This is a genomic window from Janthinobacterium sp. 344 (genome assembly GCF_900112025.1).
Lineage (GTDB): Bacteria > Pseudomonadota > Gammaproteobacteria > Burkholderiales > Burkholderiaceae_D > Janthinobacterium.
The window spans coordinates 1-57,671 of the sequence record NZ_FOKL01000003.1 but is presented as its reverse complement, the minus strand read 5'-3'; the positions used below and the strand labels follow the sequence as shown (position 1 = coordinate 57,671).

At 67.4% G+C, this 57,671-nt stretch carries 40 protein-coding genes and 4 pseudogenes (1 of these 44 running past the window's edge); 26 read left to right on the top strand and 18 right to left on the bottom strand.

Features of this window, described 5'->3' with window-relative positions:
* Window positions 1-1,311, top strand: partial view of a bifunctional 2',3'-cyclic-nucleotide 2'-phosphodiesterase/3'-nucleotidase gene (locus tag BM193_RS09855; protein WP_092797563.1) — the 3' portion only. 792 nt of this gene lie to the left of the window's left edge; 1,311 of the gene's 2,103 nt are visible here — the last part of the coding sequence; the start codon falls outside the window, past its left edge; its stop codon occupies window positions 1,309-1,311.
* Window positions 1,312-1,366: 55 nt separating this feature from the next.
* On the top strand, window positions 1,367-2,059 hold the full coding sequence (locus tag BM193_RS09850) for a tetratricopeptide repeat protein (RefSeq protein ID WP_092797562.1): 693 nt from the start codon (window positions 1,367-1,369) through the stop codon (window positions 2,057-2,059).
* 4 nt (window positions 2,060-2,063) lie between these two features.
* On the opposite strand, the gene BM193_RS09845 is transcribed toward BM193_RS09850, so the two are convergent.
* Window positions 2,064-3,509 (bottom strand): MocR-like pyridoxine biosynthesis transcription factor PdxR, encoded by a 1,446-nt coding sequence (locus BM193_RS09845; RefSeq protein WP_254786016.1) that lies wholly within the window; start codon window positions 3,507-3,509, stop codon window positions 2,064-2,066.
* 126 nt (window positions 3,510-3,635) lie between these two features.
* Between BM193_RS09845 and BM193_RS09840 the strand changes: the two are divergent.
* Together BM193_RS09840 and BM193_RS09835 are read left to right on the top strand one after the other, a co-directional pair.
* Window positions 3,636-4,337, top strand: a pseudogene (locus BM193_RS09840) (GNAT family N-acetyltransferase); the annotation flags it as partial.
* Window positions 4,338-4,590: 253 nt separating this feature from the next.
* The gene (locus tag BM193_RS09835; RefSeq protein ID WP_092797559.1) at window positions 4,591-6,027 is read left to right on the top strand and encodes a catalase; all 1,437 of its coding nucleotides are present in this window, start codon (window positions 4,591-4,593) and stop codon (window positions 6,025-6,027) included.
* 108 nt (window positions 6,028-6,135) lie between these two features.
* Here the strand turns inward: BM193_RS09835 and BM193_RS09830 are convergent, their stop codons facing one another.
* Both BM193_RS09830 and BM193_RS09825 read right to left on the bottom strand, forming a co-directional pair.
* Window positions 6,136-6,474, bottom strand: a complete 339-nt coding sequence (locus tag BM193_RS09830) for a hypothetical protein (protein WP_092797558.1) — start codon at window positions 6,472-6,474, stop codon at window positions 6,136-6,138.
* A gap of 159 nt (window positions 6,475-6,633) precedes the next feature.
* Window positions 6,634-7,812: a chymotrypsin family serine protease gene (locus tag BM193_RS09825; RefSeq protein ID WP_092797557.1), complete on the bottom strand. Its 1,179-nt coding sequence runs from the start codon at window positions 7,810-7,812 to the stop codon at window positions 6,634-6,636.
* A 420-nt stretch (window positions 7,813-8,232) separates the two neighbouring features.
* On the opposite strand from BM193_RS09825, the gene BM193_RS09820 reads away from it, so the two are divergent.
* Genes BM193_RS09820 through BM193_RS09810 form a run of 3 tightly spaced genes read left to right on the top strand, consistent with a single transcriptional unit; the run spans window position 8,233 to window position 13,054 of the window.
* On the top strand, window positions 8,233-10,230 hold the full coding sequence (locus BM193_RS09820) for a serine protein kinase (protein ID WP_254786014.1): 1,998 nt from the start codon (window positions 8,233-8,235) through the stop codon (window positions 10,228-10,230).
* A gap of 2 nt (window positions 10,231-10,232) precedes the next feature.
* Entirely contained in the window at window positions 10,233-11,471 is a 1,239-nt protein-coding gene (locus BM193_RS09815; RefSeq protein WP_092797556.1) for a DUF444 family protein, read from the top strand.
* A complete protein-coding gene (locus tag BM193_RS09810; RefSeq protein ID WP_092797555.1) occupies window positions 11,468-13,054 on the top strand; it encodes a SpoVR family protein in 1,587 nt (528 codons plus the stop codon). The genes BM193_RS09815 and BM193_RS09810 overlap by 4 nt, the downstream gene beginning before the upstream one ends.
* 329 nt (window positions 13,055-13,383) lie before the next feature.
* Here the strand turns inward: BM193_RS09810 and BM193_RS09805 are convergent.
* From BM193_RS09805 to BM193_RS09790, 3 genes and pseudogenes are all read right to left on the bottom strand, one after another.
* Window positions 13,384-14,178 (bottom strand): annotated as a pseudogene (locus BM193_RS09805) (NAD-dependent epimerase/dehydratase family protein); the annotation flags it as partial.
* Between the two features lie 597 nt (window positions 14,179-14,775).
* Window positions 14,776-15,087, bottom strand: a pseudogene (locus BM193_RS29075) (GDP-mannose 4,6-dehydratase); the annotation flags it as partial.
* 110 nt (window positions 15,088-15,197) lie between these two features.
* Window positions 15,198-16,502, bottom strand: coding sequence for a nucleotide sugar dehydrogenase (locus BM193_RS09790; RefSeq protein ID WP_092797554.1), 1,305 nt, complete (start codon window positions 16,500-16,502; stop codon window positions 15,198-15,200).
* Between the two features lie 214 nt (window positions 16,503-16,716).
* On the opposite strand from BM193_RS09790, the gene prsT reads away from it, so the two are divergent.
* Genes prsT through BM193_RS09775 form a run of 3 tightly spaced genes read left to right on the top strand, consistent with a single transcriptional unit; the run spans window position 16,717 to window position 22,745 of the window.
* Complete coding sequence (gene prsT / locus BM193_RS09785; protein WP_092797553.1) at window positions 16,717-19,509, top strand: XrtA/PEP-CTERM system TPR-repeat protein PrsT; 2,793 nt, start codon at window positions 16,717-16,719, stop codon at window positions 19,507-19,509.
* Between the two features lie 3 nt (window positions 19,510-19,512).
* Entirely contained in the window at window positions 19,513-21,984 is a 2,472-nt protein-coding gene (locus tag BM193_RS09780) for a hypothetical protein (protein WP_092797552.1), read from the top strand.
* The gene (locus BM193_RS09775; RefSeq protein WP_092797551.1) at window positions 21,981-22,745 is read left to right on the top strand and encodes a S1 family peptidase; all 765 of its coding nucleotides are present in this window, start codon (window positions 21,981-21,983) and stop codon (window positions 22,743-22,745) included. The genes BM193_RS09780 and BM193_RS09775 overlap by 4 nt, the downstream gene beginning before the upstream one ends.
* A gap of 4 nt (window positions 22,746-22,749) precedes the next feature.
* Here the strand turns inward: BM193_RS09775 and BM193_RS09770 are convergent, their stop codons facing one another.
* Entirely contained in the window at window positions 22,750-23,496 is a 747-nt protein-coding gene (locus tag BM193_RS09770; RefSeq protein WP_092797550.1) for an N-acyl amino acid synthase FeeM domain-containing protein, read from the bottom strand.
* A gap of 199 nt (window positions 23,497-23,695) precedes the next feature.
* Entirely contained in the window at window positions 23,696-24,319 is a 624-nt protein-coding gene (locus BM193_RS09765; RefSeq protein ID WP_092797549.1) for an XrtA/PEP-CTERM system exopolysaccharide export protein, read from the bottom strand.
* A 261-nt stretch (window positions 24,320-24,580) separates the two neighbouring features.
* Between BM193_RS09765 and BM193_RS09760 the strand changes: the two genes are divergently transcribed.
* The 13 genes from BM193_RS09760 to BM193_RS09700 are packed head-to-tail and all read left to right on the top strand — an operon-like array spanning window position 24,581 to window position 43,237.
* Window positions 24,581-26,110, top strand: coding sequence for an XrtA system polysaccharide chain length determinant (locus tag BM193_RS09760; RefSeq protein ID WP_092797548.1), 1,530 nt, complete (start codon window positions 24,581-24,583; stop codon window positions 26,108-26,110).
* Between the two features lie 20 nt (window positions 26,111-26,130).
* Window positions 26,131-26,982, top strand: coding sequence for an XrtA-associated tyrosine autokinase (locus BM193_RS09755; RefSeq protein ID WP_092797547.1), 852 nt, complete (start codon window positions 26,131-26,133; stop codon window positions 26,980-26,982).
* A complete protein-coding gene (locus BM193_RS09750) occupies window positions 26,960-28,495 on the top strand; it encodes a TIGR03016 family PEP-CTERM system-associated outer membrane protein (RefSeq protein WP_092797546.1) in 1,536 nt (511 codons plus the stop codon). Before BM193_RS09755 ends, BM193_RS09750 begins: the two co-directional genes overlap by 23 nt.
* A 9-nt stretch (window positions 28,496-28,504) precedes the next feature.
* Window positions 28,505-29,665 (top strand): non-hydrolyzing UDP-N-acetylglucosamine 2-epimerase, encoded by a 1,161-nt coding sequence (gene wecB / locus BM193_RS09745; protein WP_092797545.1) that lies wholly within the window; start codon window positions 28,505-28,507, stop codon window positions 29,663-29,665.
* Window positions 29,662-30,513, top strand: coding sequence for an XrtA system polysaccharide deacetylase (locus BM193_RS09740; RefSeq protein ID WP_092797544.1), 852 nt, complete (start codon window positions 29,662-29,664; stop codon window positions 30,511-30,513). The genes wecB and BM193_RS09740 overlap by 4 nt, the downstream gene beginning before the upstream one ends.
* A complete protein-coding gene (locus tag BM193_RS09735; protein WP_092798037.1) occupies window positions 30,513-31,625 on the top strand; it encodes a FemAB family XrtA/PEP-CTERM system-associated protein in 1,113 nt (370 codons plus the stop codon). Before BM193_RS09740 ends, BM193_RS09735 begins: the two co-directional genes overlap by 1 nt.
* Window positions 31,626-31,640: 15 nt before the next feature.
* Window positions 31,641-32,921, top strand: coding sequence for a TIGR03087 family PEP-CTERM/XrtA system glycosyltransferase (locus BM193_RS09730; protein WP_092797543.1), 1,281 nt, complete (start codon window positions 31,641-31,643; stop codon window positions 32,919-32,921).
* Window positions 32,918-34,480: an exosortase A gene (gene xrtA / locus BM193_RS09725; RefSeq protein ID WP_092797542.1), complete on the top strand. Its 1,563-nt coding sequence runs from the start codon at window positions 32,918-32,920 to the stop codon at window positions 34,478-34,480. The genes BM193_RS09730 and xrtA overlap by 4 nt, the downstream gene beginning before the upstream one ends.
* Window positions 34,470-35,669 (top strand): TIGR03088 family PEP-CTERM/XrtA system glycosyltransferase, encoded by a 1,200-nt coding sequence (locus BM193_RS09720; RefSeq protein ID WP_092797541.1) that lies wholly within the window; start codon window positions 34,470-34,472, stop codon window positions 35,667-35,669. The genes xrtA and BM193_RS09720 overlap by 11 nt, the downstream gene beginning before the upstream one ends.
* A 10-nt stretch (window positions 35,670-35,679) precedes the next feature.
* Window positions 35,680-37,632 (top strand): XrtA/PEP-CTERM system amidotransferase, encoded by a 1,953-nt coding sequence (locus tag BM193_RS09715; protein WP_092797540.1) that lies wholly within the window; start codon window positions 35,680-35,682, stop codon window positions 37,630-37,632.
* 4 nt (window positions 37,633-37,636) lie between these two features.
* Window positions 37,637-38,851, top strand: coding sequence for a TIGR04063 family PEP-CTERM/XrtA system glycosyltransferase (locus BM193_RS09710; RefSeq protein ID WP_092797539.1), 1,215 nt, complete (start codon window positions 37,637-37,639; stop codon window positions 38,849-38,851).
* Complete coding sequence (locus BM193_RS09705) at window positions 38,848-41,277, top strand: glycosyltransferase (RefSeq protein WP_092797538.1); 2,430 nt, start codon at window positions 38,848-38,850, stop codon at window positions 41,275-41,277. The genes BM193_RS09710 and BM193_RS09705 overlap by 4 nt, the downstream gene beginning before the upstream one ends.
* Window positions 41,278-41,317: 40 nt before the next feature.
* Entirely contained in the window at window positions 41,318-43,237 is a 1,920-nt protein-coding gene (locus BM193_RS09700) for a sulfatase-like hydrolase/transferase (protein ID WP_175533221.1), read from the top strand.
* Between the two features lie 27 nt (window positions 43,238-43,264).
* On the opposite strand, the gene BM193_RS09695 is transcribed toward BM193_RS09700, so the two are convergent.
* Together BM193_RS09695 and BM193_RS09690 are read right to left on the bottom strand one after the other, a co-directional pair.
* Complete coding sequence (locus tag BM193_RS09695) at window positions 43,265-43,735, bottom strand: MepB family protein (RefSeq protein ID WP_092797536.1); 471 nt, start codon at window positions 43,733-43,735, stop codon at window positions 43,265-43,267.
* The gene (locus BM193_RS09690) at window positions 43,732-43,965 is read right to left on the bottom strand and encodes a hypothetical protein (protein ID WP_092797535.1); all 234 of its coding nucleotides are present in this window, start codon (window positions 43,963-43,965) and stop codon (window positions 43,732-43,734) included. The genes BM193_RS09695 and BM193_RS09690 overlap by 4 nt, the downstream gene beginning before the upstream one ends.
* Window positions 43,966-44,113: 148 nt before the next feature.
* Between BM193_RS09690 and BM193_RS09685 the strand changes: the two genes are divergently transcribed.
* Window positions 44,114-44,473, top strand: coding sequence for a TfoX/Sxy family protein (locus BM193_RS09685; protein WP_092797534.1), 360 nt, complete (start codon window positions 44,114-44,116; stop codon window positions 44,471-44,473).
* On the opposite strand, the gene BM193_RS09680 is transcribed toward BM193_RS09685, so the two are convergent.
* The 6 genes from BM193_RS09680 to BM193_RS09655 all read right to left on the bottom strand — a co-directional run bounded on the left by BM193_RS09680 (window position 44,466) and on the right by BM193_RS09655 (window position 53,081).
* On the bottom strand, window positions 44,466-45,467 hold the full coding sequence (locus tag BM193_RS09680) for a 2-hydroxyacid dehydrogenase (RefSeq protein ID WP_092797533.1): 1,002 nt from the start codon (window positions 45,465-45,467) through the stop codon (window positions 44,466-44,468). The two genes, BM193_RS09685 and BM193_RS09680, sit on opposite strands and share 8 nt — an antisense overlap.
* A 115-nt stretch (window positions 45,468-45,582) precedes the next feature.
* Entirely contained in the window at window positions 45,583-46,776 is a 1,194-nt protein-coding gene (locus BM193_RS09675; protein ID WP_092797532.1) for a hypothetical protein, read from the bottom strand.
* A gap of 13 nt (window positions 46,777-46,789) precedes the next feature.
* Window positions 46,790-48,349 (bottom strand): MBOAT family O-acyltransferase, encoded by a 1,560-nt coding sequence (locus BM193_RS09670; RefSeq protein WP_092797531.1) that lies wholly within the window; start codon window positions 48,347-48,349, stop codon window positions 46,790-46,792.
* The gene (locus tag BM193_RS09665; RefSeq protein WP_254786013.1) at window positions 48,339-49,454 is read right to left on the bottom strand and encodes a glycosyltransferase family 4 protein; all 1,116 of its coding nucleotides are present in this window, start codon (window positions 49,452-49,454) and stop codon (window positions 48,339-48,341) included. The genes BM193_RS09670 and BM193_RS09665 overlap by 11 nt, the downstream gene beginning before the upstream one ends.
* A gap of 42 nt (window positions 49,455-49,496) precedes the next feature.
* Window positions 49,497-50,981, bottom strand: a complete 1,485-nt coding sequence (locus BM193_RS09660) for an oligosaccharide flippase family protein (RefSeq protein ID WP_092797529.1) — start codon at window positions 50,979-50,981, stop codon at window positions 49,497-49,499.
* Between the two features lie 15 nt (window positions 50,982-50,996).
* Window positions 50,997-53,081: a glycosyltransferase gene (locus tag BM193_RS09655; protein WP_254786011.1), complete on the bottom strand. Its 2,085-nt coding sequence runs from the start codon at window positions 53,079-53,081 to the stop codon at window positions 50,997-50,999.
* A gap of 150 nt (window positions 53,082-53,231) precedes the next feature.
* Here BM193_RS09655 and BM193_RS09650 point away from each other — a divergent pair, with 150 nt between their 5' ends.
* Together BM193_RS09650 and BM193_RS09645 are read left to right on the top strand one after the other, a co-directional pair.
* Entirely contained in the window at window positions 53,232-54,530 is a 1,299-nt protein-coding gene (locus BM193_RS09650) for a putative O-glycosylation ligase, exosortase A system-associated (RefSeq protein ID WP_092798035.1), read from the top strand.
* On the top strand, window positions 54,527-55,483 hold the full coding sequence (locus BM193_RS09645; RefSeq protein ID WP_092797527.1) for a polysaccharide deacetylase family protein: 957 nt from the start codon (window positions 54,527-54,529) through the stop codon (window positions 55,481-55,483). Before BM193_RS09650 ends, BM193_RS09645 begins: the two co-directional genes overlap by 4 nt.
* On the opposite strand, the gene BM193_RS09640 is transcribed toward BM193_RS09645, so the two are convergent.
* Together BM193_RS09640 and BM193_RS09635 are read right to left on the bottom strand one after the other, a co-directional pair.
* Complete coding sequence (locus tag BM193_RS09640; RefSeq protein ID WP_254786009.1) at window positions 55,392-57,455, bottom strand: asparagine synthetase B family protein; 2,064 nt, start codon at window positions 57,453-57,455, stop codon at window positions 55,392-55,394. The two genes, BM193_RS09645 and BM193_RS09640, sit on opposite strands and share 92 nt — an antisense overlap.
* Window positions 57,452-57,671 (bottom strand): annotated as a pseudogene (locus tag BM193_RS09635) (pyridoxal-dependent decarboxylase, exosortase A system-associated); the annotation flags it as partial. The pseudogene BM193_RS09635 and the gene BM193_RS09640, both read right to left, overlap by 4 nt.

Below are 57,671 nucleotides of genomic sequence, written 5' to 3'. Positions count from 1 at the left end.
GACACCAGCCCCTACAGCCCGAAGATGGAAAACGGCAGTTATCACCTGACCAGCACGGGCATCGACGCGCTGATGATCGGCCACTCGCATTTGATCTTCCCGAAAGGCAAGGAAGTAGGCGCGGCCGCGCTGGACGCCTCGTTCGCCGCCTTCCCCGCCAGCGCCAAGATCGACGCCGTCAACGGCTTCGTGAATGGCGTGCCGACCGTCATGGCGCAAAGCTGGGGCCGCCGTTTGGGCATCATCAAGCTGACCATGGTGTACCAGGGCGGCAAGTGGGTGGTGCAGCCGGCCAAGACGACGGTCGAGTCGCGCGGCTTCAAGTACACGGATGGCACGACCCTCGTGAAAGCCGACCCGGCGATCGCGCCGCTGGTAGCCACCGAGCACGCGGCCACCATCGCCTACGCCAGGCAGCCGCTGGGCATCAGCACGGATTTCGAGATGTCCGCCTACTTCGCGCTGGTGGGCGACGTGAGCGCCATCCAGCTGGTGAACCAGGCGCAGCTCGATTATGTAAAAAACTTCATCGCCACCAGCACGGATGCCACCTTGTCCAGCTACAAGAACATCCCCGTCATCTCGTGCAGCGCGCCGTTCAAGGCGGGCCGCAACGGGCCATCGGACTTCACGGACGTGGCCTCGGGCGCCACGCCAGCCGCGCCGGTCGGCTTGCAAGTGCGCAATCCGGGCGACCTGTATTTATATAGCAATAACAACCTGCAAGCCGTGAAAATCAAGGGCGCGGACTTGAAGGCGTGGCTGGAAACGTCGGCCAGGCAATTCGCCCAGATCGACCCGAGCGCCACGGCCGAACAGGACCTGGTGCCGTCGTATGGCACGATCTATAACTATGACGTGTTCTACGCGGAAAACAATGCCCTCACCTACCAGATCGACGTGACGAAAAAGCCGGGCAGCCGCATCGTCAACCTGACGTACAAGGGCGCGCCGGTGGCCGATGGCGATGATTTCATCGTCGCCACCAACGACTACCGCGCCGGTGGCGGCGGCGCCGTGCCCGGCATCGACGGCAGCAAGACCATCATCAAGTCGCCCGATGCGAACCAGGCCGTCGTCAGCAATTACCTGGCGTCGCTGAGCACCAAGGGCGGCAAAGTGACCTTGGCGGCCAATGGCAGCGCGCGCAGCTGGAGCTTCGTCAAGACGGCCACGGCCGGTCCCGTGATCCTGCGCTCGGCGCCGGGCCACCTGGCGCTGGCGCAAGGCAGCGGCATCGCCAGCGTGGCGGCCGAAGGCGGACTCGACGCCAGCGGCTTCGCCAAGTACCGCATCGACCTGAGCAAATAAGGTCCTGGGCCGGGACAAGGCTTGTCCCGGCCCGTTCTGATGAAAGGTGATCAAGATGAAACAAGCGCTGTCCCTCCCCGCCGTCCTCCTGGCAGCGGCCCTGGCCGCCTGTCAAGCCTCGCCGCCGCCCACGGCGGCCGAAATCGAAGCCGTCGCCATGCATGCGCGCCAGGCGGGCGACCACCAGGCCGAGCGCAAGGTACGCGGCTGGGCCAGCAAGGACATGCCCGTGGCCGAACGCGAACTGGCGCTGATTTACCAGGCCCGGCCCGCGCGCCGCGCCGATGCGCTGAAATTATTTGAACAGGCGGCCCGCGCGGGCGACACGGAAGCCGCATTCGAGCTGGGCCAGATGCTGCGCGCGGCGGAACCGGGGCAAGCATGGCTGTGGTACCGGCAGGCGGCGCAGCAAGGCCACGCCAAAGCGGCCCTGATGCTGGGGTTGCTGGCGGCGAATGGCGAAGGCGTGCCGAAGGACCCCGTGATCGCGGCGCGCTGGCTGGACAAATCGAGCGAACTGGGCAATGCACACGCCATGTTCCTGCTGTATAACGCCTACCGCGAAGGCCGCGGCGTGCCGCGCGACCTGGCCAAGGGCCATGCGTTGCTGGAAGAAGCGGCCCACCACGAATACCCGCCCGCCATCCAGGAACTGGCCATGACGCTGCAGGCCGACGACGCCCTGCGCGCCGGCCACCTGATGAAGGAAGCGACGGAGCACCGGCACAATAACTGGAACCGTTTTTAGAGAACTACGGCGCCACCTGGCGCGCCAGTTGCGCCAGGCGCCGCAGCAGCGGCGCGTAGACATCGGGCGGCGTGTTGCCGTAGCCGATCACCAAACCATTGTCTGTGGGCAATGGCGCCAGCGCAAAGCTCGACAGCGCTGTCGGCGCCATGCCGTACGCGCGCGCGGCCCCGGCGATGGTGGCATCGGGAAACGGCGCGGGCAAGCGTACCGTCAGGTGCAAGCCGCAATGCCCGCCTTCGATGCTGTGCGGCACGTCGAAATGCTGCGCCAGCGCCGCGCGCAAAGCCTGTTGCCGCCCGCGGTACAAGCGCCGCATGCGCCCCAGGTGGCGCACATATTGCCCGCTATCGATGAAATGCGCCATGGCCAGCTGTTCCAGCCGGTGCCCGCCGCGCAGCATGGCGGCCAGCGGCGGGCGCACTGTCTCCAGCAAGGCGGGCGGCAAAATCAGGAAACCCAGGCGCAAGGCGGGAAACATGGTCTTGCTGAACGTGCCCACATATAAGACCGGTCCCTGGCTGGCCAATCCCTGCATGGCGGCAATCGGCTCGCCCGCATGGCGAAATTCGCTGTCGTAGTCATCTTCGATCAGCCAGGCACCGTGCGCCCGCGCCGCCTCGATCAGCTGCAAACGCCGCGCGGCGGACAGTACGGCGCCCAGCGGATACTGATGGGCCGGCGTCGTATACACCAGGCGCGGTGGCCGGGCCTGCCAATTTTCCGCGCTGGCCAGCATGCCTTGTCCATCGACACGCATGGGCACGATGCGCAGCTCGCCCGCGCGCATGGCCGCCTTGGCGCCCCGGTAGCCGGGATCTTCCACCCAGGCCGTGTCGCCGGGGTTGCTCAGCAGCCGCACGCACAGTCCCAGCGCTTCCTGCGCCCCTTCCGTGATGATGATTTGTTCTGGCACGCAACGCACGCCGCGCGCCACGCCCAGGTAGCGGGCGATGGCCCTGCGCAAGGCAGGTTCGCCGGACGGCTCGCCATACGCCAGCGCACTGCTGCCGCTGGTGCAGGCGACATCGAGCGCGCGGCGCCACGCCGCCAGCGGAAACTGCGCCAGCGCCGGTTCGCCGGGACGCAGCGCGGCGGGCCCATGTTCCGTGACCGGAGCCGCCGACAGTGGCAGCACGCGCCGCGCCAGCGGCGGCATGGGCGGCGCCGCCGGCGCCACGCCTGGCGCCGGCAAGGCGGCGACCACGGTGCCTTGCCGCCCCGCGACGACCAGGCCTTCCACCGCCAGCTGCTCATACACGGCGCTGACGGTATTGCGCGAGATGGCCAGGGCCTGCGCCAGTTGCCGTGACGCGGGCAGGCGGCTGCCGGCCAGCACACGGCCATCGAGGATGGCGTGTTTCAGGCGCGCATGCAATTGCCGCTGCAGCGGCGCGGCGTCGGCGGCGCGGGACAGGGGCAGTTCGAGGGCGGTTTGCGGAGGGTTCATGGGCGGCATGGCAAGTCGTGGCACCATGCAATATACCTTATATGGTACTTGTGATGAGGCCACGCCCCGCTTATTCTGCCCGTCACAGGCCGGCATGGTGCCGGCCCATGCAACCAGAAAGCGCCCATGTCCCCTGTCTTGAATTCCTTCCAGCAACCCATCGGCGCCCCCGCGCCGGACTGGACCGTTCGGCCCCGTCCAGAGCGCATCACCCTGCACGGCCGGTATTGCCGCCTGGAGCCGCTCGATGCCGCGCGGCATGCGGCCGACTTGCATGCCGCGTATGCGCAGGCACCGGACCAGCGCGGCTGGACCTACATGCTCATGGGTCCCTTCGATGACCTGGACAGCTACCGCGCGTACGCGCGCCAAGCCGAGCAGAGCAGCGATCCCCTGCACTACGCCGTCATCGATCTGTCCAGTGGGCAAGCCCTCGGCACCCTGGCCCTGATGCGCATCGATCCGGCCAACGGCGCCATCGAGGTCGGCACGGTGATGTTTTCGCCGCGCCTGCAACGCACGCCCGCGTCCACGGAAGCGCAGTTTCTGCTGATGCACTATGCATTCGATCCCCTGGGCTACCGCCGCTACGAATGGAAATGCGACAGCCTGAACGCGCCTTCGCGCCAGGCGGCGCTGCGCCTGGGTTTCCAGTTCGAAGGCATCTTCCGCCAATCCGGTTTCTACAAGGGACGCAGCCGCGACACGGCCTGGTTTGCCATCATCCGCAGCGACTGGCCCGCCCTGCGGCACGCCATGGAACAATGGCTGTCACCGGAGAACCTGCAGGCGGACGGCACGCAGCGGCAAGCGCTGGCTGCCTTGCGCGGCACGACGGCAACATAGAAGTTTGCGCTGCGTCAATCGTGTTGGGCTGGACATTGCTGAGAGGCTATGATGGGCGAGCCGCTCTCCTGCAGGCGGGGGGCTGCGGTATGCCCTGAAAATGGATTACACTGAAATTGCTTTTTAGAAATTTGTTACTCTGGACCAGCCAGGGTGAGCGCCGCTTTGCTCAACCCAGCCAGTGTTGGAGCAGGCCCTGGCTCGTCCGTCGTCCTCCCTATAAAGAAAGAGTCCAATGAAAAAGCTGACCACCGCCTTTGGCGCGCCTGTTGTAGACAACCAGAATATCCAGACGGCCGGGCCACGCGGCCCCGCCCTGTTGCAAGATGTGTGGTTCCTGGAAAAACTGGCCCACTTCGACCGCGAAGTCATCCCCGAACGCCGCATGCATGCCAAGGGATCGGGCGCGCACGGCACGTTTACCGTCACGCACGACATCACGCGCTATACGCGGGCCAAAATTTTCGGCGCGGTGGGCAAGCAAACCCCCATGTTCGCGCGCTTTTCCACGGTGGCTGGCGAACGGGGCGCGGCCGATGCGGAACGCGACATCCGCGGCTTCGCCCTGAAGTTCTATACGGAGGAAGGCAATTGGGATCTGGTCGGCAATAATACGCCCGTGTTTTTCATGCGCGACCCGCTGAAATTCCCCGATCTGAATCACGCCATCAAGCGCGACCCGCGCACGGGTTTGCGCAGCGCCAACAGCAACTGGGACTTCTGGTCGTCCTTGCCCGAAGCGCTGCACCAGGTGACGGTGGTGATGAGCGACCGGGGCTTGCCGCGCAGCTTCCGCCACATGCATGGCTTCGGCAGCCACACTTTCAGCTTCCTGAATGCGCAAAACGAACGCTTCTGGGTCAAGTTCACCTTCAAGACCCAGCAAGGGATACAAAACCTGACGGACGCCGAGGCCGAGGCACTGGTGGGCAAGGACCGCGAAAGCTCGCACCGCGACCTGTATGACAGCATCGAAAACAAGGATTTCCCCCGCTGGACCCTGTACGTGCAGATCATGCCGGAAAAAGAGGCGGGCACCTACCACATCAACCCGTTCGACCTGTCGAAGGTGTGGCCGCACGGCGACTATCCGCTGATCGAAGTGGGCGTGCTGGAACTGAACCGCAATGCGGACAACCATTTCGCGGAAGTGGAGCAAGCCGCCTTCAACCCGGCCAATGTCGTGCCTGGCATCAGCTTTTCACCGGACAAGATGCTGCAAGGCCGGCTGTTCTCGTATGGCGACGCGCAGCGCTACCGCCTGGGCGTCAATCACAGCCACATTCCCGTGAACGCGCCGAAGTGCCCGTTCCACAGCTATCACCGCGACGGCCAGATGCGCGTCGACGGCAACCAGGGCGGGACCCTGGGCTATGAACCGAACAGCGAGCAGGAATGGGCGGAACAGCCCGATTTCCGCGAGCCACCGCTGAGCCTGGAAGGTGCGGCCGACCACTGGAACCACCGCGTGGACGAGGATTACTATTCGCAGCCGCGCGCCCTGTTCCAGCTGATGACGCCGGCACAGCAGCAGGCGCTGTTCGAGAATACGGCACGCGCCATCTCGGGCGCTTCCGCACAGGTCAAGCAGCGCCACATCGGCAATTGCACGCTGTGCGACCCCGCCTATGGCGCCGGCGTGGCCGAAGCGATCGGCCGCCTGAGCCAATAAGGCAGGCTGATAGCACGCAGGCCGCAAGACGGCATGGAAGGCCTGCCAACAGGCTTGTTACCGCAGTGCCCGGCGGCAGGCAGGCCCGCCGCCGGGCCCGCTTGCCGCCTACCAGCGCTGGATATCGATCTGGCCCGTGATGCTCGTTTCCACCGGATAGCCCTCGACCTGCAACGGCACGCGCCGCTTGACGGACGCATCGCGCAGATACACGACGAGGGCTTCCTTGCCCACGACCGTCTGCCCCAGGCTGACGCCTTCGACGCCGTCGATGGCCATCAGCGCCCGCTCATTGCGCCGCCGCGCCGCTTCCAGGCGGCCCTGCGGTACGGCCGCGGCGTTTTGCCCTTGGCCCATGCCTTGGCCAGGGACGTCATCGGGCAAATACGGCATGGCGGCGTCCTCGAAGACGGCATATGGCGATTGTGCGAATTTACTGTTTGACATGACACACCCTCCTGATGCATTCCATGATACACCCGGCCACCCGGCGCTGCAGCCCCCTGCGCCGGACGCAACGACGTGTGGCCGCCAGACCATCATCGTGCAAAAAACAGCGCGGGGCAAGGCGGCGCGACACCGCCCTGCCCGGCCCTGGCAGCGTGCTCAGGTGTACAAATTGATGTCGAGCGCCACCACCACGCGCCGCATCTGGTTGGCAAACGTGATGTTGTTGCCGCCTGCAAACAGCAGGCCGACGGGATTGCGCTGTTGGTTCCAGGTCCAGATGGAGGAGCCGGAATCGCCGCCCGCGCTGAACGCGCCGCTGAGGCCCGTAATGGCGATCTGGTCCTGGAACAGCGCGATCCTGCCGCTGCCATAATTGACGTTGATGGTGGCGCCCAGCCCCGTGATGCGGCCTTGCGTCAATTGCGTCGTGCGTCCCGATTTGCCCACCTGCATGCCGAGCACGGGTGCCACCAGCGCGTTGCTGATGCGGAAATACGCGGGCACGCCGCCGCTCAGGTAGACCAGTTCGGGCCGTACCCTGTCTGGCCAGGCCCAGCCGGTGGCGCAATCGACAAAATTGACGCCGCCACTGAAATTGATGGGCACGAAGCGTTCCAGCACGGCCACCTGGTCTTGCGGGCAGCGGCCGCCATCGATGGGGCCAGGCTGCACGATGCAATCGTTGAAGACGCCGCCGTTCGAGTTGGCCAGCACGTGATTATTGCTCAGGATCATCAAACGGCCGTTGCGCGGCGCGCTGCGGCCCACGGCCAGGCAGCCGATGGTGCCGGCCGTGATGCGGAAATGCCCGACCGATACCCCGCCCGGTGCCGGCCGCAGGCGGAAGCGGTGCGGCTGGGCGTCGATGACGCCCGTGACGACGATATTGACGGGCACCTTGTCGCTGGCCACGGCACGCACGCCCATGGCGCCCACGATGGCCGCCTTGGCGCGGTCGACGGACGTTGCCTCGGCAACGTACAGGGTCAGGGCCGGCAGGCCCGGTTCGCCCGATGCACTGTCGCTGGCGCCCTCGCCCAGGCCGATCGATACGCCCTGGATATTGCCCCCATCGCTGAAGGCATCGGCCGCGCGCGCGCCGCCCGCCTGGGAAATGGCCTGGCGCATGCCGTCTTCGATGCTGCGCTTAATTTCCAGCAACTCCATGCTGACGCCGCTCAAGGCGTCGGGTACTTCCGATACGGAAGCGCTCTCGATCGTGCCGTCGCTGTTGCCGGGGCTGGCAAATTGATCGATCGCTTCTTCGTCCTCGGCCGACTGCCCCTTGCCGGCGGCGCCTGGCGGCGCGCTGAAACCATTGTCATTTCCGAACATGATGTTCTCCTCGTGGGTCGCTCCCGACGGTCAGTGTGGGCCGCTGGCCGCCGCCGGTATTGATCTGGATTGAACTGCGCTGGCGCCTGCCATCGGGGCGGCGGCTGGGTCCGGAGCCGATCCCGGCACGCAGCGTCTTGCGCCGGCGGCACATCGGCGGCGCGGATACGGCACCAGGAGCACGCGTGGCGCGCCAGGCGACGGCTCCCGAGGCCATCCCCGCTTCCGAGGGGCGTCAGCGGCGGCGGCCTGCATCCACGGGGAGAGGTGCGACGTGCGTTGAAAAAGTTCCGTTTTCAAGCTTGAGAGAGATCAGGCGTGCAAATGGAGGCCGCGCCGTATACTGCATCGACAGACTGGCAATCGGCCTGCGCCAGACATGCACGGCATGCAATAGCGGGAGACGGCAATGAGGACGCGATGACGAGCCTTGGTACGCAGAATGATGCAGCGGCAAGTGGCGGCACGGAGCCTGATGAAGCGGACGACAAGGATCCACGCGCCCGCTTCGCGCATGGCATGGCTTCCTATGCGGCCGAACACCGCCTCCACCCCTGGCGCGGCAGCTTTGCCGGCTTCCTGGAGCATATCGTGCCTGCCGGCGCCGCCTTGCTGGCGCGCAGCGCCCACCAGTACTTGTGGGACATGATGCGCTGGAACGGGCAGACGGACGACAGCGGGCATTTCCGCTGCCGCCTGTTCGATGACGAGCTGTTCGGCATCGACGAAGCGATCGACCGGGTGGCCGCCTACTTCAAGGCGGCGGCCGCCGGTTCCGAAGTGGGCCGGCGCATGCTGCTGCTGCTGGGACCGCCATCGGGCGGCAAGTCGACGATGGTGATCCTGCTCAAGCGGGGCCTGGAAGAATACAGCCACAGCGACGAAGGCGCGCTGTACGGTATCGGCGGCTGTCCCGTGCACGAATCACCGCTGCACCTGGTGCCGCACCGCATGCGCGCCGGCTTTCGCGACAGCTACGGCGTCGAACTGCAAGGCGAACTATGTCCACATTGCCGGGCCCGGCTGGAAGAGGACTACGCGGGCGACTTCCTGCGCATGCCCGTCGAACAAATTTATCTGTCCGAGGCGGGCCGCTGCGGCATCGGCACCTATGCGCCGCATGACCCCACGACGGCCGACCTGGCCGACCTCGTGGGCTCCGTCGACCTGTCGAAAGTGGCGCAATATGGCGACGAAGGCGACCCGCGCGCCTGGTCGTGGTCGGGCGCCGTCTACGCGGCCAGCCGCGGCATGCTGGAAATGATCGAAATCCTCAAGGTCAAGCGCGAATTCCTGTATCTGCTGCTGACACTGACGCAGGAAAAGAATGTCAAGGTATCGCGCTTTCCCTTGATTTACCTGGATGAAACCATCCTTGCGCATACGAATCTGGCGGAATTTCGCAAATTCCTGCAAGAAAGCGAAAACGAGGCATTGCTCGACCGCATGGTCATCGTGCAAGTGCCGTACACCCTCAATTACCGGGAAGAAGCGCGCATCTACCGCAAGCTGATCCGCTCGGCCGCGCCCGCCTTCCGCGACGTGCACCTGGACCCGCACGTGCTGCATGCGGCGGCCGTGTTCGCCATTCTGAGCCGCCTGCCGGAAGGCGATGACAAGGAGGCGGAGCTGGTCAAGAAGTTGCGCATCTATGCCGACGAGGACATCGATGACCTGCCGCATGCCGAGGTGCGCCGCCTGCGGGAGCGCGACAGGACGCCGGACGAAGGCCTGTCGGGCGTGTCGCCGCGCTTCGTCATCAATGCCCTGTCGCACGCCATCATCGCCGCCCAGCGCAACAGCCTGTCCACCATGGATGTGCTGCTGGCCTTGAAGGATGGCATCGAAAGCGACGCGCGCATCGAACCGCGCCGCAAGCGCAAGTGGATCGACTACCTGGTGCTCACGCGCAAGGATTTTTATAACCGCTGGGTCAAGGCCGACGTGCATAAAGCCCTGTTCGTTTCATTCGAGCAGGAAGCGCATGATTTGCTGAACAAGTATCTCGATGAGGTCGAGGCCATGCTGGACAACCGCCAGATCCGCGACCCCATCACCAGCGAGGAACGCCGTCCCGATGAACGCTTTTTACGCGCCGTCGAGGAAAAGATCCATATCAGCGATTCGGGCAAGCAATCGTTCCGCCAAGAAGTGGTGCGCAAGGCCATGGGCGCCTTCAAGCGGGGCGAAGCGTTCGGCCTGGGCAGCCACGCGCAGCTCAACGACGCCGTGCAGCAATACCTGTTCGAGCAGCGGCGCGACGTGCTGCGCCTGGTCAGCTCATCGCGGCGGCCCGACGAGGACGTGCGCGCCAAGATTTCCGCCGTCGAGCAGCGCCTCGTCGACGAATATGGCTATGACGTGCACAGTGCGCGCGAGGCGCTGAACTACGTCACCACCTTGCTGGCACAGGAATAACCATGAGCGCCACGGCCACGCCAGGCAGCGCAAGCGAGCAGCAACAGCACGCCGGGCGCGCTGGCGATGCGGCGCCAGGCGCGCCCCGGCTGGCGCAGCCTTGGTACGCCCTGTTTTCGCGCGGCGCACGCGACTGGCTGCGCCATAACCAGAAGGTGCGCGAGGCCGTGCAGGCGCACCTGCCCGAGCTGATCGCCGGGCCCGACCTCATCGGCGGGCCGCAGCAGCGCACAGTCCAAGTGCCCGTGCGCCTGCTCGAGCACGCCCGCTTCCGCCTGGCGCCCCCCCGCAACGGCATCGGCGCGGGCCAGGGCGAAGGCGAGCCCGGCACTATCCTGCGCGCGGCGCGTCCCGCCACGGCGGGCGAAGGCGAGGCGCAAGGCGACGGTGGCAATGGCGAGGGTGAAGTGCGCTTGCTGCTGGAGTTTGCCGTCGATGACATCCTCGACTGGTTATGGGAGGAACTCAAGCTGCCGCACCTGAAACCGCGCCACCTGAGCGTGCTCGACGACGTGCAGCTGCTGCGCGCCGGCGTGGACCGGCATGGCGCCCGCTCGCGCCTGGACCGGCGCCGCACCGTGAAGGAAGCCATCAAGCGGCGCGCACTGCAGACACAGCCCATTCCCTTCACCAACGACGACTTGCGTTACCGGCAAGTGCTGCAGCGGCCACGTCCCAGCACGAACGCCGTCGTGTTTTTCGTGCTGGACGTGTCCGCCAGCATGGCGCAGGCGGAGCGCAAGCTGGCCAAATCCTTCTTTTTCTTTGCCTTGCAAGGCTTGCGCCGCAGCTATGCCAAAGTGGAAACCCGCTTCATCGCGCATACGACGCGGGCCTGGGAGTTTTCCGAAGCGGAATTTTTTCAGGTCAACGGCATGGGCGGCACCATGGCGTCCAGCGCCTTCCGCCTGAGCCACGAGCTGCTGCAGGAACGCTATGCGCCTGGCCGCTACAACGCCTATCTGTTCTATGCTTCCGATGGCGAGAATTTCAGCGAAGACCGCGGCGCCGCCAGCCTGGCCCTGGACCAGCTGGCTGGCATGCTCAACTACATGGGCTATGTGGAAACCGTGCCCGGCGTGCCGCGCAGCCTGGAAACGGAAATGCACAGCCTGTGCGCCGAGCAGGAGCGGCGCGGCCTGCCCCTGCACAGCAGCATCCTGGCCAGGCCGGACGATGTGTGGGCAGCCATCCGCACGTTCTTCCGCCACGAAGCGGCCAGCGCGGAGGATTGCGCATGAGTAAACAGGATCAACAGGATAAACAGGCTGAACAGGCTGAACAGGCTGAACAGGCGATCATCCAGGCGCAGGCCAGCGACCTGTCGGCTGACGCCGCCACCCTGGCCAGCTATGCTGCGCGCATCGAAACGCTGGCATTGACGTTGGGACTGGAATTTCCCCGCGTCGATTTCGAACTGGTGCCCGACAGTTTCATGGCCGAGATCGCCATCTATGGCTTGCCCGTGCGCATGCGCCACTGGTCGTTTGGCGTGCGCTATATCCACCAGCTGGTGCACCAGAAGATGGGCCATTCGCACATTTTTGAAGTGATGTTTCCCGGCGACCCATGCCACGCCTACATGGCGGAACACAATTCCGTGGCGGAAAACACCCTGGTGACGGCGCATGTGCTGGCCCACGCCGACTTTGCCAGCCGCAACGCGCTGTTTCAGCGCTTTGGCGCCATGGCCGGCACGCGCATTCTGGAGCACAGCGCAGCGCGGGCCCTGCGCATCGAGGCGGCAGTGCGGCGCCATGGCCAGGACAAGGTGGAAGCCGTGCTCGACGCGGCGCTGGCACTGGAGCAGCACGTGGACGTCCATGCCGCCCTGCACCGCCCCCCGTATGCGGGCGACGCTGCGCCGTTCGATCCGGTACGGCCGGGCGCACAAGATCACGCAGGCGACTCGAGGCCTGCCGGCAGCGCCCATCCTGCTCCCGCGCCAGGCCATTTTTCCCGGCGATACCAGCGTTTGCCGGGCGAGGCCGACGCGCTGGCGGCGCACGAGGCGGCGCGGCTGCGCCTGGCGCAACGGCCGTTGCTGCCGCCCTACCCGGAATATGATGTATTGTGGTTCATCGCCCACCATGGTCCCGAACTGGCCGACTGGGAACGCGACATCTTTCTGGCCGTGCGTGAAGAGTCGTTTTATTTCTATCCCGTCTTTGCCTGCCAGATCATGAACGAAGGCTGGGCTTCGTACTGGCATGCGCGCTTGCTGCGCGAAGCGGATTTTTTGCCGCCCCCACTGTACCTGTCCGCCATCAAATCGCACTCGGACGTGGTGCGCCCCTACGCGGGCGAACACCAACTGGCGCTGGCCATCAATCCCTACCACCTGGGCTTTTGCATGTGGGAGCGCATCATCGAACGCCATGGCCTGGCGCGCGCGCGCGACATCTGCCGCGACGATGACGATTTCAGTTTTATCCGTAACTACCTCGATGCGGAACTGGCCGACCAGCTGGGCCTGTTCGTGCATGAAAGCCGCCGCGATGGCGAGACGCGGCTGGCCAGCCGTGACTTGCCGGCCATCCGTGAAGCCATCCTGGCCCCAAAATACAATTATGGCGCCCCGTGCATCGCCGTCACCTTGCTCAACGACGACGGCAGCCTGGTGCTGCGTCACGATCACCAGCGCGATGGCCGCGGCCTCGACCTGGAACGGGCGGAACGGGTGCTGGCGTACATCGCCCGTATCTGGCGCCGCCCCGTCACCTTGCACACGGCCGACTTCCGCGGCACGCCGCGTGTCATCCACAGCAAGAGCGACGGCGTACCGGAACCGCCCGCGCCGACGGCGGCGCCGGTACAGCATTGAACGAACGGACAGCAGACACGCAAGGGACCGCACGGGAAGCAACCGCCGGGTTTTGCTCAGGCCGCACCTGCATGCTTTTTCGGCGCAACGCGCCTGGCTGGCTGTCTGCCTGTCTGCCTACTTGCATGCCTGCCAGTCTGCATGCCTGTCTTTCTGTCTGTCTACCTACTTGCATGCCTGTCTACCTACTTGCATGCCAGTCTGCCGACTTGCCTGTCTATCTGTCTATCTGTCTATCTGTCTATCTGCCTGTCTGCCTGTCTGCCAGTCTGCATGCCTACACGCCTATTTGCATGCCGCCATGCCAAGTACCCTGCCTGGCATCGTCTTCACGCGCGGCCTGCTTGCGCCAGGTACCAGGCGATGGTCTGGCGCAAGCCTTGCGCCAGGTCATGCGTGGGGGCATAGCCGAGCAGGCGGGCCGCCTTGGCGATGTCGGCTTGCGAGTGGCGCACGTCGCCGGCGCGAAAATCGCCGTAGTCGGGCGCCAGCGGCAAGTGCCGCGGACTGGCCGCCTGCAGCATGTGCTGCATGGTGAGGTGCAGCTGGGTCAGGCTGGTGCGGGCGTTGACCGCCACGTTGTAGACCTGGTTGACGGCCGCCGGGTCGCTGCAGGTGGCGGCCAGGATATTCGCCTGCACGGCATTGCGGACGAAGCAAAAGTCGCGGCTGGTGGCGCCATCGCCATGAATTTGCACGCGCTGGTTGGCCAGCATGGCCGTGATCCAGCGCGGAATGACGGCGGCGTAGGCGCCCAGCGGATCCTGCCGCGGGCCGAAAACATTGAAATAGCGCAGCCCCACGGCTTGCGTGGCGTAGCAGCGCGCATACACTTGCGCGTAGAGTTCGTTGACGTACTTGCTCAAGGCATATGGGGACAATGGCGCGCCGATATGCTGTTCCACCTTCGGCAAGGCGGCGTGGTCGCCATACGTGGCGCTCGATGCCGCATACACGAAGCGTTGCACGCCCGCATCGCGCGCGGCGGCCAGCATATTGAGAAAGCCGCTGACATTGACGGCATGGCACAGCAGAGGGTCTTCCAGGGAGCGCGACACGGAACCGAGCGCGGCCTGGTGCAGCACATAGTCCACGGCGCCATCCGTGCCGGCCCGATCGACCGCGCCCGTGCTGGCGTTGTTGACCTGGTTGTCCCCGTTGCCCTCATTGCCGTCGTCGTCCTTGTTACCCTTGTTACCCTCGTCACCCTTGTTACCCTCGTCACCCTCGTTACCCTTGTTACCCTTGTTACCCTTGTTACCCTTGTTACCCTCGTCACCCTTGTTACCCTCGTTACCCTCGTTACCCTTGTTACCCTTGTTACCCTTGTTGCCCTCGTCGTCCTCGTTACCCTCGTTGCCCTTGTTACCCTCATTGCCCTCGTCGCCCTCGTCGCCCTTGTTACCCTTGTTACCCTCGTTACCCTCGTTACCGTCGTTGCCCTCATTGCCCTCGTTACCCTTGTTGCCCGTGCCGCCATTGTTATCGTTGATATCCTTGCCGCCATTCTGTTCGCTGTTGTGCGTGATACCGATGTGGTCATGACTTTCAAGAGTGTCACCGCCGCCACGTTTACCACGGCTGCACAGACCGGCGCCGCCCCCCGCGTCAGCGTCATGTCGCGCTTCGGCATGGCCGGCGATGGCCGCCGAGCCGCCGGCGTCATCCACGGCGGTGCGGGCCATGCCAACAGCGGCCATATCGGCTGCGTCCGCAACCCCGTCCGCGCCGGCGCTGCCGATATCGGCGAGATCAGCACGACCGGCATGGGCGCCTGTGGCGACACGCGCCGTGCCGCCACAGGCGCGCGCGCACGCTTGCGGATCGCGGATATCGCCCTCGATCAGGGTGAAGCGCCGCCACGCGTCTTCGCCCACGCTGGCGCGCACTTGCTCCAGGTTATGGCGGTGGCCCGTCATGAAGTTGTCCAGGCCGCGCACTTCCTGTCCCAGTTGCAGCAGGGTTTCCAGCAGGTGCGAGCCGATGAAGCCGGCCACGCCCGTCACCAGCCAGCGGCGCGGGTGTTGTGCCAGCTGGGCGCAGGCGCGCGCATACGCGCTGTCACCGGCAGGCACATCAGGCGCGCCTGGCCACCCGCCATCCGCGCCCCGGTCCGCGACGGTCTTGCCGTGCCCGGCCGCCATCACAGCCGCCACACGTGCAGGCCGCCGTCTTGCAGGAGGCGGGGGTCGAAATGCGACTTGATGTCGATGAAGCAGCCATTTTCCAGCACCTTGGCCTGGAAATCGCTGAGCGGGCGGGCCAGCAGCGCCTGGTGCGACACGGCGCTGATGATGGCTTCGGCCTGCGGCAGCTGCTCCCAGCTTTCCAGCGACAAGCCATATTCCTCCAGCGCTTCGCGGCCATCGGCGACGGGATCGTGCACGTGCACCTGCACGCCATACGATTGCAGTTCGTGGATCATGTCGACCACCTTCGAATTGCGCAAGTCCGGACAGTTTTCCTTGAAGGTCAGGCCCAGCACGTTCACATGGGCGCCCTTCAGCTTGAAGCCGGCCCGCACCATTTCCTTGATGGTCTTTTCCGCCACGAACTTGGCCATGCCATCGTTGATGCGGCGCCCTGCCAGGATCACGTGCGGGTGGTAGCCCAGCATTTCCGCCTTGTGCGTCAGGTAATACGGGTCGACGCCGATGCAGTGGCCGCCCACCAGCCCCGGGCGGAATGGCAGAAAGTTCCATTTGGTGCCAGCCGCCTGCAGCACTTCCAGGGTGTCGATGCCGATGCGGTCGAATATGATGGCCAGCTCGTTCATCAGGGCGATGTTCAGGTCGCGCTGCGTGTTTTCGATGACCTTGGCCGCTTCCGCCACGCGGATGCTGGAGGCGCGGTGCACGCCGGCCCCGACCACGCCTTCATACAGCGCCGCCACCTTGTCCAGGGTGGCATCGTCGTCACCGGAGACCACCTTGCGGATGCTGTGCAGGGTATGGTCCTTGTCGCCGGGATTGATGCGTTCGGGCGAAAAACCCACGTGAAAATCCTGCTTCCAGCGCAAGCCGGAATGCTGTTCCAGGATGGGAATGCAGATTTCCTCGGTGGCGCCCGGATACACGGTGGATTCATAGATGACGATGGCGCCGCGCCGCATGTGGCGCCCGACGGCCGCGCTGGCCCCTGCCAGCGCGGAAAAGTCGGGATTGTGCGCGCTGTCGACGGGCGTGGGCACGGCCACGACGATGAAGTCGGCCAGTTGCAGCTCGGCCGCATCGCAGCCCACGCTCAGCCATTGCGCGGCCAGCAGCTGTTCATGGCTGACTTCGCCGGTGGGGTCGATATGCCGGCGATAGCTCTCCACCTTGCGCGCCGACAAGTCGAAGCCGATGGTGCGCTGGCGCGTGCCGAACGCCACCGCCAGCTGCAAGCCCACGTAACCGAGTCCCACCACCGCCACCACGCCGCCGCTGCTCTCCACTTTGCTGTCCATAGAATCTGCTCCGAATGGTTGCGGCCTGCGTGGCGCCGTCGGGGAAATTCTACGGTTGCAGCTTTGCTCATTCTTGAGCGGGAACAAGAAAGCGGGAGCGTCCACGGCCGCCTGCGCCACCAATCGGCAGCCTGTTGAGCGCAATCAATGAGGCCGGCGGCCATCTTTTTAAGCTAGACCGTGCCCATCCTGCACGCCGCTACCGGAGACTTCCATGGCCCGTCCCCTTGTCCTTCCTGTTCTGCGCTCCCTCGCCCGCCTGCCGGCCGCCGTCCTGTGCGGTGCCCTGCTGCTGCCCCTGCTGACGGCTTGCCACGGCACCCAAAGCAGCGAAACCCTGCTGGCGGACGCGCAGCAGTACCGGCAGAAAGGCGAAGCCCGGGCCGCCATCATCCAGCTGAAGAATTTGCTGCAAAAAGACCCGGAAAACGCGGCCGCGCGGCTGCTGTTGGGCAGCATCTATATCGATACGGGCGAGGCGCTGTCGGCCGAAAAGGAGTTGCGCAAGGCGAAGTCGCTGGGCCTGGCGACGAGCCAGGTGATGCCGCTGCTGGGCAAGTCCTGGCTGATGCTGGGCCAGTTCGACAAGGTCCTGGCCGAGGTCGCCGACGATGCCGCGCTGCCGCCGTCCGTGCTGGCCCTGCGCGGCGACGCCCTGCTGGCCCTGGGCCGGCAGGACGAGGCGCGCGCCCTGCTGACCCGCATGCTGAATGCGCATCCGGGCCAGGTGGAAGCACTGCTGGGCCTGGCGCGCCTGGCGGCGCTGGAGCAGCAAGTCACGGCGGCCGAGCTGCTGCTGGCGCAGGCGCTGAAAAGCGCGCCCGCCAACCTCGACGCCTTGCGCCTGCAGGGCGACCTGCTGCGCCTGCAGGGCAAGAGCGACGCGGCGCGCCTGGCCTACATGCAGATCCTCAAGATCAAGCCGGACAATACCCAGGCACACATCGACCTGGCCAACCTCGACATCGTGCAGAACCGCTTTACGGAGGCGGCCGGCCAGCTGGCCACGGCGCGCAAGACGGCGCCCAACAGCCTGGGCTTGCTGCAGGCCCAGGCGCTGCTCGATTTCCGCCAGGGCAAGAACAAGGCGGCCCTGCAAGGCTTGCAGCTGGTGCTCAAGGCGGCGCCCGAGCACATGCCGTCCATCCTGCTGACGGGCGCCGTGCAGCTGGCCCTGGGGTCACCGCAACTGGCGGAAAGCTATCTGCAGCGCTTCCTGGCCGTGTATCCGCGGCATCTGTATGCCGTCAAGATGATGGCATCGATCGAACTGATGCGCGGCAAGACGGACGCCGCCATCGACTTGCTGATGCCCGTGCTGGGCGCCTTTCCCGACGACGTGGAATTGCTGTCGCTGGCGGGCGAGGCGCATTTGCGCGCGCGCCGCTACGACAAGGCCACGGCGTATTTTGAAAAGGCCAGCGGCCTGGCGCCGGACACGGCCAAGCTGCACGCGGCGCTGGGCATCAGCCGCCTGGGCATGGGCGAGAACAGCCGCGCCATCAATGAACTGGAACGCGCCAGCATGCTCGACAAGGGCACGCCGCAGGCGGGCACCATGCTGGTGATGACCTTGCTGCGCAACAAGCAGAACGACAAGGCCCTGGCCAGCGTGCAAATGATGGAAAAGCAGCAAGGCACGAACCCCGTGCTGCTGAACCTGAAAGGCGGCGTTTACCTGGCCTTGCGCGATTTACGCGCCGCGCGCGCCAGTTTCGAGCAGGCGCTGGGCATCGATCCCGTCTACCTGCCCGCCTTGAACAACCTGGCGCAGATCGATCTGGCCGAGAAGAAACCCGACCAGGCGCGCCAGCGCTTCGAGCGCGCGCTGGCGAAAGCGCCGAAGAATGCCGACCTGTGCGCCGCGCTGGCCAAGCTGGCCGCCTCGGAGGGCAAGACGGACGAGGCGCGCCGCTGGCTCGAGCGGGCCCACCGCGACAATCCCGACGCCGTCGCGCCGGCCCTGTTGCTGAGTAACTTTTACCTGAAAACGGGCGCGCCCGACAAGGCGCTGGAACTGGCGCGCACCCTGCAGACGGGCCACCCCGGCGACGCCGACGCGCTGGCCCTGCGCGCGCAGGTGGAATACAGCGCGGGCCAGGCTCCGGCCGCGCTCGACAGCTACACCAAGCTGGCCAGCATCCAGTCCGGCTCGGCGCCCTTGCAGATGCGCATCGCCAGCCTGCACCTGGCCCTGGGCGAGCATGCCAGCGCGCTGCAAGCCGTGCGGCGGGCGCAGGTGCTCGACCCCACCCTGCTCGAAGCGCGGGTGGTCGAAGTTGCCATGCTGCTGGCCCTGAACCGCCAGCGTGAAGCGCTGGCCGTGGCGCGGCAGGTGCAGGAACAAGAGCCCAGGCTGGCGGCCGGCTACAAGCTCGAGGGCGACGTGCTGATGGAACAGAAGCTGCCGCAGCAAGCGGTCAAGCTGTATGAACGTGCTTTCCAGCTCAGCAAGATCGGTGCCCTGCAAGTGCAGTTGTACCGCGCCCTGCAAGCGTCCGGACAGACGCCGGAAGCCGATGCGCGCATGGCGGTGTGGCTGAGGGAGCATCCAGACGACCTGCCCACGCGCAATTACCTGGCCGGCACCAAGCTGGAAGCGCAGCAATACCGCGCCGCCATCGAGCACTTCCAGTACATCGTGGCCAAGGAACCGGGCAATGTGGTGGCGCTGAACGACCTGGCGTGGGCGTATCAGCAGGAAAAAGACCCGCGCGCGCAGGCGACGGCGGAACAGGCGCTCAAGCTGGCGCCCGGCAATCCCGCCGTGCTCGACACGCTGGGCTGGATCGTGCTGCAGCAAGGCGATGTCAAGCGCGCCACCACGCTGCTGCGCCAGGCGGCGTCGCTGGCGCCGAAAGCGCCGGAAATCCAGTACCACCTGGGCGTGGCCCTGCTCAAGTCCGGCGACAAGGGCGGCGCGCGCAAACAACTGGAGCAATTGCTGGCGGCCAACAAGGACTTTCCGCAGCGGGCCGAGGCGCAGGCCTTGCTGACCCAGCTCTAGGCCATGGCGGCGCACGCGGCCCAGCCCAGCCTGGCGGCGCGGCCACTGGCCCTGCTGGCGGGGGCCGCCTGCGTGCTGGCCCTGCGCCATTATCCGCTGGGCCATGGCTGGCCCGGCCTGCTGTTTGCCGCCCTGCTGCCCGCGTACTTTCTGCTGCTGTGCTGGCGCCCCGCCTGCTGGCTGTTCTGCCTGCCCGCCCTGCTGCCCGTGCTGGACCTGGCGCCGTGGACGGGCTGGTTCTTCCTGGAAGAAATCGATTTGCTGCTGTTGCTGACGCTGGCCTGCGGCTACTGGCGCCTGGGCGGCCCCGTGCAGCCAGCCCAGGCGCGGCTGTCACCCGCTGCCCGGCTGTGTCTGCTGCTGTGCAGCCTGGCCTGGCTGGTGGCCTTGCTGCGCGGCGTGCTGCCGCTGGCGCCCGTCGATGCGAATGCCTGGGACAATTATCTGAGCCCGTATAACAGCTTGCGCCTGGGAAAAGCCTGGGCCTGGAGCATGCTGCTGCTGCCGCTGCTGCTGCGCGACGCGGGGGCGGACAACCTGCGTCGCTATGCGCTGCCCGGCCTGCTGGCGGGACTGGCCATGGTGAGCCTGTTCGCGCTGTGGGAACGGGCCGTGTTTCCCGGCTTGCTGAACATGTCCAGCGACTACCGCATCACGGCGCCGTTTTCCGCCATGCACACGGGCGGCGCCGCCCTCGATGGCTACCTGGCGCTGAGCCTGCCGTTCGCCGCCCTGTGGCTGGCGCGCGCCCACCGCCGCTGGCACGCGGCGCTGGCCCTGGCGCTGCTGGGCCTGGCCCTGCATGCGGCCTTCACCACGTTTTCACGGGGCTTGTACGCGGCCATGCTGGCGGCCATGCTGCTGTTTTTCTGGCAAGTCCTGGCGCCGGGCCGGCGTCCCGTGCGGCACGGCCAGCGTCCCGTGCTCGGCCTGCTGCTGGCCGGCCTGGGCGCCGGCGCCCTGTTATATATGTTCAGCCAGGCCGGCTACCGGGGCTTGCTGGCCGCCGTGGTGCTGCTCGGTGCCAGCTTCGTGCTGGCCGCGCGGCCCCTGCCATGGCGCCTGGCGCCGGCCAGCGTGCTGTGCGCGCTCTGCCTGCAAGCCGTGCTGGCCAGCTGGTGGCCGGACCCGGCGGCGCATCAGGCCGCCGGCTGGCTGAAAGGGCCGTATTGCCTGTTCCTGCTGGCGGCCCTGCTGCTGGCCGGCGCGCTGTGGCCGTCGGCTGGCGCCCGGCACGGCCCGGCGCGCCTGGGCGTGGCCATGCTGGCGTGGACCTTGCTCGCCTGCAATCTCGGCTGGATAGGCTGGCACTGGGCCGGCAGCAAAGCCTTGCCGCCCGCCGGCCTGGTCGTGCTGCTGGCCATGCTGATGCTGTGCAACGGCCGCCTGCACCCGCCGCTGTGGCGGCTGGACCGGGCCAGCCTGGGCGTGGCGGGCGCCGCCGGCATGCTGTGGCTGCTGGCCATCCCCGTTTCGGCCAGCTATTACGCCACCGAACGGTTCGCCACCACCGCCTTCGACTTGCACGGACGCTTGCGCCACTGGCAGCAAGTGCTGGCCATGCAGCCGCCCACGTGGGACAGCCGGCTGTTCGGCATGGGCCTGGGCAGCTTTCCCGCCACGTATTACTGGCACAATCCCCAGCGCGACGTGCCGGCCAGCATCCGCTATGCCGATGAGGGAGAAAATCGCTATGTGCGCCTGGCCAGCCCCGGCTACAGCGCCGGTTATGGCGAGCTGCTGCGTCTGCTGCAACGGCTGCCCGTGCAGCCCGCCACGCGCTACACCCTGGCGCTGGACGCGCGCCGCAACGGCGCCATGCCCGTCCTGCTGGTCCGGCTGTGCCAGCGCCAGTTGCTGTACCCCCAAAATTGCATCGCTGCCCCGCTGCGCCTGCGTCCGCCACCGGCGGGCAGCCCGCCATGGGCCTGGCAGCATTATGAAGTCCCGCTCGACAGCGGCCCGCTGGGCACGGGCGGCTGGCTGCTGCGCGCGCCCGTGCAACTGGAGCTGGCGGCCAGCGGCACGGCCACCTCGTCCGTCGTGGACATCGACAAGCTGAGCCTGCGCGCGCCGGGCGGCGAGGAACTGATCGCCAATGGCCAATTTAGCCAGGCAAACAACTACTGGTTTTTCAGCAGCGACCACCATCACTTGCCGTGGCACGTCAAGAACCTGGCGCTGTACCTGCTGGTGGAAGCGGGCTGGAGCGGCGCGCTGGCCATGCTGGGCCTGCTTTGCCTGGCCGGCCTGCGGCTGCGACGGCAATGCACGCGATCCGCGCAGGGCAGCCTGGGCCGGCATGGCGCGCTGGCCTGCGGCGCGGCGCTGGCCGGCTTTCTCGTCGTCGGCCTGTTCGACAGCCTGCTCGACGTGCCGCGCATCGCGCTGCTGTGCTATCTGATGCTGCTGTGCGCGCTGTTGCAACCCGCCCTGTCCCCACCTTCTCATCCTGCCGAAAGTACGCCCCCATGAAATCCTTTCTGTTGACCTTACTGTTCCTGGCCCTGTGCGCTCCCCCGCCCTGCGACGCGGACGAGGCGCTGGCGCAGGCGATCGCCCGCATCAAGCCGTCCGTCGTCGGCGTGGGCAGCCTGCAAAAGACGCGCACGCCGCCGATGAACTTTATCGGCACGGGATTCGCGGCGGGCGATGGCTTGAGCGTGCTGACCTGCGCCCACGTGATCCAAAAGCTGCTCGACGCGAATCCGAACGAGGTCATCGGCATCCTCACGGGCCAGGGCGAGGCGGCGCAGTTTCGCCCAGCCAAGGTAGTGTCCATCGATACGGAACACGACCTGGCCCTGCTGCGCCTGGCCGGCGCGCCGCTGCCGGCCCTGGCGCTCGGTGATGCGGGCACTGTCCGCGAAGGCCAGGCGATGGCCTTCATGGGCTTTCCGCTGGGCACGCTACTGGGTCTGCACCACGTGACGCACCGCGCCACCGTGTCATCGCTGACACCGGTGGTCATGCCCAGCGAAAACGCGCAGCGGCTCGATACGCGGCGCCTGGCGCAGCTGCAAAAATCGCCCTACACCGTGTTCCAGCTGGACGCGACGGCGTATCCGGGCAGCAGCGGCAGCCCCCTGTTCGATCCCGAGACGGGCGTGGTCTACGGCATCGTCAACATGGTCTACGTGAAGGGCCTCAAGGAGACGGCCATCAGCGCGCCCAGCGGCATCACCTATGCCATTCCCGGCAATTACATGCAGGCGATCTTGCTCAAAAATAAATGAACAGTCAGTTGCGCCCCTGCCTTAGCCGGTCGGTGATGCCAGGCTCATCCCATGTTGGAAAAAAAAAGGGGTAAAACGACCGTTCACCCCCATGCTGTTCCATCAGGCCACCGTATTTGCGAATCTGGGCGCCCATGTAATCGAGGTCCAGCCGTAGCAGCACGGCCGGCGCTCCCACGCGCGTGCACTCCCGCTCGCCGCCGAAGTCCTTGAAACCCAGCATGCGCTTGTAAAACACCACGTGGCGCGGATTGACTTCAATCACGTAATCCGTAAAGCCATGGATATTGTGGGCATAGATATAAGAAATATGGATCAGTGCCGCGAAGACGCGCTTGCTGACGCCCTTGTCGATGGCCAGGCGCGACGGTTCGCACAGGCGGCGTCCCTGCTCGCGCAGCACGTCGAGCTTGTCGCGAAAATTTTCATCGGCGGGCAAGCCCGTCTCGTCATTGTCCAGGCACAGGGTCATGGTGCCGACGGTGGTGCCGGCCGTTTCCGCGAACAGGGTGATCTTGTTCAGCGCGTGCGTGGTGGCGGGATCGACGGCATAGCCGCGCCAGCCGTACATCTTGCGGATCAGCAAACTGGCCGCTTCGCGCCGTCCACGCGAATTGGCCATGCGGATATGAAAGCGCTGCAGGTCAAGCTCGTGCTCCATGGCCGGGTCGATCTGCCCCTCGCCCACCACCAGGTCGCTGAATGTGCCCGGCGTGTCGAAGGAAATAATGGGTTCATCTTCCAAGTTCATCTTGTCCTCACGTTCATCGGCAGCCGTCGAGACGGACTGAAGCCAATGCCTTGTGACAAGTAAAAAACTGGAGAAGTTCCCCTATCCGTTCAAAAAAACAGAAGAAATTGGCGTTTTAATAGCAAAATAGCATGCTGAAATTTGCCTGTCGGTACAAAATGACAAATAAAATGGGCGTTTTGACAGTGCCGAGTCCTGTCTAAAAAAAGCTCTCCGGGATCAGCAGCACATCGCCGGGCCGCATCATGACGTTGGCGGAAATATCGCCCTCCTTGAGCAGGTCGTCCAGCCGCACGCGCAGCTGCAGCTGGCTGCCGTCGCGCACGCGGATGATGCTGGCCTTGTTGCCGGCGGCGAAATCGGTGATGCCGCCCACGGCGATCAGGACATCCATCAGCGACATTCCCAGCCGGTACGGCAGCGCCTGCGGCTTGGCCGCCTCGCCGATGACGCGGATCTGCTCGCCATACGGCCCCGAGAAATTCGTCACGATGACAGTCACCACGGGCTGCTGGATGAACTTGCTCAAGGCTTGTTCGATATCGCGCGCCAGCTGGGTCGACGTCTTGCCGCTGGCCGCCAAGTCTTCCACCAGCGGCGTGGTGATCTTGCCGTCGGGCCGCACGGAGACCGTCAGCGACACTTCCGGATTGCGCCAGACGATGATGTTGACGGAATCGCCCGGCCCGATCAGGTAGTCGTGCATGGGCGCGCTGTCGTCGGAGGGCGCCAGCGGATAGCGCGTGCGGCAGGCGCCCAGCAAGCTGGCCGTGGCCACCATGGCCAGCGCGTTGACTACAAATGCACGGCGGAACAGATTCATGCTGGGCCTCTTCATGTCGATGGCGCGCCACGTGGCGCCCCAAGCCGCCGGCCGCGCAGAACCAGCCTGGGCCGCGAACTTCCTATGATTATTAAAACGCGGCAAGTGAACCTTGAGGCGTATCAAGAAGCAATCATCTTGGGAAATCTTGCTCAGCCGCCGCCCTATACTTTGCTTACTCAACAGGCAATATTCATATTGCAACGCCGTTGTCCACGCGCCGGCGCTTGCCCGCGCAGCATCGTCACGGAAGGAAGCGCCATGGAGGAATTGCTGCAGCAACTGCTTTCCAGCCTGAAAGGCATCTGGAAATACCGCTGGCATGCGCTGCTGGTGGCCTGGCTGGTGGCCATCGGCGGTTTCATCAAGGTCATCAGCCTGCCCGACGAGTACCAGACCCGGGCGCGCGTGTTTGTCGATACGCAAACCATCCTCAAGCCCCTGCTGTCCGGCATGACCAGCGTGCCGAACGCGGAACAGCAGGTGGCCATCATGAGCCGCACCCTGCTCAGCCGCCCCAACGTGGAACGCGTCATGCGCATGGTCGACCTCGACCTGGACTCGAAGACCGTGCGCGAACATGAGGCCCAGCTCGATGAACTGATGGGCCGCATCAAGATCAGCGGCACCAACGCCTTCGACATCTACACCATCAGCTACAGCGGCGGCGACCCGAAACTGGTGCGCGATGTGGTGCAGAGCCTGCTGACCATCTTCGTCGAAGGCAGTTTCCAGGGGAAAAAAGGCGATTCGCAGAAGGCCGTGCAATTCATCGACGAGCAGATCAAGAACTACGAAGACAAGCTGAGCGCGGCGGAAAACCTCGTGAAGGAATTCAAGATCCGCAACAACCTGCTGCTGCCGCGCCAGGGCATCGACTATGGCAGCCAGCTGCTGATGTCATCCGATAGCCTGAACAATGCCAAGCTGGAGCTGGTCGAGGCGGAACAGTCGCGCAAGGCCATCCAGAGCCAGATCGAAGGCGACGAGCCGGTGCTGGACCTGGAACCGAACGCGGCGGCGATCAGCAATCCCGAGCTGGACGAGCGCATCGCCTCGCTCAACAAGAACCTCGACAGCCTGCGCATGCAATTTACGGAATTGCATCCCGACATCATCTCCTCGAAGCGTCTGATTGCCCAGCTGGAAGAACGCAAGGTCGAGGAGAGCAAGCTGAAGGCGGCGTCGGGCGACCCCGGCAAGAATTACAGTCCCATGCTGCAGCAGCTGAAGGTGGCGCTCACGGATGCGGACGCCAAGGTGGCCGCCATCCGCGCCCGCGTGCAGGAATATAGCGCGCGCAACGAACGCCTGCTGGCGCAAAGCAATGCCGTGCCCGAGGTGGAGTCGCAACTGGCGCAACTGAACCGCGACTACATCATCAACAAGGAAAACTATGAAAAGCTGATCGGCCGGCGCGAAGCGGCCAAGCTGTCAGGCGAACTCAGTTCCACCACCGACATGATGGCCTTCAAGATCATTGACCCGCCCACGGTGCAGTACAAGCCCATCGGTCCGAATCGTTCGCTGCTGTTCAGCGCGGCGCTGGGCGCGGCCCTGGTGGCCGGCATCGCCGCCGCCCTGCTGATCAGCCAGGTGCGCCCCACCTTCCTCAGCCCTGCCGAACTGCGCGATGCGACGGGCTTGAACGTGCTGGGCACGGTATCGATGAACTGGACGCCGCTGCAGCAGGTGCGCCGGCGCCGCGCCCGCTACGCCTTTGGCGCCTGCCTGGGCAGCCTGTTCGTGCTGTACGGCGGCATCATGACCGCCGTACAGCTGAAATTCTAGACCACGCCACGGGAGCGACGATGAGCAGCAAGGACAAGGACAGCGGCAGGCAGGAACCCACCATCCTGGGCGTGGCCGAGTCCGGCGTGCCCTACCTGGCGCAGGGCGCCCCCGCGGCGACGCATCAGGCGGGCCCGGCAGCGTCGCCCCAGTACCGGGCCCTGAACCTGCCCCGGCTGCAGGAGCAAGGCATGCTCACGCACGACGGCGGACGCAGCAGCGTGGCCGAGGATTTCCGCATCATCAAGCGCCCGCTGCTGCGCCAGGCGCGCGCCGGCGGCGCCGACGCCGTGCGCCACGGCAACCTGATCGTCGTCACCAGCGCCATGCCCGGCGAAGGCAAGACCTATTGCGCCATCAACCTGGCCATGAGCATCGCCATGGAAATGGATATCACGGTGCTGCTGGTCGACGCCGACGTGGCGCGCCCGTCCGTGCTGAAAGTGCTGGGCCTGGCGCCGGAGCCGGGCCTGATGGACGTGCTGCTGGACCCGCAACTGTCCATGGCGGACGTGATCCTGAAGACCAACATCGCCAACCTGAGCATCCTGCCAGCCGGCCGCAGCAACAAGCATGCGACGGAATTGCTGGCCAGCCGGGCCATGAGCCGCCTGCTGGCCGAGATCGCCAGCCGCTATGCCGACCGCATCGTCGTCTTCGACTCGCCGCCGCTCCTGATCACCAGCGAAGCGCATGCGCTGGTGGGCCAGATGGGGCAAGTGGTGATGGTGGTGGAAGCGGAAACCACGACCCAGCACGCCGTCAAGGAAGCGCTGCGCCAGATCGAATCGTGCGAACACATTCATTTGATCTACAACAAGACCAAATCGTTCCCCGGCAACGATTATTATGGCTACGGCAATTACGACTAGCGGCCATGCGCCGCTGGCCTGGTTGCCCTTGCTGTCCCTGCTGCTGCCCGTGCCCGCTTCCGCGCTCGAGTGGCTGGTGCAGCCCTCGCTGCGCCTGCGCGAAACGTATACCGACAACGCGCTGCGCACCCCGAACGCACAGGCGCAGTCCGACTTCATCACGGAAATCGCGCCCGCCATCGCCCTCATCGGCAGCGGCCCGCGCCTGCGCGTGCACCTTGACTACAGCTGGCACAAGTACCTGAGCACGCAACGGGCCGACACGGACCAGCACCAGTTGCGCGCCTCGGGCGACGCCGAACTGGTGAAGGACTGGTTTTTCGTCGACGCGGCCGCCAGCGTCAGCCGCCACAGCATCTCGCCGTTCGGCCCGCAGGTGATCGACGACTTGCCCGGCCCGGACAATGCCAGCACGGTGCGCACCACCAGTGTCAGCCCGTACCTGCGCCACCGTTTCCGCGGGCTCGCCACGGCCGAGCTGCGCTACACGCGCAACAACGTGGCCAGCGGCGGCGACCTGCTGTCCATGCACAGCGACGAGGTGGAACTGCTGCTCAATGGCGAGCCGCGCGGCGGCGGCTGGACCTGGAACGCCAGCCACGACGCGCGCCGCACGCAGGACAGCAAGCTGGCGCCGCTGCGCATGGAACGCAGCAGCGTCGGCCTGCGCTACCCGTTCAGCAGCAAATGGTCGGGCACGGCCAGCGGCGGCACGGAAAAGGAAGGCTATGAATCGATCACGGGCAAGGCGCCGGCGGGCCGCTTCTGGTCGCTGGGCGGCGTGTGGACGCCGTCGCCGCGCACCAGCGTGGCCTTCAGCACGGGCAAGCGCTACTTTGGCCACACGTACGGCTTGAACGCCAGTTTCCTGCAGCGCCACACCAGCTGGCAACTCAGCTACAGCGAAAACATCACCAGCATGCCCGCGCAATTCCTGCGCCTGGGCAACCGCGATGCGGCCAGCCTACTCGACCAGTTGTGGCGCGGCGTGTTCCCGAACGACCTGGAACGGCGCCTGCGCGTCGATGCCTTCCTGCGCTACGCCAACGGGCTGGGGCCGGAACTGGGCGCCATCAATTACTTCAGCCACCGCTATTTCCTGCAGAAACAGCTGAGCATGACGATGGCCCGCGCCACGGCGAAAAGCACGCTGGTGTTCGGCATCAACGCCGTCGATCGCACGGCGCAGACGTCCAGCGGCATCGACAGCGTCCTGCTGCCGGGCGTGGAATTCGGCAGCGAAGACCGCACGCGCCAGATCGGCAGCAACCTGGGCTGGAGCTGGCAAGCGAACTCGCGCAGCAGCCTGAACCTGAATGCCGGCTACGCCAGCGTGCGCTCGCTGAGCGTGCCCCGGCGCGACAACAACGCCACCCTCACGGCCGGCTACAGCCGCACCTTGCAGCGCAAGGTGACAGCCAGCATCGACGTGCGGCACACGCGGCACACGAGCAGCCGCGGCGGCAACTACCGCGAAAACAGCGTCAGCGCCACGCTCAACATGCAATTCTAGGAGGCCGCCATGCCCGACCACGCTTCGCATCCCGCCGCGCCCGCGCACTTGCTGTGCGTGGTGGCCGCCCGTCCCAACCTGATGAAGATGGCGCCCATCCTGGCCGCGCTGGCGCGGCAGGCGCCCGCGCTGCGCGTGACGCTATTGCATACTGGGCAACATTATGACCCGGCCATGAGCGGCCAGGTATTTGCCGACCTGGGCATGCGCGCGCCCGACATCGCGCTCGACGTCGGGTCCGGCAGCCACGCGCAGCAGACGGCCGAGATCATGCGCCGCTTCGACGCCGTGCTGGATGCCCATCCGCCGCTGGCGCCCGACGCCGTGCTGGTGGTGGGCGACGTCAATTCCACCCTGGCCTGCGCGCTGGTGGCGGCCAAGCGGGCCATGCCCGTGATCCACGTCGAGGCGGGCCTGCGCAGCGGCGACCGGCGCATGCCCGAGGAAATCAACCGGCTGCTGACCGACCAGCTCTCGTCGCTGCTGCTGACCAGCGAACCGGGCGCGCGCGCCAATCTGTTGCGCGAAGGCGTCGCCGCCGAACGCATCGTCTTCACGGGCAACGTCATGATCGACAGCCTGCGGCAGCAATTGCCGCGCGCCGTGGCGCCCGCCGCCACCCTGAGCGCCCACGGCCATGCCTGCCCGCCCGCCTTTGGCGTGCTGACCCTGCACCGGCCCTCGAACGTGGATGACGGCGCGCAACTGGCGGCCCTGCTGGACGCGCTGGGCCAGTTGTCGCGGCAACTGCCGCTGCTGTTCCCCATCCATCCGCGCACGCAGGCCGCCTTGCGCCTGGCGGGCTTGCAGGACAGGCTGGCGCAACTGCCCCTGGTCTGCCTGCCGCCGCTGGGCTACCTGGAAATGCTGGGCCTGATGCAGGCGGCACGCCTGGTGCTGACGGATTCGGGCGGCATCCAGGAGGAAAGCACGGCGCTGGGCGTGCCCTGCCTGACCTTGCGCGACAACACGGAGCGGCCCGTCACTGTCAGCGATGGCACGAATACGCTGGCCGGCACGCATCCGCCAACCATCCTGGCGCTGGCGCGCGCCATCCTGGAAACGGGCGGCAAGCGCGGCCGCCTTCCCCCCCTGTGGGATGGCCACGCGGCCGCGCGCATCGCCGCCGCCATCGTGCCGTGGCTGGCCGCGCGCGGGGAGCGGCCATGAGCCTGCCGCCACCGGTCCGCAACGCGCTGACCATCGACGTCGAGGATTATTTCCAGGTCTCCGCCTTCGCGCCGCACATCGACCGCGCCGACTGGCCGCGCCTGGAATGCCGCGTCGAGGCCAATATCGAGCGCATCCTGCTGCTGCTCGCGGGCCGCCGCATCCACGCCACTTTTTTCACCCTGGGCTGGATCGCCGAACGCTATCCCGCCATGCTGCGGCGCGTGGCGCACGCGGGGCACGAGGTGGCCAGCCACGGCTACGCGCATCTGCGCGCCTCGGACCAGTCGCCCGCGCAATTCGCCGACGACGTGCGCCACAGCAAGACCATCCTGGAACAAGTGACGGGCCAGGCCGTGCTGGGCTACCGCGCGCCCAGCTTTTCCATCGGCGCGGCCAACCTGTGGGCCTTCGACGTGTTGCAGGAAGCGGGCTACCGCTACAGTTCCAGCATCTACCCGATCCGCCACGACCATTACGGCATGCCGGACTCGCCCCGGTTCGCCTGGCGCCCACGCGGACCGCAAGGCGTGCTGGAACTGCCCGTCAGCACCGTGCGTCTGCGCGGACGCAACCTGCCGGCCGGCGGCGGCGGCTATTTTCGCCTGCTGCCATATCCACTGTCGCGCTGGCTTTTGCGGCGCATCAACTCGCTCGACGGGCAAGCTGGCATATTCTATTTTCATCCTTGGGAACTCGATCCCGGCCAGCCGCGCCCGCCAGGCCTGGGCGCCAGGACGCGCTTTCGCCACTACCTGAACCTGGGTCGCATGGAAGCGCGGCTGGCGCGCCTGACGCGCGATTTCGCCTGGGGCCGCATGGACCGCATTTTTCTTGAGAGCACATGATGCACGAGGCCAGCCTTCCTCTCGACCGCCCCGGTCCAGCTTGCGCGCCCACTCCCGCCGACGCCGACCGGCCGGGCGCCATCACGGTGCTGCAACTGCAGCGGCACGAGCATGCGCGCTGGGATGCCTTTGTCCTCGATTGTCCCGACGCCACCTTCTTTCACCGCGCCGGCTGGCACACCATCATGGAACAAGGCTTCGGCCACGACAGTTATTTTCTGTATGCGGAGCAGGACGGGCGCATCGCCGCCGTGCTGCCGCTGGTGCACCTGCACAGCCGCCTGTTCGGCTCGTCCCTCGTCTCGCTGCCGTTTTGCGTGTATGGCGGCATCGCCGGTGGCGGCGCGCCCGCGCGGCAGGCGCTCGACGGCGCGGCGCAGGCCCTGGCGCGGCGCCTCGGCGTGGGCCACCTGGAATACCGCTGGCGTGACGCGCCGGGCGTATCGGGCGACGGCTGGCTGCACCAGCCGCTGTACGCGACGTTCCGCCGCCCCCTGCACGCCGATGCCGAGCACAACCTGCTGGCGATTCCCCGCAAGCAGCGCGCCGTGGTGCGCAAGGGCATCGCCAACGGCTTGCACAGCGCCATCGATTACGATCTGAGCCGTTTCTACCCGATCTACGCGGCCAGCGTGCACCGCCTGGGCACGCCCGTTTTCGCGCGGCGCCACTTTGCCCTGCTGCGCTCCGTGTTCGGCAACGACTGCGAGATCCTGACCGTGTACCAGGCACAGCAGGCGCAGGCGAGCGTGCTGGTCTTCTATTTCCGCGATGAGGTGCTGCCCTATTACGGCGGCGGCAGCGTGCTGGCGCGCAGCTCGGGCGCCAACGACTTCATGTACTGGGAAGTGATGCGCCGCGCCGGCGCGCACGGCTACCGCCTGTTCGACTTCGGCCGCAGCAAGCTGGGCACGGGCGCCTACGACTTCAAGAAAAACTGGGGCTTTGCGCCGCAGCCGCTGCCGTACACGTACCGGTTGGTGCGCGCCAGCAAGCTGCCACATGTCAATCCCAGCAATCCGAAATTCGCCCTGTCGATCCGCGCCTGGCGCCGCCTGCCGCTGCCGCTGGCCAACCTGCTGGGGCCGCACATCGTGCGGCAACTTGGCTGAGCAGGCGGGCACACCATGCGCGAACTCCTGTTCCTCACGCACCGCTTGCCGTTCCCTCCCGACAAGGGTGACAAGATACGCTCATGGCACATGCTGCAATACCTGAGCCGGCACTTCCGCGTCCACCTGGGCTGTTTCATCGACGATGACGACGACTGGCGGCACACGAAGGCCGTGGCCGCCCTGTGCGCCAGCACGCGCTTCATCGGCTTGCGGCGCGGTGTCGCCCGCTGGCGCGCCGCGCAGGCGCTGCTGTCGCGGCAAGCCATGAGCGTGCAGTACTACCGCGATCCGCGCCTGCTGCAATGGGTCGAAGGCGTGCTGTCGGGGGGCAAGGTGCGCCACGCGCTGGCCTACTCCGGCCCCATGGCGCAATACATCGACGGCAGCGCGGGCCGCGCGCTGCACCGCGTGATCGATTTTGTCGACGTCGATTCCGACAAGTGGCGCCAGTACGCCGACAGCAAGCCGTGGCCGCTGTCGCAGCTGTACCGCCGCGAAGCCCAGCTGCTGCTGCAATACGAACGCCATATCGCCCAGCAATTCACGGCCGCCAGCTTCGTCTCGCCGGACGAGGCGGCCCTGTTCCGCCAGTGCGCCCCCATGGCGCGGCGCAAGACGGGCCATGTCAATAACGGCGTCGATGCCATGTATTTCAATCCCTCCCTGGCGCAATCGCAGCCCGGTCCGTATGCAGCGGGCGCGCAAGTGCTGGTGTTTACGGGCGCCATGGATTACTGGCCGAACATCGATGCCGTGCAATGGTTCGTGCGCCTCGTCTGGCCCGCCCTGCGGCGCCAGTTCCCGCAGCTGCAGTTCTATATTGTCGGCAGCCGGCCGGCGCCGGCCGTCACGGCCCTGGCCAGGGTGGCCGGCGTGACCGTGACGGGCAAGGTGGCCGACATCCGCCCCTACCTGGCGGGCGCGGCGCTGGCCGTGGCGCCGTTGCGCATCGCCCGCGGCGTGCAGAACAAGGTCCTCGAAGCGATGGCCATGGGCAAGATCGTGCTGGCCACGCCGCAGGCGCTCGAAGGCATCGCCGCCCAGCCGGGGCTGGAACTGCTGCTGGCGCGCGACGCGACGGAATTCATCCACCACGCCGCGCGCGTGCTGCGCCAGGCGCACGGCGGCGGCGAGGCCATCGGCGCGGCCGCGCGCCAGCTGGTGCTGCAGGAGTATGACTGGGAGAAAAACCTGCAAGGCCTGGGCGCCATGCTGGGCCTGCCGGCGGCGGCCGTCGCCGGCAGCGGCGCGCCGGCCGCCACGCCACTGCCGGCGCGGGAACCATCCACATGAGCGTGCAACTGGACAGCGCCATCCGCTTGCCGGACGCGGCCAACCAGCCGGCAGGCCAGCGCAGCCCGGCCATCACGGCGCTGCTGCTGGTGCTGGCCGCCGTCGTGCTGCTGTACCACGCCACGTTCTGGTCGATGCTGGAACTGTGGTCGCGCTCGCAAACCTTCGCGCACGGCTTTTTGATCGTGCCCATCAGCGCGGCGCTGGCCTGGCGCCGCCGCGCCCGGCTGGCGGCGCTGGCGCCCCGGCCATCGCTGCACGGCGTGCTGCTGCTGGCCGTGCTGGGCCTGGCCTGGCTGCTGGCGGACGCGGCCAACGTGCAAGTGGTGGAGCAATATGCGGCCACGGCCATGCTGCCCGCCTGCGTGCTGGCCATCCTCGGCTGGCCGGCCGTGCGCCTGCTGGCCTTTCCGCTCGCCTATCTGTTCCTCGCCGTGCCGTTTGGCGAAGTGTTCCTCGAACCGCTGATCGACTTCACGGCCAGCTTCACGGTGCTGGCGCTGCAGCTGACGGGCGTGCCCGTGTTCCGCGACGGCAGCAATTTCTCGCTGCCGTCGGGTAACTGGTCGGTGGTGGAAGCGTGCAGCGGCCTGCGCTACCTGATCGCCGCGCTGGCCCTGGGCGCCCTGTTCGCCCACCTGCAGTGTCACAGCGCGCGCCGGCGCGTGGCCATCATGGCCGCCGCCCTGCTCGTGCCCATCCTGGCCAATGGCGTGCGCGCCTACCTGATCGTCATGCTGGGCCACTTGAGCAATATGCGCCTGGCCGTGGGCGTCGACCACCTGATCTACGGCTGGCTGTTCTTCGGCCTGGTGGCGCTGCTGCTGTTCTGGCTGGCCGCACGCTGGCGCGAAACCCCGGTGGCGGGGGCGCCGCCGTCCGCGCCGGCGGTCGCCACGCGCGCGCAGGGACGCGCCAGCCTGCGCAGCGTCGTCACCTGCCTGTGCATCGCCGCCCTGTGGCCGGCGCTGGCTCTGGCCAGCCATCGCGGTGCGGGCGGCACGCCTGCCGCCATCGTGCTGGACCTGGCCGATCCGCCCGGCTGGCGGAGCCTGTCCGGCGTGTCTCCAGCCTGGCGGGCGCCGTTCGCCGGCACGCCCGCGCAATACCTGGCCACGTATGCGCGCCTTGACGGCGGCGAGCAGGTCGGTTTGCAACTGGCCTGGTATGCGCGCCAGGCGCGCGACGCGGAGTTGCTGGCGCACCAGAGTCTGCCCTTTGGCGCGCACTGGGTGCCGCTGGCGCAGCGCCCGCGGCAAGCGTCCCTGGCGCAGGGCGTGCTGGCCGTGCGCGAAAACGTGCTGGGGCGTGGCAGCGAGCGCCTGCTGGTGTGGCGCTGCTATCGCCAGGGCGGCGTAGCGACGGCCGAGCCCGTCGTCGTCAAACTGCTGCTGGCCAGGGCCAAGCTGCTGGGCACGCGCCAGGATGGCGCGGAAATCCTCGTCTTCGCCCCCTACGATGAACTGGCGCCGCCGCCGCGCGCGGCGCTGCAAGCTTTCTTGCGGGCGGCCCTGCCCGCCATCGAACAACGCTTGCAGGAGTTGCCGCATGGCCCTTGACACCGATACGGATACGGAAACCGACAGCGCGCCGCCCCTGATCGTGCACGTGATCCACCAGCTCGACGTGGGCGGGCTGGAAAACGGCCTCGTCAACCTGCTCAACCATTTGCCGCCCGGCCGCTACCGCCACGCCATCGTCTGCCTGAAGAACGCCACCGCGTTCCGCCAGCGCCTGACGGCACCGGGCGTCGACATCATCAGCCTGGGCAAGCGCGAAGGCAAGGACTGGCGCCACTATGTGCGCCTGTACCGCGTGCTGAAACAGCTGCGCCCGGCCCTGGTGCACACCCGCAACCTGGGCTGCATCGAAGCGCAATTGCTGGCCTGGCTGGCCGGCGTGCACCTGCGCGTGCATGGCGAGCATGGGCGCGACATCGACGACTTGCACGGCACCAGCCGCAAATACCGGCTGCTGCGCAAATGCATGCTGCCGCTGGTGCAGCATTTCATTGCCGTCAGCGCCGACCTGGGGCAATGGCTGGTGGACGTCATCGGCGCGTCGCCCTCGCAGGTGTCGCACATCGGCAATGGCGTCGACAGCGTGCAGTTCCACCCGCGCCTGGGGCCGGCCGCCGCCGTCGGGCCGCCCGGCTTCCTGTGCAACGGCGCCTTCGTCATCGGCAGCGTGGGCCGCCTGGCCGCCGTCAAGGATTACCGCTCGCTGGTGCAGGCCTTCCTTTTGCTGCTGGCGCAACCGGGCGCGCGCGCGCGCCTGCGCCTGATGATCATCGGCGACGGCCCCTGCCGCGAAACGTGCCTGGGCATGCTGCAGCAGGCCGGCGCCGCGCACCTGGCCTGGCTGCCCGGCGCGCGCGACGACGTGGCCCAGCTGCTGCGCGCCATGGACCTGTTCGTGCTGCCGTCGCTGGCCGAGGGCAGCTCGAATACCATCCTCGAAGCCATGGCCACCGGCTTGCCCATCGTCGCCACCCAGGTGGGCGGCAACGCGGAACTGGTGCAGTCGGGCTGGAGCGGCACCCTGGTGCCGCCCGGCTCGCCCGAAATGCTGGCCGACGCCATCCTCGATTACTACAGCATGCCCGAGCTGGGGCCGCGCCACGGCGCGCGCGGGCGGCGCCAGGTGCTGGCAGAGCACAGCCTGCCCGCCATGGCCGGCGCCTACCTGGCCGTGTACGACCGCCTGACGGGCGCGCGCCAGCCCTCTCCCCTGTCCACCACTCCCTGAAAGGCCTCCCATGTGCGGCATCAGCGGCATCTTCGACTTGCAGGGCCAGCGCGACATCGACCTGGGACTGCTCTCGCGCATGAACCACAGCCTGCGCCACCGCGGTCCCGACGAAGGGGGACTGCACCGCGAGCCGGGCCTGGGCCTGGCGCACCGGCGCCTGTCCGTGATCGACCTGGCCAGCGGCCAGCAGCCGCTGTTCAATGCCGACCGCAGCATCGCCATCGTCTTCAATGGCGAAATCTATAACTACCGCGGCCTGATGGCGGAACTGCGCCAGTTCGGCCACCCCTTCCGCACCAGCAGCGACACGGAAGTCATCGTCCACGCCTGGGAGCAATGGGGCGAACAGTGCGTGCAGCGCCTGCGCGGCATGTTCGCCTTCGCCCTGTGGGACCGGCGCCGCCATGTGCTGTTCCTGGCGCGCGACCGCCTGGGCGTGAAACCGCTGTACTACGGCGAGGCGGACGACGGCACCCTGCTGTTCGGCTCCGAACTGAAGGCCCTGCTGGCGCATCCGGGCATGCCGCGCGCGCTCGACCCGCTGGCCGTGGAGGAGTATTTCGCCTACGGCTACGTGCCCGAGCCGCGCAGCATCTTCCGCCAGGCGCGCAAGCTGCCGCCCGGGCATACCCTGTCGATCCGCGCGGGCCAGCCGCTGCCCGCGCCGCAGTGCTACTGGGATATCCCGTTCACGCCGAATCCCCCCGCCAGCGAGGCGCAGGCGGCCGACGAACTGCTGGCGCGCCTGCGCGAAGCGGTGCGCATCCGCATGGTGGCCGAAGTGCCGCTGGGGGCCTTCCTGTCCGGCGGCGTCGATTCGAGCGCCGTCGTGGCCCTGATGGCGGGCGCCAGCGCCACGCCCGTGAACACCTGCTCCATCTCGTTCGGCGACCCGGCATACAACGAGGCGCGCTACGCCGACCTGGTGGCGCGCCGCTACGGCACCTTCCACCACGCGCGCCAGGTGGAGCAGGACGATTTCGAGCTGATCGACCTGCTGGCCAACCTGTACGACGAACCGTTCGCCGACAGTTCCGCCATGCCCACCTACCGCGTGTGCCAGCTGGCGCGCCAGCGGGTCACGGTGGCCCTGTCGGGCGATGGCGGCGATGAAAGCCTGGCCGGCTACCGGCGCTACCGCCTGCATACGCGCGAAGAAAAGGTGCGCAAGGCGATGGACCCGCTGCTGCCGGCGGGCCTGCGCCAGTCGCTGTTCGGCACCCTGGGGCGGCTGTACCCGAAGGCCGACTGGGCGCCGCGCTTCCTGCGCGCCAAGACCACCTTCGAAGGCCTGGCGCGCGACACGACGGATGCGTATTTTCACGGCGTCAGCCTGCTCGGCGACGCCATGCGCGCGCGCCTGTTCAGTCCCGAGCTGCGGCGCAGCCTGCACGGCTACCGCGCCGTGGAAGTGCTGCGCCGCCACGCGCTGGCCAGCCCCGCGCAGGACCCGCTGTCGCAGGTGCAGTACCTGGACCTGAAAACCTACCTGCCCGGCGACATCCTCACGAAAGTCGACCGGGCCAGCATGGCGCACGCGCTGGAGGTGCGCTCGCCCCTGCTCGACCATGAGCTGGTGGCGTGGATGTCGGGCCTGCCGCCGCAGCTGAAACTGCGCGGCGGCGAAGGCAAATACCTGCTGAAGAAGGCCTTGCGCCCCTTGCTGCCCGACGAACTGCTGTACCGCCAGAAGATGGGCTTTTCCGTGCCGCTGGCCGACTGGCTGCGCGGCCCGCTGCGCCAGCGCCTGCAGCAGCGGCTGCTCGGTCCCGCCCTGGCGCAGTGCGGCCTGTTCGACATGGATTACGTGCGCCTGCTACTCGAGCAGCATGCCAGCGGGCGGCGCGACTTCAGCGCGCCATTGTGGTCGCTGCTGATGTTCGAAGCCTTCTTGCGCCAGGTGCTGCCCATCGACGGCCGCCAGGCGGCGGTACCCGCGCCGGCCATGGCCATGGAGTAAATCCATGCGCATCCTGCACATCCTCGACCACTCGCTGCCCCTGCACAGCGGCTACACCTTCCGCACCCTGGCCATCTTGCGCCAGCAGCGCGCGCTGGGCTGGCAGACCATGCAGCTGACCAGTGCCAAGCAGGGGCCCGCCGGCGCGCCGCAGCAGCTGGTCGACGGCTGGCATTTTTACCGCACGGCGCCCAGTGCGCGCTGGTGGGCGCGCCTGCCCGTGCTGCGCCAGCTGGCCGTGATCACGGGACTGGCCGTGCGCCTGCGCCGGCTGGCGCAGCGCGTGCAACCCGATATCCTGCATGCGCACTCGCCCGTGCTCAACGCCCTGGCCGCCCTCAACGCGGGCCGCGCGCTGGGCATTCCTGTCGTGTACGAGGTGCGCGCGTTCTGGGAAGACGCGGCCGCCGACCATGGCAGCAGCCCGCCCGGCGGGCTGCGCTACCGGCTCACGCGCGCGCTGGAAACCTACGCGCTGCGCCGCGCCGACGCCGTCACCACGATATGCGAAGGCTTGCGGCGCGAGCTGTGCGCGCGCGGCGTGCCGGCCGATAAGATCACGGTGATCCCGAACGCCGTCGACGCCGCCGCGTTTGACGCCGCCCCCGATCCCGCGCTGGCCCGCAGCCTGGACCTCGAAGGCCATCCTGTCATCGGCTTCATCGGCTCCTTCTATGCGTATGAAGGCCTGGCCCTGCTGCTGCGCGCCATGCCACGCATGCTGGCGGCGCAGCCGGCGCTGCGGCTGCTGCTGGCCGGCGGCGGGCCGCAGGAGCAAGAGCTGATCGCGCTGGCGGCCGCGCTGGGTATCCGGCATGCCGTGGTGTTTGCCGGCAGGGTGCCGCATGCGCAGGTGGCCGCGTATTATCAGCTGCTCGACATCTGCGTGTATCCGCGCCTGGCCATGCGCCTGACGGAGCTGGTGACGCCCCTGAAACCGCTCGAGGCGATGGCGCAGGGCCGTCTCGTGGTCGCTTCCGACGTGGGCGGCCACCGTGAACTGATCGAGCATGGCCGCACCGGCGTGCTGTTTCGCGCCGGCGACGCCGACGCGCTGGCGCATGCCGTATCGACCTTGCTGCGGGAGACGTCGGCCTGGCCGGCGCTGCGCAGCCGGGCGCGCAGTTTTGTCGGCGCACAGCGCACCTGGGACGCCAGCGTGGGCCGCTATGCGCCCGTGTATGCGCGCCTGACCGATGCCGCGGGAACCCCGCCATGATGCTGACGGGCTTGCGCATCGCGCTCGTCGGCCCGCTGCCGCCGCCGGCCGGCGGCATGGCGAACCAGACGGCGCAGCTGGCGGCGCTGCTGCGTGCCGATGGCGCGCAAGTGCAGCTGCTGGCCGTCAACGGGCCGGCTTTGCCGCCCTGGCTGGGGCGCGTGCGCTACCTGCGCGCCGCGCTGCGCCTGCCGATCCACCTGTGGCGGCTGTGGCGCGCGGCCAATACGGTCGACCTGTTCCACATCATGGCCAATTCCGGCTGGTCCTGGCACTTGCAGGCCGCGCCCGCGCTGTGGATCGCCAGCATGAAGGGCAAGCCGGCCCTGCTCAATTACCGGGGCGGCGAGGCGGCCGCCTTCCTGGCCCGCTGGCCGCGCCTCGTCTCAATAAGCCTGCGCCGCGCCAGCGCCATCGTCGTGCCCTCGGCATACCTGGCCGGCGTCTTCGAAGCCCACGGCCATACGGCGCACATCGTGCCGAATGTGCTGGACCTGCGGCGCTTCACGCCTGACGCGCCGCGCACCCCGGCCGCCCCGTGCATCCTCGTGCCACGCCACCTGGAGGCGCTGTACGACAACGCCAGCGCCGTGCGCGCGTTTGCCATCGTACGGGCAGCGTATCCCGCCGCGCGCCTGGTACTGGCCGGCGGCGGCCCGCAGCGCGCCGCGCTGGAGCGGCTGGCCGCCGCGCTGGGCGTGGCCGATGGCGTGGCGTTCGCCGGCCATGTCGACAACGCCGCCATGCCGGCCCTGTACCATGCCAGCGATATCGTCCTCAATCCCAGCCTGGCCGACAACATGCCGATCTCCGTGCTCGAGGCGCTGGCCTGCGGCGTGCCCGTCGTCAGCACCAGCGTGGGCGGCATCCCCGCCTTGCTGGAACACGACAAGACGGCGCTGCTGGTGCCGCCCGGCGATGCGCCCGCCATGGCGCAGGCCATCCTGGCCCTGCTGCGCGAGCCAGCGCGCGCGCGCCGGCTGGCCGACGCGGGCCTGGCGCACGCGGCCAGCTTCGCCTGGGAGCGCATCGCGCCGCGCCTGGCCACGCATTACCGCCGCATCCGCGCCGCGCCGCGCCCCGGTGCCTACACGCGCTGCGTCGCCCGCTGGCTGTTCCCCCTGCACGAGCGGATCAAGGGCCACGACAGCGCGCCGCTGCTGCGGCAGATGGAGCGCTCGCAGTGGTGGAGCGCGCAGCAGCTGCAGCAGTGGCAGCTGGCGCGCCTGCGCGAGCTGCTGCGCCATGCGGGCGAGCACGTGCCGTACTACCGCGCGCTGTTCGCCCGCATCGGCTTCGATCCCGGCCAGGTGCGCCAGCTGGCGGACCTGGCCCGTCTGCCGCTGCTGCGCAAGGCCGACATCGCCGCCGCGCGCGACCACTTCAAGTCCGCGCGCGCCGTGGGCTTGCGGCCATTCGCCACGGGCGGCTCCAGCGGCGAGCCGCTGCTGTTCTTCCTCGGACGCCGCCGCATCAGCCACGACATCGCCGCCAAATGGCGCGCCACGCGCTGGTGGGGCGTGGATATCGGCGACCGCGAAGCCGTGCTATGGGGCTCGCCCATCGAACTGCACGCGCAGGACCGGGTGCGCCGCCTGCGCGACGCCCTGCTGCGCACCACCCTGCTGCCCGCGTTTGCCATGTCGCCCGCGCGCCTGGACGGCTACGTCGAGCGGCTGCGCCGCTGGCGTCCGCGCATGCTGTTCGGCTACCCATCGGCCCTGTGCCGCATCGCCAGCCACGCCGGCGCGCACGACTTGCCGCTCGACGGCCTGGGGGTGAAAGTGGCGTTCGTGACGGCCGAGCGCCTGTACGACGAGCAGCGCGCGCAGATCGCCGCCGCCTTCGGCTGCCCCGTGGCGAACGGCTACGGCGGGCGCGACGCGGGCTTCATCGCCCACGAATGCCCGGACGGCGGCATGCACATCACGGCCGAAGACATACTCGTTGAAATTGTCGATGCGCAAGGCCGCGCCCTGCCCGCCGGCGCATCGGGGCAGATCGTCGTCACCCACCTGGCGACGCAGGACTACCCGTTCATCCGCTATGCGACGGGCGACGTGGGCGCGCTGGGCACGCAGCCGTGCGCCTGCGGGCGCGGCTTGCCGCTGCTGCAAAGCATCGAGGGGCGCAGCACGGATTTCGTCACGGCGCAGGATGGCACCGTCATGCACGGCCTGGCCCTCGTCTACATCGTGCGCGAACTGCCGCAGGTGCGCGGCTTCAAGATCATCCAGGAAAGCCTGCAGCGCACGCGCGTGCTGCTCGTCTGCCAGCCGCGCCTGGACGAGACCACGCGCGCCGCCATCGTGGCCGGTTTCCGGGCCAGGCTGGGCGGGCAAGTGGACATCGCCATCGAGGAAGTCGACGAGATCGCGGCCGAAGCGTCGGGCAAGTACCGCTATGTGGTGAGCCGGGTGGCGTGAATCCATCCCAATGCAGCATTCCCAGCCGGAGGTAGCAGCCATGGATCGCCATCGCATCCGTTCGAACCAGTTCCTCGTGCTGGGACTGACTCTCTGGCTGGCCCTGAACCTGGTCTTGCGCTGGCTGTACTGGCCCCTGTTCCAGTCGCACGGCCCGTTCGGCATCGCGCAGCCCACGCTGCCGGACCTGGCGCTGCTGCTGGCCTGCACCCTGTGCAGCAGCCTGCTGTTCGCGCTCGTCGGGCTGCTGCTGGGCGCGCTGCACCGGCGCTGGGGCGACGTGCTGATCGCCGTGTACGCGGCACTGTCGCTGATCGCGCTGGAGGCGGATATCGGCTGGTACGCGATGTCGAAATCGCACGTGACCCTGGGCGACCTGCAGCTGTTCCTGACGCAGAACTGGCAGCACCATTTCGGCATCCAGCCGCACGACATCTGGCGCTTTGTGCGCGTCGCCTGCGCGCATATCGCCGCCGTGTGCGTGATCTATTCCCTGCACCGCCAGCTGCGCCGCCATGCGCGATCGCACCGGGCGCTGGGCTGGCTGCGCCGCGCCAGCGCCTGGCGCCACGCCTTCGCCACGCTGCTGCTGCTCGTGCTGGCGGCACAGTCGTACACCATGCTGCGCCGCGGCGGCGAATACGCGCGCACCGTGTGGGACGTCGCCGCCAGCGCCAATCCCTACTACATCTCGGCGGCCGACCACTGGCTGCGCAAGGCGCGCCTGCCCGACACCTGGGTGCACTTCAACGTGCGCCTGGGCGCCGCGCGCGGCCAGGCGACACCGCTGCCGCGCGCCGTGCCGGCCAGGCTGGCCCGCCAGCCCGCGCCGGCCAGGCGGCCCGACATCCTGTTTCTCACCATCGAGAGCTGGAACATGGCCCTGTCCGACCAGCGCACCATGCCGTATTTTTCCTCGCTGGCGCAGCGCTGCCATATCGGCACGAACCATTATTCGGGTGCGAACCAGACGGAACTGGGCATATTGAGCCTGCTGTACGGCGATCCGAACATCTTCTTTGCCGGCTACCGCCAGCATGCGTCCGTGGTGCGCCAGTCGCCGTACATCCAGGCACTCGGCAAGCTGGGCTACAGCACGGGACGCGTCGTCAGCGACCTGACGCAGCAAAACACCATTCCCCGCTACCTGGCCAGCTTCAACCAGGCCGAAGTCGTCAACCAGCAGGACTGGGACAACATCGCCACCATCGCCGCGCGCCTGCGCCATCCGGGGCCGGCCTTCATCCACGCGCATTACTACGCCACCCACTATCCCTATCTGCACGCGCCGGACTACGCGGCGCACCGGCCGGAAACGCCGCCCCAGTTCAACTTCCAGAGCACCAACCTGGCGCTGAACCGCCATGCCATCGTCAACCGCTACCGCAATACGCTGGGCGAACTCGATGCCTGGCTCAAGGCCCTGCTGCGCCAGATCGACCTGGACGCCACCATCGTCGTCATCACGGGCGACCACGGCGAAGAGATGTTCGAGACGGGCCGCCTGGGCCACGCCTCGACCCTGGACGCGCCGCAGATCCGCACGCCGCTGGCCATCTGCGCGCCCGCCACGCTGGCCGGCGCCACCGGCGCATCGGCCGCACTGTCGTCGCACGCCGACATTTTCCCCACCATCTTCGACATGCTGGGCTTCGAGCACCGCCTGTCGAGCATGGGACGCTCCTTGCTGGGCGAGCAGGCGCCGAAAGTCGCGCTGGTGGCCAAGCAAAACCATGGCAAGACGCCCGTGCAATGGGCCGCCGTCACGCCAGCCGGCACCATGTATCTGACCCTGGGCAAGGATGGCGCCTTCGCCGCCACGGGCAGCGACCCGGCGCTGGCGGCCGTCTTCGCGCCCACGCCGCACGCACCGGGCGGGGCGGAGGTGGAACGGCTGATCGTCGGCACGCTGCTGGCGGCGGAACGCGAGTTGCGGGCGGCGCGGCGCATGAATCCGTGACCAGGCTGACGGCTGCCGGCAGGCTTTTCAAGCCGCGCCGTCCAGCAAGCCCGCCAGCCCCGCCTGATCGCCATCGGCCACGAAACACGCCGCCTGCCAGCGCTGCGTGCGCTGCGCCTGGGCGGCTGCGGGCGCGCACCACGGCGGATACACGCGCAGCGCGCGCTTGCCGCCCTGGCCGGCGCGTGACAACACGCCGCGCCGCAGCAGCACGGCGCGCGGGAAGATGAACAGGCCATGCCGGATGCCGCCGTCGTCCACGGCGACGATGACGGCATCGACGGGGTCGGCCTCGTCCAGCGGGGCGATGTCCGCGTCGCGATGGCGGCGTTGCCAGAGCGTGAAGAACTGGCCCGTTTTCGCCGGCGTGGTCTTGGCCACGCGCAAGACCAGGCGCAGGCCGTGCAGCTCGGCGCGGCAGGCGCCGTACTGCGCGCCTTCCGCCTCGGGCACGGGCGCTTGCGGCAAGCCCAGGCGCGCCCAGGGACCGGCCTTCATTCCGCGCTGAACTCGGCCGCCGCCTTGGCCGCCCACAAGGCTTCCGCGTGGCTGGCAAACGGGCTGTCGTAGCCATCGACGCTGCCATCGATATCGACAAAATACAGCCACCAGCCGTCGCTTTGTTCGCGGATGGCCGTGTGGCCGGGCGCGCAATGCCGGGCCACGTCCTGGCTGGGGGCCAGGGTGGCGATGGTGATGCCACGGTGCGTCAGGGTGTGGGGAGTCATGGGGAAAGTGTGCATGCAAAATAATCAATGCGCGCAGTTTACCCCTTGTTGGGTTTTGACGCCCGGCATGGCGTCAACAAGGTGGCACCGCCGGCAACGGCGTGCGCTACACTGGCGTCTGGCATAAAGACCGGCAAGGGAGACAGGCATGGCATCACAGCAAGGCACGGTGGATTACCTGCTCGACCAACTGGCCGGCGCGGGCGGCGTCAGCGCCAAAAAAATGTTTGGCGAGTATGGCCTGTATTGCGACGGCAAGATGTTCGCCATCGTCGCCGACGACCAGCTGTTCATCAAGCCGACACAGGCGGGGCGCGAGTGGATCAGCGCGCAGGGCGCGCCGCAGGAAGCGCCGCCCTATCCGCAGGCCAAGCCGTATTTCCTCATCGACGGCGGCCTGTGGGACGAGCGCGACTGGCTGAGCGAACTGGCGCGGCGCACGGCCGATGCCCTGCCATTGCCGAAACCCAAGGCGCCGCCGAAGCGGAAAGCGGGCCAGGTCAGCTGAGCACGATGTTGCCGCACGCCTTGCCCTGGCGGAAGCACGCCAGGTTGTGATACGTGATGGCGGCGATTTCGCGCAGCGCCTCGATGGTAAAGAAACCCTGGTGTCCCGTCACCAGCACGTTGGGGAACGTCATCAGGCGCTGGAAGATGTCGTCGTCGATGATGTCGGACGAGCGGTCCTGGAAGAACAGATTGCTTTCCTGCTCGTACACGTCGATGGCGAGCGAACCGAGCTGGCGCGATTTCAGCGCCTCGATGACGGCGCCCGTGTCGATCAGGCCGCCACGCGAGGTATTCACCAGCATGGCGCCCCGCTTCATCAGCGGCAAGGTCTGCTCGCTGATCATGTGGCGCGTGCTGTCCATCAGCGGGCAATGCAGCGAGACGATGTCGGACTCGGCCAGCAGCCGCGGCAGCTCCACCATGGTGCCCAGTTCGGCGAACGCGGGCGCCGGATACGGGTCGTGGCCCAGCACGGTGCAGCCGAAGCCCTTGAAAATGCGCGCCGTGGCCAGGCCGATCTTGCCCGTGCCGACGATGCCCACGGTCTTGCCGTGCAAGGTGGCGCCGAGCAGGCCGTCCAATGAAAAATTGCCTTCGCGCACGCGGGCGTAGGCGCGGTGCGTGTGGCGGTTCAGCGTCTGCACGAGGGCCAAGGTGTATTCGGCCACGGCTTCCGGCGAATACGCGGGCACGCGGGCGACGAACAGGCCCAGGCGTTTCGCCGTTTCCAGGTCGAGGTTGTTGTAGCCGGCACAGCGCAGCAGGATGGCGCGCACGCCGTAGCCGTGCAGCGCTTCGAGCACGGGCGCATCGAGCACGTCGTTGACGAAGACGCAGACGGCCTCGGCGCCTTGCGCCAGGACCACGGTTTCCTGGCTCAGCAAGGCGCTGTGGTACACCAGTTCGATGCCGGCCGCGTCCGGCTGGGACGGCAGCGCTTCATCGAAGAAGCGGCGATCGTAGGGCTGGCTGGCGAAGAAGGCGATTTTCATGGGGCGTCCTGTCAAGTGATGCGGCGAAAAACAATGCCGGATGGCAAAACGCCATCATAACGCACGCGCCCCTTCGCCCGCGTCCGCCTGCGCCCCCCTGGGTCAAGCAAGCGCATCAAAAATGCTTGATGCGCGGGCCATTCAGGATTTTTTGCACATACGCCGTCTCCTGCGCGTGCTCCACGTGATAGCGGTCGCGCGCGGCGCGCATGGCCGCCTGGTGCGCGGCCACCGTGGCCGGCGTCAGTTCGACGCCGAAGTCGCCCGGCACGGGCGTGTCGCCGCCAAACAGGCGCGCCAGGATCAGGCGCCCCACGTTGTCCCGGTAATGCGACACTTCCCAGTAATAATGCATCTCGGGCTTGCCGCTGGCCAGCGGGATCGGGTCCGTGGTGACGCTGTTAAAGCCGGAAAAATCATACAGGCGCACGTCGCAGCCGGCGTTGCGGTGGCGCTCGACCATCTGCGCCAGGCCCCGCTGCCACGCTTGCATGGCATCCCACTTGCCGCGCCAGTGCAGCACGTCCATCGTCAGCGCGTGCGTGGGATTGATGTACATGCGCAGGCGCATGCTGCCCTTGCACAGCTTGCCGATGCTGGCGTCGAGCGCGGGCGTGGACGGCGGCGTCGGCCCTTCGCCCTCGCCGAATTCCTGCAGGCGCAGCGGGATCGCCTGCGCCGCCCCGCCCCAGCCCTTCATGCGGCTGATGACGCAGGTCTGGTCGCGCTGGCCATACAGTGCCAGGCTGGACAGGCAGACGTCGCCAAAGTCGCCCGTCAGGATGCGCAGGCTGTCGTGCGTCATGTCCACCGTCAGGCCCCGCTTCAGGTTCAGCAAGGCGCGCTGGGCGAAAAAGCCGTGCTCGGCGCCCGTCAAGCCATCCTCCACGCGGGCCGAGCCCAGGTCCAGGGAAAAGGTGGGCGCATCGACGCCCCAGATCATGGTCTCGATGCGGCTGACCTTGACGGCATGCTCGGCCAGGCGGATGGCGTCGCCCAGCGAAGCGCCGGAGACGGCGCTGTTGAACACGCTTTTATCGGGGAAGGTTTCCTGCGCCTTCGTCGGCAAGCCCATTTCCGTGCGCGAGTTGCCGATGTAGATGATGGACGGCCGGTAGCGCGCCACGGCGTAGGTCTTGCCCCAGGCGCTGAGTTTTTCATTCGTCGGGCGGGGGCGCTGCAGCAGCGGGCTGTCCCACTGGTGCAGCAGATACGGGTCGACCCGGTAGTTCAGGGCCGAGACGGAGGCCAACACGACAAAGGCGCAGGCGAAGAACCAGGCAAGATAGCGGCGGGCGGAAGTGTCCATGGCGTGTTCCTGCTCAGAATTGGAAGTAGAGGAATTCGGTGACCCGGTTCATGCCGAAGATGCAGGCGATAAACAGTGCGGCAAAACCCAGGCTCCAGCCGCGCGTGGGGCGCCAGTTGAAGCGCCAGCGTCCTTCGGGCTGGAATATTCTTTCAATCGCGGGCTCGTAGAGAAAGAATATTTCCTGCGTATTCGGCGCCTTGAAGGCCAGCACCATGGCCACCAGCAGCACCGGCAAGCCAGGCCCCACCAGTTCGATCCAGCGGATGCCGTCGAACGCGGGCTGCATGCCCCACTGCGCCAGGGCGGCCGCATGGCTGGCCAGGCCGCGCGGCAGGCTCACGCCATTCGCCCCCACCAGCGCGCCGAGGATGTCCCAGGCCGTGCCCACGTCGGGCGAACGGAAAAAGATCCACGCCAGCATGACGGCAAAAAAGGTCAGCGCGGCCGGCCACCAGCGTCCCGTTGCCGCGCCGAAGGCCTTGCGCCACGCCTGCTGCACCACGAGGAACAGGCCGTGCAAGCCGCCCCAGATGACGAAGGTCCAGCCGGCGCCATGCCACAGGCCGCCCAGCAGCATGGTCAGCATCAGGTTGCGGTAGCGGATGGCTTCGCCACGGCGGCTGCCGCCCATGGCGATGTATAGATAGTCGCGCAGGAAGCGCGACAGGGTCATGTGCCAGCGGCGCCAGAATTCCGTGATGTTGGCCGCCTTGTACGGGGAATTGAAGTTCAGCGGCAGTTTCACGCCGAACAGGCGCGACAGGCCGATGGCCATGTCGGAATAGCCGGAAAAGTCGAAGTACAGCTGGAAAGTGTAGGCCAGCACGCCGATCCACGCCTCGATCAGGGTGGGTTCGGCGCCGGCCGCGAAGATGGGAATGGCCAGCGGCGAGAGGTTGTCGGCGATCAGCACTTTTTTCGCCAGGCCGATCGTGAAGATCGACATGCCGATGGCGAAGTTGGCCGCGCGCGGGTGGGCGTTGGCGGGGTCGGCGAATTGCGGCATCATTTCGCGGTGGTGCAGCACGGGCCCGGCGATCAGGTGCGGGAAATAGCTGACGAACAGCACGTAATGGATGAAGCGGTACTCGCGCACCTCGCCCCGGTAGCAATCGACGAGAAAGGCGATCTGGGTAAAGGTAAAGAACGAGATGCCAATCGGCAAGATGATGTCGAGGCCATGCCACGGCGGGCTGGCAGCGCCAGCACTGACGGCCACGGCATTGACACTGTCGATGAAGAAGTTGGCGTACTTGTAATAGGCGAGCAAGCCCAGGTTGAGCGCCAGGGCCGCCACCAGCACGCGCTTGCGGGCCGCGCCCGCGCGCGTCCCCATCATGCGCCCGGCCGCGTAATTGACGCAGATCGAGGCCAGCAGCAGCGGCAGATAGCGCACATCCCACCAGGCGTAGAAGAACAGCGAGGCGCCGGCCAGCCAGACGGCGGGCGCCAGGCGCTGCCACGCGGCGCCGGGCCGCGCGCCGGCGGGCGCCAGCCGGTCCAGCAGGAAATAGCCTGCCAGCACGATGGGCAGAAAGGCACACAGGAAAGCAAACGAATTAAACAGCATGGCTCCTCCTTGTTGGCAACATGGTCGTGCTGGTGCTGCTGGTGCCGCTGACGGCCGTGCCGGCATGCAGCTGGAAATAACAATCGGCGATCCGCGCCGCCACCCGTTCCCACGTAAACCGTTCCACCAGGGCTTGCACGCGGTCGCGTTCCGGGGCCAGCGCCAGCAATTCCATGATGGCCAGGCGCTGCGCGGCGCCGTCGTCCCAGCGCACCTTGCGCAAGGCAAACGCGGAATCGGGCAAGTCCAGCGCGCTCTGCGCCGTCATGACGACGGGCGTGCCGGCCGCCAGCGCTTCCAGCACGGACAGGGGAAACACCTCGCCCTGGCTGGGCAAGGCCGCCACGGCCGCCGCGTGATAGGCGCTGGCCAGCAGCGGGTCGGCGTGATCCAGCGCGCCGAGCCAGCGCACGTGGGGCAAGTCCAGCAATTGCTGCAGATACGCCTGCTGTCCGCGCGGCGCGGCGCCGATCAGCACGACGGGCACATTGGCGCCCGTCAGCGCCCGGGCCAGTCCCAGCTGGTTTTTGTAAGGCGAAATGCTGCCCACCATCAGCACGAACGGCCCGGCGATGCCCGTCTCGCGCCGGAACAGGTCGCCATTGGCCGTGAAGAAATGCGGGTTGATCCCGTTTGGCAAGACCCGGATGGTTTCCGCCGCCAGGCCGAAGCCGTGCACCAGGGCATCGCGTTCGGCCTCGCCCAGGGCGATCACCATGTTCGCCAGCTGCAGCGCGCGCCGCGTCTGCGCATAGCTCGTTTGCACCATCCATTCCGTCAGCCGTCCCGCCAGCCGGTCGGCCAGCCGCGCGCGCCAGGCGCTGCCGCGGTTCCAGCTGGGCGGCAGCAGCGGCGACAGCACCACAGGCACGCCCAGTTCGCTCGCCGTTTCCAGGATGCGGTAGGTGCCATTGCTGGCCGAAAACACGTGCAGCACGTCGAAATCGGCCAGCCGCTCGTGGTTGGCGTCGACCAGCTGCACTGCCAAAGGCCGCGCCGCGCTGGGCGGCAAGCGGTTCAGCGCGGCAAGCGTCTCGCGCACCTGGATCTGCAAGCCGCCGTCGCGCTGAAACAGCATCGGATACGAGAGAATACCGACACGCATGGCCATCCTTTCCTTGCCCCGCGCCAGTGAGGGCGGCGGGAATCAGTGCGGCGATTTGACGGGCAGCCAGCGGCTGGCCAGCTTGCGTTGCAATAGCCAAAACTCGGCGGCGATCTCGTGTTTCAACAGCAAAATACCGGCGATCCAGCACAGCAGCGAGGCCAGCGCCGTGCCGGCCAGCGCCAGCAGCGCGCCAGCGTCCGGCAATTCCAGCGGCAGCCACAGCAGCATCAGCAGCGGCGGCGCACTGCCCAGCACGCACAGGGCCAGGCTCTTGCGCACGGCCCGCGCCAGGATGCGCCAGTGCAATCCACTGAGCGTACGCAGGCAGCAATACGTCATTGCACTGCGCAAGAGATTGCTGATCACCACGGCCCAGGCCACGGCCACCAGCCCGAACGGCGCCGCCAGCAGCAATGCCGCGACCTTCAGCACGCCGGCCCAGGCATCGAGCCGCACTTGCGCCCGCATCTGGCCCGTCGCCACCAGCAGGTAGCGGGCCATGTTGAACATGCTATACACGGCCGAAGACAAACACATGATGCGGATCAAGGGCACACAGCCCATCCATTGCGATCCATACAACACCTTGACCAAGGGCAAAGCCATGCAGGCCAGAAAGAGAAAAAACGGCCAGGCCAGTGCCGTCATGTAGCTGACGGTGCGCAGATACACGGCCAGCGCCCCGCCCTGCCCGTCCCTCTCCCCCTCGCGGTCGCGCGCCGCGAACAGGGGAAACACCACGGGCGAGATGGCGCTGGTGATGGCCTGGTTAAACAGATTCAGGACGCTTTGCGCCTTGCCGAACAGGGCCAGGCTGTCGATACCGATCAGCTTGCCGATGATCAGGTCCGGCGCCGCCACGCCCGCCTCGTCGACGAGTCCGCCGCCCGTCGCATACACGCCGAAACTGGCGATGGCGCGCATGCCGCGCCGTCCCGGCAGCCACGGCAGCTCTTTCGGACGCACCAGCAGGCTCACCAGCAGCGAGGCGCACGAACCGGCCACGGCCGCCCACACCATGCTCAGGTAGCTGTAGCCCAGCAGCGCCAGGGTCACGGCCACCAGCAGGTTGACCACGCTATTGGCCCCGTTGATGGCGTAGATGGCGCGAAAGCGCAGCTGCCGGCGCAGCATGGGCAAGGTCAGCGCGCTGAACGGTATCAACAGGAAATTCACCGACAGCAGGCGCAGCACCAGGGTCAGCCGGGGTTCGCCATAGAAATGCGCGAGCGGCGCGCTGGCCAGCAGCACGAGGGCCGCCAGCAGCCAGGCGACGAGCAGGCTGGTGGCCAGGGCGGCACGCAGTTTCACCAGATCGAGCTGCTTTTCCTGGATCAGGTATTGCCCCACGCCAAAGTCGCGCACCACTTGCGCCAGGGCCACCAGCACGGCGCCCAGCGAATACACGCCCACCTCGGCCGGCGTGAGCAGGCGCGACAGCACCATGGTGGCGACTATGCCCAGCAGCAGCACCGTGTATTTTTCGGCGAAGGAAAACAGGAACGAGTGGCGGGTGGCGCTCATGCGTGGCGCCCGCCCCTACACCAGGCCCGCGTAAAACTGGCGCAGCTGCGCCTGCAGGCGCGGCATGGAATAGCGCTGCACGGTTTCCTCGCGCGCCAGGCGTCCCATGCAGGCGCGCCGTGGCGCATCGGCCAGCAAGTCCGCCACGGCGCCACAGGCCGCCCCTTCATCGCCGAGCGGCAGCAGCAAGCCGCCCTGGCTATCGTGCAGGATATCGTGCGTGCCCGGCACGTCCGTGCCCACGGCCGGCACGCCGCAGGCCATGGCCTCGATGGTGGCGATGCCAAAGCCTTCGTTTTTACTCAGCAGCAAATGCAGGTCGAAGGCCGGCATCAGCAATTCGATGCGTTCCTGGAAACCCGCGAACAGCACGCGCCCGGCCAGTCCCGCCTGCTGCACCTGCAGGCGCAGCATGGCTTCCAGCGGTCCCGTGCCCACCAGGACCAAATACAGTTCCGGAAACCGTGGCGCCAGGCGGGCGAACAGGGCCAGCAGCGCTTGCGGCCGCTTTTGCGGCGACAGCCGCGCCACCGAGCCGATCACCAGCGCCCCGTGCGGCAGTCCCAGCTGCAGGCGCGCCTGCGTGCGCCGCTCGGGCGAGACGAGAAAGGTTTCCGTATCGACACCATTCGGGATCACGGCCAGGCGCGTGGCGGGCGCCAGCATGTCGCGGTACAGCGCGAGAAAATGCCGCATGGCCGACGGCGACACGGCATACACGCCCTTTACGCTGCGAAACGCTTCCTGCAGCCGGGGCCGCTGCCAGCCGCTGAACGCTTCCAGCGGAAACGCGTTGTGCACGCTGATGACGGCAGGCAGGCGGCAGCGCCGCGCCAGCCACAGGATCGAGGCGCCATACGCCGTCCAGCAAAAGGCCACGTGCACGAGGTCGGGGCGCAGCCGCCGCAGCCGCCAGGCGCCGCTCAAGCTGGCGCGCAACAGATTCCAGCGCCGCCAGGGCCAGTGTTCGAGGAACAGCGGCGGCTCGTAGACATGGACCTTCAGCCGCCGCCGGCGCAACTCCTGTGCCCAGGCGGCAAAGCCGGGAAAGCGCCGCAGCGCCAGCACGCTGTCGTAGCCGCATTGCGCCAGCAGTGTCGCCTCTTGCGCCATGCGCAGCTCCATGCCGCCCAGTTCGCCCGAGTAACTGCTGATGACTATGCGCGGCAAGCGTTTGCGCCGTCCGCGCCACGCTTCATGGAAAAAGCCCCGCAGCTTGGCGCGTTCCCATTGCCGCAGGAACAGGTCGGCCCGGTCGCGCCGCAGCCAGGCGCGCACGGCGCCCACAGTGTCGCGCAGATAGCGTCCCAGCATCCAGCGCGGCACGCCCAGCCACTCGACGCTGGGCGCGGGCAGCGCCAGGCGGCATTGCCCCCGGCCAAACAGCATGGCGCGGCGCAGTATCCAGGCGCGCTGCACCTGTGGCACGCGGATGATGTGCGCCACTTTCGCTTGCGGACAGAACCACGAAGGGTTGCCCGCCGCATGCATTTCCAGGTTCAGCCGCGTCTCGCTGCCCATGGCGTAATTGGCCCCCTGCGGGCCGATGCTTTCGTCATAGCGGGCGCCCGCCTCGAAGATGCGGCGGCGGATGGCCATGTTGGCGCCCCACACGAGGCCCGGATACACGGGGCCGTCGCGCAGGCTGGGGCTGGTGATGCCCCACGTCAAGCCGACCGGCGTCAAGCGCAGCAGCCAGTCGGCGGGCCGTTCGCGCCAGGCGGGCACGATGGCGCCGCCAAACAGGGCATAGCCGGGATGGCTGCGCGCACAGTCCTGCAGGCGGCACAGCCAGTCAGGGGCCGGCATGGCGTCGTCGTCGCCGAAGACGAACAGCTCGCTGCCGTCGCCGGCGTGGCGCAAGGCGTGCTCGACGGCGCCATTCAGGGCCGGGCTGCGCCCGCGCCGCGCCACGTGGACGTAACTGAGGGGCAGGCGCGCGCGAAAGGCGGCGATCACCTGCGCCGTGGCGTCGCTGCTGCCATTGTCGGCGATCACCAGGCGCCAGCCGCCCCTGGGCGGGTGCAAGCCCATGTAGGCGCGCAATACCTGGGGCAAGGTGCCGGCGCCATTGTAGGTCGCCATGAGAACGGTCAACAAGCGCATGCCTCCTTGGTCTTACCATGAGCGGACTGATGTCAACGTTCGACAAGGTGCCGATGCCGAACGTGCTGATCCAGTGTACTGAGCCTGCCCGCCAGCCCGTTGACCATTATCAAGATCCACGCCAAGCCGGAGCGCCCCCCTTTCATGCGCGACATACTGATCACCATCCTCATCTTCGGCTCCCTGCCTTTCATCTTGAAAGAGCCGGCCATTGGCGGCCTGATGTGGGTCTGGGTCAGCGTCATGAATCCCCACACGCAAGGCTGGGGCTTCGCCACGCACATGCCGTTCGCCTTCATCATCGCCATCGCCACCATGCTCAGCGTCCTGATGTCGCGCGAACCGAAGCGCCTGCCGCTGACGCCCGTCAGCGTGCTGCTATTGCTGTTCGTCGCCTGGATGAATGTCACGGCGCCGTTCGCCTTGCTGCCCGAGCCGTCGTGGGTGCAGTGGAACAAGGTCATGAAGATCATGCTGATGAGTTTTGTGGTGATGATGGTGATACGCACGCGGCGCGACATCGTGCGCCTCGTGTGGGTGCTGGTGGGCTCGATCGGCTATTACGGCATCAAGGGGGGGATCTTCACCATCCGCAGCGGCGGCACGGAACGGGTCTGGGGACCGGAGGAGACCTTCATTGGCGACAATAACTCGCTGGCCCTGGCCCTCATCATCACCATTCCCCTCATGTATTACCTGCAGCAGCAAACCCGTCAGCGCTGGCTGCGCCATGGCTTGTCGGCGGCGATGCTGCTGTCGGCCCTGGCCGCGCTGGGCTCGTATTCGCGCGGCGGCTTGCTGGCGATCGCCGCCATGGGCCTGTTCATGTGGCTGAAAAGCGAGCGCAAGATGGTGCTGGGCGCATTGCTGGCCGCCATCTCGCCCCTGCTGCTGGCCTTCATGCCAGAACGCTGGGCCGAGCGCATGGATACCATCAACACCTACCAGGACGATGTCTCCGCCATGGGGCGCCTGAACGCCTGGCGCATGGCGTACAACCTGGCGCGCGACCGCTTCCTGGGCGGCGGCTTCGACGTTTCCGACGCCACGATCTTCGCCCGCTACGCGCCCAACCCCCTGGATGTGCACGCGGCGCACAGCATTTATTTCCAGGCGCTGGGCGAACACGGCTTCGTCGGCCTTCTTATCTACCTGGCGCTGGGCATCGCCACCTGGCATACGGCGGCCGTCATCATCCGCCTGACGCGCGGCAACGCCGAGCTGCGCTGGGCGCATGGCCTGGCCACCATGAGCCAGGCCAGCCTGATCGGCTTTGCCGTGGGCGGCGCCTTCCTCAGCCTGCTGTATTTCGACATGCCGTATTACCTGATGGCGGCCCTGATCGCCACGCGCATCGTGGTCGAGCAGCAATTGCGGGAGCGCGCGCCGCAGCGCCGTCCCGCCAAGGCCGGAGCCAAGACCGCCATCGCGGAGCAGCCATGAGCAAGGTCAGCCAGATCGGCCAGGCCAGCCTGTCGATCCTGATCTACCACCGCGTGCTGGCGCGGCCCGACCCGCTGTTTCCCGGCGAAGTAGACGCCGTGCTGTTCCAGCGCCAGCTGCGCCTGCTCAAGCGCTTCTACACGCCGCTGCCCCTGGCGCACGCCGTGCAGCGCCTGCGCGATGGCAGCCTGCCGCCGCGCGCCGTGTGCATCACCTTTGACGATGGCTATGCGGACAATGCGCAAGTGGCCTTGCCGCTGCTGCAACAGCACGCCCTGCACGCCACCTTCTTCATTGCCACGGGGTATCTCGATGGCGGGCAAATGTGGAACGACAGCGTCATCGAAGGCGTGCGCCATGCGTCCGGCCCCGTGCTTGACTTGCAGGCCGTCGGCCTGGGGCGCCTGCACGTCGATACCCTGGCGCGGCGCCAGGCCGCCATCGCCACCCTGCTGGGCCAGCTCAAATACCTGCCGTTCGCCCAGCGCCAGCAGCTGGCCATGCATATCCGCCGCCAGGCGGGCGCCAGGCCGCGTCCCTCCGCCATGCTCAGCACGGCGCAACTGCGCCAGCTGCACGCGGCCGGCATGGGCATCGGCGCGCATACCGTCAGCCACCCGATCCTGGCCACCCTGTCGGAGCGGGCCGCGCGGCTGGACATCGCCAACGGCAAGCGCCATCTGGAAGACGCGCTCCAGGCGCCCGTCGCGCTGTTTGCCTATCCGAACGGCAAGATGGGCGTCGACTATGGCGCGCCGCACGTGGACATCGTGCGCAGCCTGGGTTTTACGGCGGCCGTCGCCACGGACTGGGGCGTGGCGCGTCCCGGCGCGGCGGCGGACCTGCTGCAGCTGCCGCGCTTCACGCCGTGGGATCGAGGACGCCTGGCGTTTCTGTGGCGCATGCGGCAAAACCGTTTGCGACCGCCCCCAGCGCGGCCGGATGCTGGCTGAGCCACTGTTCCAGCATCAGCAGCAGCCACACCATGGTGCCGTGATAGGCCGGGTGTTCCGCCAGCAGGCGGCCTTTTAAATCATCGATGAAGGCGGGCCGCACGATGCCGCGACCGCGCAGCTGCGTCAGGTTGTCAAAGGCGAACTCGCGCAGCGGCACGTGCGTATGCAGCCACTGGCCGAACGGCAAGCCGAAGCCATGTTTTTTCTTGCGCAGGATGGCCGGCGGCAGCACGTCCGCCAGCGCCCGCTTGAAGAAGGGCCGCAGCCGCATGCCGTCGAGCTTGTCGCGCGGCGCCAGGCGGGTGGCAAACTCCACCATCGCATCGTGCAGGAACGGAAACGCCGCCTCCACGCCCGCCAGTTCGCACGCCTTGCGCACTTTCACCAGATCGTTGTCGGCCAGCGTAAAGCGCATGTCGAGCGCCAGCAGTTCATTGATCTGGCTCAAGCCCTGTCCCTGGCGCTGCCAGTACGCGCCATTCACGCAGCCGGGCGCCATGCCCGGATCGATGGACTCGATGAAGCCCGCTTCCAGCACCGTGCGATGGCCATGGCGCAGCAGCAGGTTGTAATGGTCCAGGCGTGCCGGCAACGGCAGGCTGGCTTGCTCGATGTAGCGGCGCGCCTTGTCTGCCAGGCGCCACGGCTTGCCCGTTTGCCGGCGGAACAGCAGCGGCTCGATGATGGCCTGGCGCAGCATGGCCGGCAGCAGCTCATAGCGCGACAGCAAGGCCTGGTGCGCATAGCGCGCATTGCCGCCAAACAGTTCATCGCCGCCATCGCCGCCCAGCAGGCGCACCACGCCGTGCGCGCGCGCCATCTGCGCGCAGTAAAAGGCGGGAATGGCCGAGGCGTTGCCGAACGGCTGGTCGAACATGGCCGCCATGGCGGGAATGGCGGCCAGCACGTCGTCTGGTGTCACATAGCGCTCGTGGTGGATGCTGCCCGCGTGGCGGGCGGCCAGGCGCGCATACGCCAGCTCGTCATAGCCGGGCACGTCAAAGCCGATGGAATACGTGCGCGCCGGGCGGCCCGTCACCTGGCCCAGGATGGCGGCCAGGGTGGAACTGTCCGTGCCACCGCTGAGAAACGCGCCCGTGCCGGATGCGTCGCTGCCCAGGCTGCTTTCCACGCACTGGCGCAACAGGCCCAGGAATTCCCGCTGCTTGCTGGCGAAACTGGCGGCCCTGCGCGCGTGGGGCTTTTCCTGGAACGCCAGCTGCCAGTAGCTGCCTTTGCATTGCTTGCCGCCGCGCACGTGCAGGTATTCGCCGGGCAGCAGGCGCTGCTGGCCCAGGTACGCCGTGGCCGGGCCTGGCACCATGTGGAAGTACAGGTAGTGATACAAGGCTTGCGGATCGAGCGCGCCGCGCACGGACGGATGCGCCAGCAAGGCGTCATGCGACGAGGCGAAGAACAGGCCCTGGGCGTTGCTGGCATAGCTGAGCGGCAGGCTGCCGGCGCGGTCCACGGCCAGCAGGGCCGAGTCGGCGAAGGCATCGAGTATCGCCAGCGCGAACGGCCCCGACAGGCAGGCGCAGGCCGCCACGCCACGGCTCAGCCACAACGAGGCCAGGCGCCGCGCCACGTCGTTGGCCGAGCCATCGAGTTCGGGCCGGCCCCAGATGGCCACCTGCAAGCCATCTTGCTGGAAGACGTGGCGGCTGCCATCGATGGCGGCCACGGCCACGCCGCCCACCTCGCTCAGGCAGGCGGCCAGCGGCGCGCTGTCAAAGCGCGACAGGGGCGCGGCCATGCGCGCCAGGGCGATCTCGGGGCTGGCGGCCGATCCGCCTGCGCCCCTGGCGCCGGCTGCGGCGTCGGCGACAGCGGGGGGAGCGACAGCGGGCCGCGCATCGTCCGTCGCGGGCGCACCGGTGGCCAGCGGCGCCAGCGAGGCCCCGTCCGGCGCGAAGTGCGCGGGCGCGCGATGGCCCGCCGCCGCCAGCCAACCGCACAGGCCGCTCATACGAGCACCTCGGCCGGCAGCGGATGGCCGAGAAACGCCGTCGGGCTGGCCGTCAAGCCGTAGGCGCCCGACTGGAACACCACCACCAGGTCGCCCTCCTCGGCGCGCGCCAGCTCCATCTGGTCGGCCAGCAAATCGAGCGGCGTGCACAGGGGCCCGACGACGGACGCCACTTCGCGCGCGCCGCCGCGCAGGCGGTTGCCGATGGCGACCGGG

Bases quoted from the DNA above. Each gene is read 5' to 3' on its own strand.
- BM193_RS09850 (WP_092797562.1), top strand. From the start codon at position 1,367: ATGAAACAAGCGCTGTCCCTCCCCGCCGTCCTCCTGGCAGCGGCCCTG.
- BM193_RS09845 (WP_254786016.1), bottom strand. From the start codon at position 3,509: ATGAACCCTCCGCAAACCGCCCTCGAACTGCCCCTGTCCCGCGCCGCC.
- BM193_RS09835 (WP_092797559.1), top strand. From the start codon at position 4,591: ATGAAAAAGCTGACCACCGCCTTTGGCGCGCCTGTTGTAGACAACCAG.
- BM193_RS09830 (WP_092797558.1), bottom strand. From the start codon at position 6,474: ATGTCAAACAGTAAATTCGCACAATCGCCATATGCCGTCTTCGAGGAC.
- BM193_RS09825 (WP_092797557.1), bottom strand. From the start codon at position 7,812: ATGTTCGGAAATGACAATGGTTTCAGCGCGCCGCCAGGCGCCGCCGGC.
- BM193_RS09820 (WP_254786014.1), top strand. From the start codon at position 8,233: ATGACGAGCCTTGGTACGCAGAATGATGCAGCGGCAAGTGGCGGCACG.
- BM193_RS09815 (WP_092797556.1), top strand. From the start codon at position 10,233: ATGAGCGCCACGGCCACGCCAGGCAGCGCAAGCGAGCAGCAACAGCAC.
- BM193_RS09810 (WP_092797555.1), top strand. From the start codon at position 11,468: ATGAGTAAACAGGATCAACAGGATAAACAGGCTGAACAGGCTGAACAG.
- BM193_RS09790 (WP_092797554.1), bottom strand. From the start codon at position 16,502: ATGGACAGCAAAGTGGAGAGCAGCGGCGGCGTGGTGGCGGTGGTGGGA.
- prsT (WP_092797553.1), top strand. From the start codon at position 16,717: ATGGCCCGTCCCCTTGTCCTTCCTGTTCTGCGCTCCCTCGCCCGCCTG.
- BM193_RS09780 (WP_092797552.1), top strand. From the start codon at position 19,513: ATGGCGGCGCACGCGGCCCAGCCCAGCCTGGCGGCGCGGCCACTGGCC.
- BM193_RS09775 (WP_092797551.1), top strand. From the start codon at position 21,981: ATGAAATCCTTTCTGTTGACCTTACTGTTCCTGGCCCTGTGCGCTCCC.
- BM193_RS09770 (WP_092797550.1), bottom strand. From the start codon at position 23,496: ATGAACTTGGAAGATGAACCCATTATTTCCTTCGACACGCCGGGCACA.
- BM193_RS09765 (WP_092797549.1), bottom strand. From the start codon at position 24,319: ATGAATCTGTTCCGCCGTGCATTTGTAGTCAACGCGCTGGCCATGGTG.
- BM193_RS09760 (WP_092797548.1), top strand. From the start codon at position 24,581: ATGGAGGAATTGCTGCAGCAACTGCTTTCCAGCCTGAAAGGCATCTGG.
- BM193_RS09755 (WP_092797547.1), top strand. From the start codon at position 26,131: ATGAGCAGCAAGGACAAGGACAGCGGCAGGCAGGAACCCACCATCCTG.
- BM193_RS09750 (WP_092797546.1), top strand. From the start codon at position 26,960: ATGGCTACGGCAATTACGACTAGCGGCCATGCGCCGCTGGCCTGGTTG.
- wecB (WP_092797545.1), top strand. From the start codon at position 28,505: ATGCCCGACCACGCTTCGCATCCCGCCGCGCCCGCGCACTTGCTGTGC.
- BM193_RS09740 (WP_092797544.1), top strand. From the start codon at position 29,662: ATGAGCCTGCCGCCACCGGTCCGCAACGCGCTGACCATCGACGTCGAG.
- BM193_RS09735 (WP_092798037.1), top strand. From the start codon at position 30,513: ATGCACGAGGCCAGCCTTCCTCTCGACCGCCCCGGTCCAGCTTGCGCG.
- BM193_RS09730 (WP_092797543.1), top strand. From the start codon at position 31,641: ATGCGCGAACTCCTGTTCCTCACGCACCGCTTGCCGTTCCCTCCCGAC.
- xrtA (WP_092797542.1), top strand. From the start codon at position 32,918: ATGAGCGTGCAACTGGACAGCGCCATCCGCTTGCCGGACGCGGCCAAC.
- BM193_RS09720 (WP_092797541.1), top strand. From the start codon at position 34,470: ATGGCCCTTGACACCGATACGGATACGGAAACCGACAGCGCGCCGCCC.
- BM193_RS09715 (WP_092797540.1), top strand. From the start codon at position 35,680: ATGTGCGGCATCAGCGGCATCTTCGACTTGCAGGGCCAGCGCGACATC.
- BM193_RS09710 (WP_092797539.1), top strand. From the start codon at position 37,637: ATGCGCATCCTGCACATCCTCGACCACTCGCTGCCCCTGCACAGCGGC.
- BM193_RS09705 (WP_092797538.1), top strand. From the start codon at position 38,848: ATGATGCTGACGGGCTTGCGCATCGCGCTCGTCGGCCCGCTGCCGCCG.
- BM193_RS09700 (WP_175533221.1), top strand. From the start codon at position 41,318: ATGGATCGCCATCGCATCCGTTCGAACCAGTTCCTCGTGCTGGGACTG.
- BM193_RS09695 (WP_092797536.1), bottom strand. From the start codon at position 43,735: ATGAAGGCCGGTCCCTGGGCGCGCCTGGGCTTGCCGCAAGCGCCCGTG.
- BM193_RS09690 (WP_092797535.1), bottom strand. From the start codon at position 43,965: ATGACTCCCCACACCCTGACGCACCGTGGCATCACCATCGCCACCCTG.
- BM193_RS09685 (WP_092797534.1), top strand. From the start codon at position 44,114: ATGGCATCACAGCAAGGCACGGTGGATTACCTGCTCGACCAACTGGCC.
- BM193_RS09680 (WP_092797533.1), bottom strand. From the start codon at position 45,467: ATGAAAATCGCCTTCTTCGCCAGCCAGCCCTACGATCGCCGCTTCTTC.
- BM193_RS09675 (WP_092797532.1), bottom strand. From the start codon at position 46,776: ATGGACACTTCCGCCCGCCGCTATCTTGCCTGGTTCTTCGCCTGCGCC.
- BM193_RS09670 (WP_092797531.1), bottom strand. From the start codon at position 48,349: ATGCTGTTTAATTCGTTTGCTTTCCTGTGTGCCTTTCTGCCCATCGTG.
- BM193_RS09665 (WP_254786013.1), bottom strand. From the start codon at position 49,454: ATGCGTGTCGGTATTCTCTCGTATCCGATGCTGTTTCAGCGCGACGGC.
- BM193_RS09660 (WP_092797529.1), bottom strand. From the start codon at position 50,981: ATGAGCGCCACCCGCCACTCGTTCCTGTTTTCCTTCGCCGAAAAATAC.
- BM193_RS09650 (WP_092798035.1), top strand. From the start codon at position 53,232: ATGCGCGACATACTGATCACCATCCTCATCTTCGGCTCCCTGCCTTTC.
- BM193_RS09645 (WP_092797527.1), top strand. From the start codon at position 54,527: ATGAGCAAGGTCAGCCAGATCGGCCAGGCCAGCCTGTCGATCCTGATC.
- BM193_RS09640 (WP_254786009.1), bottom strand. From the start codon at position 57,455: ATGAGCGGCCTGTGCGGTTGGCTGGCGGCGGCGGGCCATCGCGCGCCC.